The sequence below is a fragment of the Corynebacterium variabile genome (assembly GCF_006539825.1).
GTDB classification, from domain to species: Bacteria; Actinomycetota; Actinomycetes; order Mycobacteriales; family Mycobacteriaceae; genus Corynebacterium; species Corynebacterium variabile.
In genome coordinates this window covers 1-50,846 of sequence record NZ_BJNT01000002.1, presented here as the reverse complement: position 1 = coordinate 50,846, position 50,846 = coordinate 1, and the positions used below count along the sequence as shown (strand labels likewise).

The following is a 50,846-nucleotide window of genomic DNA, read 5'->3' as shown; positions in this document are numbered from 1 at the left end:
CGGCGGGGCGGGCGTCGGGTTGGTGGGTGGTGAGGATGGCGGTGGTCTGGCGGCGGAGGGTGCGGGGGCCGGGGACAGCCTGGTGGGGGCGGGTGGGGGTGAGTAGTTCGGCGATCTCGGTGTCGACGGCTTCGAGGTGGGTGATGCCGAGGGTGCGGGCGAGGTGGTCGGCGGTGCGGTAGACGTTGTCGTCGGGGTCGGGTGCGCAGGAGGTGGCGAGGGCGTACTCGTTGCGGTTGGTGCGCAGTTTCGCCTGGGCTGTGGGGTCTGGGTTGGTCACCAGTGACCAGGAGGGTGTGGGTGGAGAGGGGTTGAGTAGGTTACCGAAGAGGTCGATCACGTGTGCGGGTCGCCGGTGGACGAAGGTGTGGTGGTGCATGGTGTCTCCGGTGGTTTTTTGGCGGAGAGTGTCTGTACGCGATTGTACATACAGCACAGAAACAATGCACGTGTTCGATTACATAAGATGGCGAATCGGAGACTACCGTCCCTGAATGACGATGGTCCTGTCGTCCTGGTTGCAGCGGAACATGGGGTTTCCGGGTTCGATCCGCCCATCTTGATGTCGCTGCCGCACTGCCAGCCGTCGATGTCGAGGGAAAGGATGTTTCCGGAGTTTTCCGGGTGCTTCGGGCTGGACAGGTAGGAGCTGAAGACATCGACAGCGGTGGCGCAGTCGACGGCACCCTCGGTGACGGTCACCTCGGTGTCCTGGAGATTGGAGAACCGTCCCCGTTCTGCGTCGCCGCAGGTGTCGCCTATACCGGTCCAAGCGGTGCGCCAGGCCGACGAGGTGAAGCTGTCGGCGTCGTAGGAGAAGATGTCGTCACCTCGGGAGCAGTCCACGGCGTCGGGAGCGGTGGCCGTGCAGGTGATCCCTGCGACCTCGATCCGATGGTCGGGATGAAGGATGGTGGCGGAAGCCTCGGCGGTTTTTCTCCTCGAGTCCGCCGGCGGGGAGGAATCCCTTGTCTCCGCTCAGGTAGACGGCGGATGCGGGAGTTCCGTACTCGAGGTCCGGGACTTCGTCGTCAAGGGGGAGGACGCAGTTCACCGAGGTAGTCCTGGATTCCTCACCTGCGGTCAGGGTGCAACTGGTCCCGTCCTGTTCGAGTCGGAAGACCGCGCTGTCACCGGAAGCGAACTCGGCGGCATCCACGGTCTCCACCTCATCTGCGGAGGAGGAACCGTTGCACGAGGCGAGGGAGAAAGCGGTAAGGACAGCAGCCGAGGCGGCCACGGATAGTCTGAGATGGGGCACAGATAATCCTTGAAGTTGGAGAGCTTGAAGGTCAGGATATTCACGGTAGTGGTCGGACGGACGGCCAACACCGACGTTCGGAAAACTCGGTTACCCACGTACACTCACCAGGTCTGCTTCCGTCCGGTCCACGGCGGCGTCTTCCGCAGCAGTTCATTGACCTCGTACCGGGGGAGCTTCTCGCGGCGTGCCTCGGCCGCGTGACCCATCTCCACCAGAGCCTCGGCAGGGGAGGGGGCGAGGCAGGCCCAGGCGGTGCCGTCCCAGTGGACCATGAGGAGCAGCACCATGGCGCCGTCGACCCCGTGATGGTCGATCAACCTGGCGTCCTTCAATTCGGCGAAAGCGACGGCGCGCAACGGGCCGCGGGGACGCTCCGCCACGAACCCGTCGTCGAAACGGTGCATGATCAGCGGGCCGATCCGTAGCCTGAACAGCTCCGCGTAGGTCCGCAACCCTCCGGCAGACAGGAGATACAGTGCCGGCAGGCCGAGCAGCGGCAGGACCAGCCACCGGGGTCCCGGGACCGCGAACGCAGCGATGACCGGCACGATGCCGAGGATGAGCAGCAACGGGCCGCCGACGATGCTGCGCCAGCCATGCCGGCGGCTCACCCGGTCGGAGCGGTGCCACAGGCCGAGGACGGCGGCGTCCGCGGCATCGGTGACGCGGATCGAGGGGATTCGGTTCACCGTGCCGCCTTTCGTGCCCGGGCCCGGGGCTGCGGCGGAGTGATGGTCATGGAATGATCTTCCCACCATTGCCCGGGACTTGGCACGGCAACTGCAGTGGGACGAGTTATATAATGCCGTGAATGAGTGCCGCACCCTCCGACATCGGCTTCGGCCCCCGGTTCGTTGCGCCGGTCCTGTCGGGACCCGCACTGAATCCGGTCAACACCACGATGATCGCCGTCGCACTCGTACCGATCGCCCAGGCCACCGGGGTTTCGGCCTCTCTGGCGATATGGCTCGTCGCCGGACTCTACATCGTCAGCGCGGTCGCCCAACCTGCGATGGGACGCATCGCCGACATCTTCGGACCGAAGAAGGTCTACGTCACCGGCCTGCTGCTCGTCATGGTCGGTGGGCTGGTCCCCGCTGTCTGGGCGTTCTTCCCCGGGGCCCTTCTCTCCCGCATCATCATCGGGCTGGGTACCTCGGCCGCCTATCCGTCGGCGATGACACTCATCAGTGACCAGGCCCGACGCCTGGGGCGGCACACCCCGCGACCGCTGCTCACCGGCCTGTCGGTCTCCAGCCTCGTGACCACTGCCGTCGGGCCGGTGATCGGCGGGCTGCTCGTCCACCAGCTCGGATGGCAGTGGATCTTCATCGTCAACACCCCGGTGGCTGCGGTGATCCTGCTGTTCGTCCTGGTCTGGCTCCCTGCCGACAACACCCGGGAGAGCGCTGCCGGGGACTCGGGTCTGGACATCCCGGGCATGGCGGTCTTCACCGTCATGCTCGTCAGCGCCCTGCTGTTCTTCCTCGACCTCGATGCCGGACTGAACTGGTTGATCCCGGTCGCAGTGGTCGCACTCGGCGTCCTCGTGTGGCGGGAACTACGTGTCAATTCGCCGTTCATCGACCTGCGCATGCTGGTGGGCAACGGTGCGCTCACCCGCACCTACCTGCGGATGTTCATCACCTACACCGGCATGTACCTCATGGTCTACGGCTTCACCCAGTGGCTGCAGGACGCCGCGGGCTACTCCGCCGACCACGCCGGACTCATCCAGCTGTCCACCACGGCTTTCGCCCTGGTCTGTTCCTGGATCGTCGCCCGGAGTACGTCGGTGCGCGGGCCGCTGACCGCCGCGGCCATCGCCCTGATTCCCGGCGCACTACTCATGGCCTTCGTGGACGCCGGAAGTACGCTGATCTATCTGCTCCTGCTCGTCGGCGTCTTCGGGATAACGCAGGGCTTCGGCTCGGTGTGCAGCCAGGAGGTCGTGTACCGCAGTGCGCCGAAGGAGCAGATGGGGTCGGCGTCCGGCCTGTCCCGCACGGCGATCCAGATCGGGGCGATCGTGGCGTCCAGCATCATCGGTCCGGTGTTCGGGGAGTCCGCCACCGATGCCGGCGTGCACACGCTCGCATGGATAGTGCTGGCGCTCGGACTGGCAGGTACGCTGCTCACCGTGACGGATAAGGCGTTGAAGGCAACGGGCACTGATGATTGACATCACCCAGTTGGGTGCGCTGGTCCTGGCGTGCGTGGTCCTTATCGCCGTCCCCGGCCCTTCAGTGCTTTTCGTTGTCGGCCGGGCACTGAGCCACGGCCGCGACATCGCCATGCTCACCGCGGTCGGCAATGCCGTCGGCTGCTACTCCGCCGGCGTCCTTGTCGCGGTGGGGCTCGGGCCACTGCTGGAACGTTGGGACCTGCTGTTCCAGCTGTTCAAATGGGCCGGCGTCCTCTTCCTGATCTGGATCGGCGTCCAGGCGGTCCGTCATGCCGGACCGGTCGGGGAGGGGGTCGCCGACCGGGTCACCGGGAAGACCTCGCGGTGGAAGGCGGTGCGCGCCGGTGCGCTCGTCGGTTTCACGAACCCGAAGAATCTCATCATGTTCACCGTGGTAGTGCCGCAGTTCATCAACCAGGACGCCGGGAATCTGCCGCTGCAGATGATTCTCCTGGGGTTGGTTCCGTTGACCGTGGGCCTGATCTGCGACAGTGCCTGGGCGCTGACAGCGGCGAAGGCACGCGGGTGGATCACCGGATCGGCGAAGCGGATGACCACTGCCCAGCGGGCCGGGGGACTCTCGGTCATCGCTGTGGGGGCGTCGGTGGCGGTGACCAGTTAGTATGTAACCGACTGACGGTCTATCAGGAGGTTGAACCGTGGTGACGTTGCGTGAGGAGCATGCACAGCAGACCCGGGACGCGCTGATCGCGGCAGGGACCGAACGTTTCGCGACCGACGGATATGCATCGACCTCAGTCGCCCGCATCGTCGAGGATGCCAGGGTCTCCAAGGGGGCGTTCTACCATCACTTTCCGGACAAGAAGGCTCTGCTCAAGGCGGTCGTGTCTGCAGCGTGTGAGCGTTCGGAGGTGATGATCCGTCAGACCGTGGAGAGTGCGTCGGAATCAGGGGACCTCGTCGCATCTGCTCTGGACGCGGCGATGGAGGCGGTGCAGAACGACGAGGACTACCGGAAGCTCCGTCAGCAGGCCTCCGGAGTGCTTTCCGAGCAGGAACGCCGGGAACTCGATGACCGACACCGGCTCCCGCTGGTCTCCTCGATCCTCGGTGAACTGCGTCGTCAGGGGGAACTGCGCGCCGAGCTGGATGCGCAGGCCACGACTGCTCTGGTGGTCGCCCTGCTGGAAACCACCAAGGAGGAGGTCACGGCAAGCGACGATCCGACCGCCCGGTACGCGCAGTTCCGTCCGGTACTGCTGAGGTTCATCCGTTCGCTGGCCGAGGACTGACAGGGTCCTGAGGGCGGATCATGGTCGCGGCCGCCACCATTCCGATCACTGCGACAGCCGCTGCGACGGTGAGTGTCGTCTGCAGAGCATCGATGAACGCGGTGTCTGCGGCGACGGTCACCGGTCCACGGATCGCATCAGGGAGAGAATCAGCCAGAACAGTTCCGCCGCCGGAGGTGGCTGCATCAGCGGCGTCACTGCGGGAATTTCCGAGAGCTGCAGTGGCCTGGTCGTCGGTGAAGGCGGAACGGACCCGGTTGGCGAACAGTGCACCGAGACCAGCAATGCCTACGGCTGTGCCGACCTGTTGGAACGTCTCGTTGACACCGGAGGCGACCCCGGTACGTTCCGGAGTGGTGGTGGAGACCGACAGCTCGGCGCGCACCGGGTTGAACAGTCCCATCCCCGTGCCCATCACGATCACCGTCGGGATGGGGGCGCTCCAGTCATCCCCGGGTTCGATCAGCCGGATGAGCAGTAGACCGACGGCGACACACAGCATCGACAGTGTCAGTGTCACCCTCGGGGACGTTCGCGCGGAGATCACGGTGGCCACCGCCGCGCCGGAGAACAGTGTCAGTGTCATGGGGAGGATGCGGAGACCTGTCTCCCAGGCGCTGTAACCGAGATAGGCCTGGATGTAGGTGACGAACAGGAAAATCGCCGACAGAACAGAGACATTGATGGCCAGGGTCACGATGTTCAGGCCGTTGTAGGTCCGGTTGCGGAACAGGGCAGGATCGAACATCGCCTGGTCTCCCTTACGGAGTTGGATCGCAACGAAGGCAGCGGCGGTGACGAGACTGGCGGAGAAGAGTCCGACGATGACCGTACTGGTCCAGCCATCGGATTCGCCCCGAAGAAGGGCGAGTACGAAGAAGGTCAGGGACGCTGAGAAGGTCACGGCACCGGAGATGTCCAGTGGTGGGACGGTCTCGGAACGTGACTCGACGACGCGGAACCAGCTGATGACCAGGCAGATAACTCCGACAGGGACATTGATGAGGAAGATCCAACGCCAGTCGATACCGTCGGTCAGACCGCCGCCGAGCAAGGGGCCGAAGGCGATCGCGAGAGCACCGACACCTCCGAAGATTCCGAATGCACGGGTGCGGTCAGAGCCGGTGAAGACGTGGCCGATCAGCGCGGGACCGACGGCGAAGAGATTCGCTCCGCCCAGGCCCTGGATGAGCCGTGCCGCAATGAGAATGCCGATATTCCAGGCGATCCCGCAGAACAGGGAAGCGGCGGTGAAAATGACCAGTCCGATGAGGAAGAGCCGTCGCCGGCCGATGCGGTCCGCAAGCGAGCCGGCGGCAACAAGCACGGCGGCCAGTCCGAGGGCGTAGGCGTCCAGCACCCATTGAAGCTGGGTGAAGGTGGCGGAGAAGTCCGTGCGGATATCGGGTAACGCGACATTGACGACAGTGAGGTCGAGCATGAGCATGAACACCGCCAGGGAGGCGATTGTCAGTGTCCATGACCGTCCCGCAGAAGGGGCGGATGGTCGTACACCGTGTGACGACGCTGCGTCAGGTGCGAGAGTGTTTGTCATGGCCATACTCCAGACTGTAATTCACAAACCGACCGTCGGTATGTTAAATCACGTAGTAGCACACGCGGTCCGTAAAGTGGGATGCTCGACCCCCGAGGTGATTCCCGTGAAGTACTCACTGTCCGCCGTTCTCTTCTCCGTCGTCCTGGTCCTTTCCTCCTGTTCGGGCGGTGACGGCGGCGACACCGACACCCACACCGACGCCACAGCCACCGGCCTCGACGCGCCGTGGTCGATGGCGGTCACGGAGAACGGCACTGTGCTGGTCAGTGAACGGAACACGGAGAAGATACTGCAGGTCGACGCCGGGGAGACGACGGAGATCACCACCGTTCCGGGAGTCGATGCCAGGGGAGAGGGTGGACTGCTCGGCATCGTCGTCAACGGCGGCGACCTCTACGCCTACACCACCACCGCCACGGACAACCGCGTCCTGACGCTGTCGCTGGATGATCCCGACCAGGCGCCGGAGACGGTCATCGACGGGCTGCCCAAGGGGACCAACCACTACGGAGGACGCCTCGCATTCGGCCCGGACGGGATGCTCTACGTGACCGTCGGTGATGCCGGGAACCGGGAGGACGCGCAGGACGTGGCATCCTCCGGAGGAACGATCCTGCGGGTCACGCCTGAGGGAGAGGTGCCGGAGGACAATCCCTTCCCGGACTCGCCGGTGTACAGCTACGGGCACCGCAACGTGCAGGGGATCGGCTGGGCGGAGGACGGCACGATGTACGCCAGCGAGTTCGGGCAGGACACCTGGGACGAACTCAACATCATCACCGCCGGCGGGAACTACGGCTGGCCCGTGGTCGAGGGGCAGGCGGGACGCAGGGAGTTCATCGACCCGGTGCAGCAGTGGGCGCCGTCGGAGGCCAGTCCCAGCGGGATCGCCGTCACACAGGACGCCGTGTGGATCGCGAACCTGCGCGGGGAACGGCTCCGGGAGGTGCCGCTGTCAGATCCGTCAACGGCGACCGAGCACCACGTCGGCGAGTTCGGCAGGCTGCGGGACGTGGTGACCGGGCCGGACGGGGAACTGCTCGTGCTGACGAGCAACACCGACGGACGCGGGACCCCGGGTGCCGATGACGACCGCATCGTCGTGCACTAGAACCACCCCCGGGTGTCCGGAACCTGGGACGGCAGGCATACCGTAGGATCTCGTGATCACCGTGGCCCTCGTCCTGCTCGTCGCCGTTCTCGTCGGCGCGATCCTCCAGCGCATCACCGGGATGGGGCTCGGACTCGTCGCCGGACCGGTACTCTCCGTCGCGCTCGGACCGGCCGCCGGTGTCACGGTCGTCAACGGACTCTCGGTGGTGAATGCGGCGAACAACGCCTGGGCGGTCCGCGCCCGGACGGACTGGCACCGGTTCCGATTCCTTATCGGAGGACTGGTCGTCGGGTCGGTGCCAGCGGCGTTCGTGGTGACGGCCATCGACGGACCGTGGCTGCTCGTCACCGTCGGCCTGCTGGTCATGGCGGCGCTGGGTGTGTCGATGCTCAACACCGAGAAACTGCGGGTCAGTGAGGAATCCCGGACAGCGATGATCGTCACCGGTGTCGCCGGGGGATTCATGAGCACCCTCGTCGGTATCGCGGCCCCCGCCTTCACCATCTACGCGCGGATCACCAGGTGGGACTACCGCGACTTCGTCGCCACCCTGCACCCGGTGATCCTCGTCGCCAACCTGCTGTCCTTCGTGGTGAAGCTGATCGTCCTCACCCACATCGACACCGGTGATCTTCCGGTGTGGATCTGGGTTGTCGCACTGGTCACCATCTTCGTCGGTGCCTGGTTCGGTGACCGGCTCAATGACCGGATGTCCAGTGAGGGGATGCGGAGACTGGCCACCCTGCTGGCCTTCGCCGGGGCGGCCACCCTCCTCATCCAGGGCATAGTGCAGCTGGTCAGCTGACCGGCATTCCCGGGGACGGCAGTGCGACGGGTGCCCCGTAGGTCTCCCGGATATCCTGCGAGATCCGCATGGAGCAGAACTTCGGACCACACATCGAGCAGAAGTGCGCCGATTTCGCTGGCTCGGCGGGCAGGGTCTCGTCGTGGTACTCCTGCGCCGTGGCCGGGTCGAGACCGAGGGCGAACTGGTCGTTCCACCGGAACTCGAACCGGGCCTTCGACAGGGCGTCATCCCGGTGAGTGGCACCGGGGTGGCCTTTGGCAATATCCGCGGCGTGCGCGGCGATCTTGTAGGTGATCACCCCGGTCTTCACGTCATCCCGGTTCGGCAGGCCCAGGTGCTCCTTCGGTGTGACGTAGCAGAGCATCGCGGTGCCGTAGCGGGCGATCTCGGTCGCCCCGATCGCCGAAGTGATGTGGTCGTATCCCGGCGCGATGTCGGTGACCAGCGGGCCGAGGGTGTAGAATGGGGCGCCGTGGCACAGCTCCTGCTGGCGTTCCACGTTCTCCCGCACCTTGTGCAGCGGGACATGGCCGGGTCCCTCGACCATCACCTGGACATCGTGGGCCCAGGCCCGTTCGGTGAGTTCGGCCAGGGTGTCCAGTTCGGCGAACTGGGCGGCGTCATTGGCGTCCGCGGTAGAGCCCGGACGCAGCCCGTCGCCGAGGGAGAAGGCGACGTCGTAGGCGGCGAAGATCTCGCAGAGCTCGTCGAAGTGGGTGTAGAGGAAGTTCTCCTCGTCATGCGCCATGGACCAGCCGGCGAGGATCGACCCGCCGCGGGAGACGATGCCCGTCACCCGCTCGGCGGTGAGCGGGATGTAGCGGTGCAGGACGCCGGCGTGGACGGTCATGTAGTCCACGCCCTGCTCACACTGTTCGATGACGGTGTCCCGGTAGATCTCCCAGGTCAGGGCGTTGGCCACGCCGTTGACCTTCTCCAGTGCCTGGTAGATCGGCACGGTGCCGACCGGGATGGGGGAGTTGCGGATGATCCACTCCCGGGTGGTGTGGATGTCGTTTCCGGTGGACAGGTCCATGAGCGTGTCCGCACCCCACTTCGCGGCCCAGTCGAGCTTCGCCACTTCCTCGCTGATGGAGCTGGTCACCGCCGAGTTGCCGATGTTCGCGTTGACCTTCACCAGGAATGCCCTACCGATGATCATCGGCTCCGATTCGGGGTGGTTGATGTTGGACGGGATGATGGCGCGTCCGGCGGCGAGTTCACTGCGGACGAGTTCGACGTCGCAGTTCTCGCGCAGGGCGACGAACCGCATCTCCGGGGTGATGACGCCGCGCCGGGCGTAGTGCATCTGGGTGACCGTGCGACCGGTTGTGGCCCGCAGCGGGTCGGGGCGCCGTCCGCGCCACTGCTGTGAGGCGGCACCGCGGCGCAGAGCGGCCCGGCCGTCGTCGAGGAGCTGGTGGCCACGGTGGTTGTAGGTTTCCGTGTCATCGCGCTCGGCGATCCACTGCTCCCGCCAGGGGATGAGGCCCTCCTCGGGGACGCTGCCCGGGCCCATGGTGCGGTAGACCTGCACCGGGGCGTTGGGGGTTCCGTCGGGGGAGTCGTCGAGGTGGATCTCGGTGACGGGCACTGAGATGTCGTGGGTCGGGTCGGTGAGCCGACCGGGACGGTGGGTCGGGTGCTGCTCGCGGGACGGGTCTGGCGACAGATGTGGCATGGCTGAAGTCCTCACTTCCTCCGCCGGTGTTAACCGGATCAGGTTCAACGGTCCCGGACGGTGCATGGTCCGGTCTCAGCCCCCTCGTCGGGGCTCCCGTGTGGTCGGTTCAACAACTATCAGGGTCGAAGGCAGACGGCAATTCGACCGTCATTAGCCGGGGGAATGATACGGTCAGCGGTTGTGAAAGAAAGCTGGTCAGTCTTCGCCAGGGATGCGGGTCGTCTCCTGCGCACCCCGAAGGTGTGGGTCATCGTCATCGGTGTGCTCTTCACTCCGGCGCTGTACGCCTGGGTCAACGTCGCCGCGTTCTGGGACCCCTACGGCAACACCGGGAATATCCGGGTCGCCGTGGTCAATGAGGACAAGGGGGGTGACTCCGACCTCACCGGGGAACTTGACGTAGGTGCCAGGGTCGTCGACCAACTGAAGGAGAATGACCAGCTGGGCTGGCAGTTCATGGACGCTGACGAGGCAGACGACGCCCTCCACAAAGGGGACGTCTACGCCTCGATCACCGTGCCGGACACCTTCACCTCGGACATCCTCAGCATGTTCCAGGGCACCTACTCGGAGCCGACGCTGCTCTACCAGGTCAACGAGAAGGACAGCGCGGTCTCCCCGAAGATCACCGACCAGGGCGCGACCACACTCGACACCACCGTGAACTCGACATTCAAGGAGATGGTCGCCGACGCCGTCACCACCGAGCTCAGCTCCGCCGGCGGCGACCTGGCGGACAACCTCACCGATGCGCAGGAGGGGGCCGCCGACGCCTTCGACGAGACCGCGCAGACCATGTCCGCGGCCCGGGGCAGCCTCACCCGGATCCAGGACGGTCTCGGCGGAGCGGGGTCGACGATCGCCGCCACGCAGGAGACGCTCGGCTCGGTCGACACCGCGCTCGGGGACGCCGTGAGTGCACTCGACCAGGTGCGCGACATCATGTCCGATGTCCAGGAACAGGTGTCGACTTTCACCGGGGACGCCACCGACTCCTACCTCGGGATCAACCGGGCACTGACAGACGCCACGTCCGACGCCGATGCCGCGGTCGCCGCCGTCACCGGTGAACTCGACCGGGCCGGGGCCGCGATCGGCAACGCAGGCCGGGACGCCTCGGGCGCGCTGGCACAGAGCGATCGGGTCATCAGTCAGCTCGGGAACATGCTCGACAGTGCGGCGATCACCCCGGGTGCCGCGCAGCCGCTGCAGGACGCCCTGGACGACCTCCGGGAACGCAGCGCCGCCGACCGGGCACTGGTCGACAGGCTCACCGCACTGGGGACCGACGCGACCGACGCAGCGTCCACGGTCAGCGCCGCGGCCGACGCCTTCGGGACGGCGACCGACGACACCCGTGCCGCTGCGCGGGCACTGCAGACCTCGGTGTCGGATGCACTGCCCGGCCTGAACTCGGCGATCGACAGTGTGAACTCCACCGCCGGCCGGTTCTCCGGTGCACTGGATTCGACCCGTACCCTGCTGCAGGAGTCATCCGACCTGCTCGACGGGGTCGATGACGGACTCGACCGGGTCGACGGCCTCATCGACTCCTTCGACGGGAACCTCTCCGGGATCGAGAGCGGGCTGCGTACCGCGAAGACCGACATCCTCGCCCTGAACATCGCCTCTGACGGCAGTCTGCTGCACAGCGTCACCGACCTTGATTCGGACAGTATCGGCCGGTTCCTGTCGACCCCGGCGGAGGTGGAGAGTCACGCGGTGTACCCGGTCAGCAGCTACGGGTCCGGGATGGCGCCCCTGTTCACGAACCTGTCGCTGTGGATCGGTGCGTTCATGCTGATGATCATCTTCCGCACCGAAGTGGACCGGGCTGGCATGCGGCGGCTCACCGTCGGCCAGGCCTACTGTGGCCGTCTGATGCTTCTCGGCGCACTGTCGGTGGCGCAGTCGGTGGTCGTCACCGTCGGCGACCTGATCCTCGGGGTGCAGAACGTCAACCCGCTGGCTTTCGTCGGGACCGGCGTCCTCACCGGACTGGCGTACCTCACCATCATCTACGCCCTGGTCTCGGCACTGGGGCACATCGGACGCGGCATCGCCGTGGCGTTGGCGTTCATCCAGATCCCGGGCGCGACGGGTTTGTACCCGATCGAGATGATGCCGGACTTCTTCCAGTCGATATCGCCGTTCCTGCCGCTGACCCACGGCATCACGGCGCTCCGCGAAACCGTCGGCGGCTTCTACAGCGACCATTGGTGGCGGGCGATGGGCCTCCTTGCCCTGATGGCACTGGTCGCCTTCGTGGCCGGCATGCTGGTGCGACGCTGGCTGTCCAACGTCAACCGGCAGGTCAACGACCAGCTGGACGTGGGTGGTCTCATCATCAGCGAGAAGGTGGAGATCACCGGCAGCGGATACAGGCTCAGCGACACGGTGGGCGCGCTGCGCGACCGGGAGGGCTTCCGCGACGAGATAGACCGGAGGTGGCGTCGACTGCGGGAGAACTACGCCCTGTGGCTGGGGCTGTCGGTGATCGTCGGTGTCCTCGGTGTGGTGGTCCTCGGCGTGCTGGCCAGGATGATCCCGGACCAGAAGACGCTGTTCTTCGGTCTGCTGTGCCTGTGGTTCCTGCTCGTCATCGGCTTCATCGCCGGGCTGGACTACATCCGTCAGAGCTACCGGAGAGCGCATGACGTGTCCGAGATGTCCGAGAACGAGCTGCAGCTCGCCGTCGCCGACAAGGGGGAGCAGGCATGAGCAGAATCACCGAGATCGTCCGCGGCGACCTGAAGGCCGCGGGACGCAACGTCATGACCGGGATCGTGCTGTTCGGCCTGGTGGTCATCCCCATGCTCTTCGCTGTGTTCAATGTACTCGCGAGCTGGGATCCGTTCAGCCGGACCGATGAGCTGAAGATCGCCGTGGCCAGCGCCGACAAAGGCCACGAGAGCGATCTGGCACCGATATCACTCAACCTCGGCGACCAGGTCCTGTCGCAGCTCAGCCGCAACGACCAGATCGACTGGGTCATCACCGGCACCGATGACGCGGTAGAGGGGACGAAATCGGGTGAGTACTACGCCTCGATCGTCCTACCGGAGGACTTCAGTACCTCCCTGCTGACCTTCTACACCGCCGGGACCGAGCCGACCCAGCTCGAGCTGTACACCAACGAGAAGAAGAACGCGCTGTCCACGGTGCTCACCGAGCAGGGTGCAGAGGGTGTGATCACCCAGATCAACGACACCTTCGCCGAGATCATCGGCAGTATCGGGCTGGGTGTGGTGTCGTCCCTGGACAACTACCTCGAAGAGGATGACACCAAGGCAGCGATCGACCGGATCGAGGCACGGGTGGAGAACATCGGTGTCCAGCTGCACGCCGGGGCGCAGACCATGCGCTCCCTCACCGGCATGCTGGACTCCACCGCCCCGTTGCTCGAGGGCGCGGGGAACATCGCCCGCGCCGCCGGTGCCCAGTTCGACGACACCGGCTCCGATCTCGGCGGTGGGGCGGACGCCACGGACAGCCTGGACTCGACCCTGCGCAGTGCCGCGGCGTCGCTGGAACAGGCACTGTCCTCGACCGCCGACAGCTACAGCGCGGTCGGCGACCGACTCGACTCCCTCTTCGACAGTGCCGGGAACGCCGGAACCGGCACCGCGGCGACATTCACCGATCTCGCCGCGCGGGTCCAGCAGCAGACCGACGGCTTCCGGGCGGTCCGCGAGACTATCGACGACACCGTCGGTGCACCGCTTCCCGCGGGGGCACAGGCCGGGTACGACCGGGCTCTGGCCGGCCTCGACGCAGCGATCGACCGTAGCGACGACCTGCACGACCGGCTGACGCAGACCGCGCAGGACATCACCGACGGCACCGCCGATGCGCAGGCGTCGCGCCAGAGCGTGCAGGACGCGTTGGACCGGGCGTCGAGCGCCGTTGACAGTGCGGTGACGTCCTACCGGCAGGACCTGCAGCCGCAGATGACGCAGCTGGGTGACACCCTGGACGACCTCGGTGACAGCATCGGCACAGTCCGGGAGGACCTCGAGGGCGTCACCGCGTCCTTCGCGGATTCACCGGGTTCGCTGCAGGAGACGCTGGACCGGGCGCGGTCGGCGACGGTGTCGATCGCCGACAAACTTGAGGAGCACGCCGACCGGTTCGAGGAGATGGCGGACGCGCTGTCGACCGCCGGAGAGACCGGGGACTTCTCGAAGCTGGCCCGGGCCGCCGGTGATGATCCGCAGGCGCTGGCATCGCAGTTGGCGGCCCCGGTGGCTGTCGACCGGGAAGCGGTCTTCCCGGTGGCGAGTTTCGGCGCGGGGATGACGCCGCTCTACGTCACCCTGTCGCTGTGGGTCGGTGCGTTGCTCACCGCGGTGTTCGTGCGTCCCCGCGTGGACGGGGAGGGGGAGACATACACCCGGGCCCAGGCCTACCTCGGCAGGTTCGGCATCTTCGCGCTGACCGGCCTGGCGCAGGCCACCATGGTGGCGCTCGGCATGATCGTCTTCGTGCAGGTCGGCGCCGCGCACCCGTTCCTGTTCACACTGTGCTGCTGGGTGACGTCGCTGGTGTTCCAGCTCATCGTCTACACCCTGGTGCTGTCGCTGGGCAGCGCGGGTAAGGCGGTGGCGGTGCTGCTGCTGGTGCTGCAGGTCTCCGGCGGTGGCGGCGCCTATCCGCTGCAGCTGCTGCCCGGCTGGTTCCAGGTGCTCAGCCCGTGGCTGCCGGCCACCCACGCGATCGACGCGATGCGGGCGGCGATCGCCGGGGTGTACCGGGGTGACCTGTGGATCGAACTCGGCATCCTGCTGCTGTTCGCCGTGCCGTTCCTGGTTCTCGGCCTGTGGTTGCGCGGGCTGCTGGACGGCTACAACCGGACAACGACCGAGGCGATCGAGAAGACGAAGGTCATGGCGTGAGCCGGTTCAGAAGACCGGCCACGGCACGGCGGGCATGTCGCCGGCCGGTCCGGGGAAGACGCCGGTCTCCGACAGGTCGTCGCAGCGACGGCGCAGGGCGTGGAGTTCGGCGGGACTGAGGTGCTCGGCCAGCGCCTCGCCGAGGTCCGCCTCGAGCCCGTCCCGGACCGCGGTGACGCCGGTGAGTTCCTCCCCGGTGAGCGGCTGACCGATCCATCCCCAGAGCACAGTGCGCAGCCGCGGCTCGGTGTGGAAGGTGACTCCGTGGTCCACGCCGTAGCGGTGGCCGTCGGCCATGGGGAGGATGTGGGCACCCTTGCGGTCGGCGTTGTTGACCAGCACATCGAAGACCGCCATCCGGCGCAGTGCGGGGGAGTCCTCGTGGATGACGGAGACCGCGACGTCGTCGGCGTCGTAGCCGTCGAGGACGTGGTGGTGACCGGGCGGGATCTCGCCGGCGGGGACCAGGTCGACCGGGTCCTGGCCGGGGTCGGCGTCCTGCCAGAGCTGCAGCATGCCGGTGCCGAACCGCCCCTCACCGAGCCAGGTGGTCGGCACGATGTTCCAGCCGGTGGCCTCGGAGACGAGGTAGGCGGCGACCTCGCGGTGGGCGAGGGTGTGGTCGGGGAAGTCCCACAGGGGTTTCTCGCCGCGGACCGGCTTGTAGACCACGGCGGTGGTGTCATCCCCGGTGCCGATGTGGCCGAGGAAGGTCGCGTTGGATGCGGTGGTGATCCGGCCGGCCAGTTCCATCACTGCTGGCCGCGTCCGGCGGCGACGACGGCCCGGGTACGTTCGACGAAAGCCAGGGCGGAACCGACGGGGATGCGGACGACGAAGAGCTGCTCAGGTTCGATGTCTTCGATGGAGGTGATGTCCTCCAGCTGCTCGGGGTCGACCTCCGGGGCGGGTGCGGCCTCGATGACGACCTGGGTGGTCGTCGGATCCCAGCCGAGAGTGAGGACGCCGACGCGGAACTCTTCATCGAGGGGGAGGTCCAGCGGCTCATTGTCGACGAGCAGGGCATCGGTCTCGTCGGGGACGCTGGCCGGGTTGCCCTCGAGCTCACGCAGCTGGCCCAGCAGTTCGCCGATCCCGTCGGCGAGCGCGGCGGACTGCTGCTTCTCCAGGGCGACGCTGAAGATCCGGTCGCGGTCCTTCGCCTGCAGGTAGAACGTCCGGTCACCGGGCAGTCCCACGGTGCCGACGATGAAACGGTCGGGCCAGTCGAATCCGTGTGTGATGGTGGACATGACCCGATCCTAATGCCCTGCGCCGCCGCCCACCTGCGGGGCGTCCTGCGATGTGTCTTTCTGTGTCCCTGCCGCGAGCCAGGAGAGGTCCCCGGCGGTGGTGTTGACGCAGAGTACGTGGGGTCCGGCGGATGTGTAACTGATGACGGTGACGGACGCCGGGTCGGCGTGGACCCGCTGGAAATTGTCGAAGGGCATGCCGTAGGCGTCGGCGATGACCGCCTTGATGATGTCGCCGTGGCTGACGGCGGCCCAGACGGCGTGTTTTCCGTGTTCCTCGGTGATCTGTGCGTCGTGCTTTCTCACCGCGGCGACAGCGCGGATCTGCATGGCGGCCAGTGACTCGCCGCCGGGGAAGACCGCTGCGCTCGGCTGTCCGGTGACTGTCGTCCAGAGCGGTTCCTTGGCGAGGTCGGCGAGTTTCCCGTTCTGCCAGTCGCCGTAGTCGCACTCGGTGAGGTCGTCCTCGACGGTGAGGGTGGCGGGGGAGGTGGCGTCCTGCAGGGCGAGGAGGGCGTCCGCGGTCTGGCGGGTGCGCTCCAGCGGGCTGGAGACGACGGCGGCGAGCGGGATCGCGGCGAGGCGTTCGGCGGTGCGTCGGGCCTGCTCCAGGCCGGTGTCGTCGAGGAGGACGCCGGGGGTGCGGCCCGCGAGGACGCCGGCGGTGTTCGCGGTGCTGCGTCCGTGGCGGACGAGGATGACGGTGGCCATGGGGTCGAGGGTAGGCGGGATCAGGGCTCCATGGAGTAGCGCACGCCTCGGTTGTCGAACTGTCGCCGGGTCCCGACGGACGCTCCAATGAGGACCACAGATCCCGCCTCGCGGGCAGTGGGGAGGTCGGTGAAGGAGTCGGTGACGAACTCGGCGTGGGCGAGATCGACACCCAGCTCCCGCAGCGACTCGGCCTTGCGTTCGCCGAGCCGGTGGTCGGCGACCTGCATACCGGTCGGTGATTCGGTGAACTCCGTGGCGGAGAGCAGGTCGTAGGGGACTCCGGCCGTCTCCAGCAGTGCCGCCGCGAGGCGGCGCTCGGTCGCGGTGGCGATGACGATGGTCGCGCCCTGCTCCTTCTGCCGGCGGATCCTGTCGACGGTGCTGCTGCGGATCCAGGCGCGGCTCCCTCCGACGCGTCGGCCGTAATCGGTCACACGTCGCCCGAAGGTGCGGTCGTCGACGCCGCGCAGGGCGATCCCCGCGATGAACAGGCCCGAGGTGCGTCGGTACTCTTCGTCACGGCTGAAGAACCTGCGCACGGTGACGGGCACCGTCGGTATCAGGCGCAACGGCCGGCGGCAGAGTTGGCCGGCGGTGAAGACGGTGAAGGTGTCGCGGGTGGTGATGACACCGTCCAGGTCGTAGATGATCACAGGTGCGGGCATGATCAGCCCAGGTTAGCCTGGCGCGCACCGGAGTCACGTCAGTGAGTGCCGTCCATTCGCAGGAATCCGGTGACGAGTACCGCGGCCAGGCGGAGCAGCGCGGCGAGGCAGAGCAGGAGGGACGCGAACCCCAGGTTCAGCTGGGTGGTCAGCGGACCCAGACTGGCACCGAGGAAGAGGAAGAAACCGTTGAGGGCCATGCCGGCCCCGCGGTGGGGTGCCGAGCTCATGCCCAACAGGGTGATCATGGACGGCACCGCCAGGGCCACGCCGGTGACGAAGACCAGGCTGGCCATCGCAGTGCCGACGACAGTCGCGGACAGGGCGGCCTCCCCGACGAGGCCCACGGCAGCGAGCAGGAAACCGACGCGGGCGGTCGCGGCGACACCGATCCGGGTGGCCAGGGGACCGGCGAGCAGGGCGACGAACATTCCCGGCAGACCGACGAGACGGAACATGAGGACGGCGCCGGAGCTCAGGCCCGCGGCCTCCAGGTGGGGTCCGAGCGCGTAGTACATGGTGACGAAGGAGAGCAGCAGAGTGGTCAGCGCACCGGCAAGCAGCAGGATCCTCGGTTGGGTCAGCAGCTGGCCGAGGTTGCGGAACTGGCCTGCCAGGGTGGTCTCGCGGGTGCGTGCCGGTTCGGTGAGCAGGACGAGGACCGCCAGGCCGAAGGCGAGGAAGACGATGCCGCTGCCGGCGAAGAGCCAGCGCCAGGTGCCCTCATGGGCCAGTGCGGAGGCGGCGACCTGGCCGGTGATCCCGGCGACGAGGAAGGAGGTGGCCATGGCGCCGACGGAGGTGGCCCGGTGCTTCGGCGCGGTGGCCTCGGTGAGGTAGGCCAGGGCGATGGGGGCGTAGCTGGCGGCACCGATGCCCTGGAGGGTGCGGAAGACACCGGGGAGGATCACATTCGGAGCGAGAGCGCAGCCGACCGAGGTGACCACGAGCAGGGCCAGGCCGGTGAGGATCACGGGGCGGCGTCCGACGTGGTCAGCGACCGAGCCCCAGACGAGGAAGGCGGCGGCGTAGCTGAGGCTGAAGCAGGTGGAGAGGACCAGGGTGGCGGTGCCCGAGGAGGTTTCCAGGTCGGCGACGACCGGGTCGACCAGCGGGATCGTGGCGTAGAGCTGCATGAGGACGCAGAGTCCGGTGGCGACGAGTAGCGCGATGATGCCCGGGGTGGCCGGGAACTGCGTCTTCTGGGGCATGCGTTCTCATTTCCAACGTAACGGTTGGAGTTGAACGTAGTAGGGTTGCCGGTGAGAGTCCAACGGATCAGTTGGGGATGGGAGAAGCGATGGCGTGGGACACTGAGGCGACGAAGGCGAAGATCCTGGACGCCGCAGTCACGGAGTTCGCTGCACACGGACCCGACGGGACCACCGTCGACCGGATCTCGCGACGTGCCGGCGTGAACAAGGAGCGGATCTACAACTACTACGGCGGCAAGCAGAAGCTCTTCGCCCGTGTGCTGTGGGTCGAGCTGGAGCGTGTCGCCGCGGACCTTCCCGTCGACGTCGATGACCTGGGGGAGTTCGCCGGACGCACCTACGACTACCACCGGAACCATCCGCAGTTGAGCCGGCTGCTGCGGTGGGAGGGGCTGGCTGTGGACACGCTCTTCGCTGACGGCGTCCCCGACGAGGAAGGACGCACCGCCCACTACCGGGCGAAGGTGGAAGCCCTCGCCGCCGGTCAGCGCGCCGGGAAGGTCACCGACGACATGGACGCCGACCACCTCATGTTCCTGGTGCTGTCCCTGGCAGGCTGGTGGGCGACGGTGCCGCAGGTGGCGCGGATGATGACCGGTGCGGATGAGAGTGACGCCGACGAGGATGCCCGGCGGCGGACGTCCGTGGTTGAGGCGGTGCGGCGTATGGTGCTGCCGACGGGAAGGAACTGAGCTGAGTTACGCGGAGATCGCCTTCGACGGGTTCGTCAAGGCCAGGCAGGAGGCCCGGGGTGTCGGCAACCGGGTGGACACCTCCGGGGCGTCCGGCAGTGAGCTCGACCCGAGGGACACGAAGCTGATCCGTCAGGCGCGGATGTTCATGATGTCCACCGTCACCGGCACCGGCTGGCCGTACGTGCAGCACAAGGGTGGCCCGGCGGGGTTCGTGAAGGTGCGGACGGTCGGTGGGCGGTCGCAGCTGATGTTCCCGGACTTCGCGGGCAACCGGCAGTTCGTCACCGCCGGGAACCTCGACCGGGACGACCGGGTGTGCCTGTTCTTCGTGGACTTCACGACGCGGTCCCGGGTGAAGGTCTTCGGGCATGCGCACACCACCGAGGATCCGGAGATCATCGAGCAGCTCCGGGATCTTAAGGACGCGCGGATCACCTCGGTGATCGAGCGTGCGGTGGTGGTCGACGTCGTGGCGTCCGACGCGAACTGCTCGAAACAGATCACCCCACGGTGGACGCGGGAGGAGGTCGAGGAGCGCATCGACCTGTACCGGAAGGACATCGCCGAGCGGGACGCCCGGATCGCGGAGCTGGAGGCGCAGCTGGCGGAGGCTGGGCGTGGCTGAAAGGACTTTTCCGCGGAAGTGAGGAAACCATCCACGGGGCGTCCTCGGTCGGCATACCATTATCTCTGTGCTGAAACCATCCCCCCGCCAGCTGAAGTTCGTCCTCAACTTCTTCCCGCCCTACGTCGGCTCCGGCATCCGCATGAAGTACATCGCGACGGACGGTTCGCGGGTCGTCACCACCCACCGGCCGCGCCGGGTCAACGCGAACCTCGTCGGCTCCGCCTTCGGTGGCACGATCCAGACCATGACCGACGGGTTCTACCTGTTCATGGGGCTAACGCGTCTCGGCGGGGACTACAACGTGTGGGACGCGGAGTCCCACGTCACCTACCTCAAGCCCGGCCGCGGGAAGATCACCGCGGACATGCGCACCGATGACGCCACCTTCGACCTCATCCGTCAGAAGACCGCGGACGGGGAGAAGCACCTGCACTGGTTCACCACGGACATCACCGACGGGGCGGGCGATGTGGTGGCCACCGTGCGCAGTCGAGTGTACTTCCGGCTCAAGGAGCGGGCGCGTCCGCAGCTGGTGTGAGTGGCTTGGAGCTGTCGCCCAGCTCCCACTGTCCTTCAGTAAGTAACTCCCCAGGTCGGTCGAACCAACCTGGGGAGTTGCCTACTGAAGGGAAGTGACGGGGCTACCGCACCTCGTACTGGCGGGCCTGGTCGGTCACGCCGGCGAAGCGGAACGGACCGGCGGTGACCTTCGGGGTGACCTGGTCGTCACTGGTGCCGTGCGGGGCGGTGTGCAGGGCGCGGTACTCGGCGATGCTCACCGGCACACGCTGGTCCAGCAGCTTCTCCGCCCGGGCCGGGTTGCGGCGGGCGAGGTAGCCCGGCTGCACCACACCGGTGAAGAACTCGGACACACAGCCGGAACCGTAGCTGAACAGTCCGATGCGGCGTCCTTCGAGGGAATCGTCGTGGTCGAGCAGCGAGGTCAGACCCGAGTAGATCGAGGCGGTGTAGCTGTTGCCGAGGCGACGGTTGTAGATGGAGCCGGTGGTCAGGCCGGTGTCGCGGCCGTCGGGCTCGTCACCCGGGTTCAGCGCCGTGCTGATCTCCTCCCCGGTGACCTCGCGCAGCCGCTGCTGCGCCTTCTTCGCCATCTTCGTGTACGGCTGGTGGTACAGGATCCGGTCGATGTCGGCGATGGCGGGACCGCCGTTGGCCTCCAGGTCCTTCCACGCACCGGTGAGGGCGTCGAGGTAGGCGCCGACCGAGAGGTGGCCGTCGACCACGGCGGTGGTCGAGTCGTTCGGACGCCAGAAGTCGTCGACATCGATGGTGGAGATACCGTTGGCCTGCTCGATCTCGAGTACATCCGGATCGGCGGAGATCAGCATGGCGACCGCGCCGGCACCCTGCGTCGGCTCACCGGGGGAGTCCAGCTCGTAGCGGGCGTTGTCGCTGGTGATGACGAGGACGCGCTCCTCGGGGCTGCGGGCGACGATGCCCACGGCGGCCTGCAGCGCGGCGGTTCCGCCGTAGCAGGCCTGCTTCATCTCGACGACGCGGACGTTGCTCGGCAGGCCCAGCAGGCGCAGCGCGGCGACGCCGGCGGCCTTCGACTGGTCCACACCGCTCTCGGTGGCGAACAGCAGGGTGCGGATGCCCTCGGTACCGTTGCGCTCCAGCAGGGGGAGGGCGGCGGCCGCACCCATGGTGACGATGTCCTCGTCCTCGGAGAGGACGCTCATCTGGGACTGGCCGAGGCCCAGAATGTACTTGCCGGGGGCGACGCCGGAGAATTCGGCGAGGTCAGCGAGTTCGACGACATGATGGCCCGTGGCCATCTCCAGGTCGTGGATACCGATTGAGGTCATGGTTCTCGCCTTTCTAACGTTCCATGGAGAGGTGGGTGGACATCAGTTCGCCGGGGTTGGTCTGTGCGGCGAGCAGGGACAGTTCACCGCAGAGTACGGCAGCGGCGATGAGGGACGCCAGACGTCGTGAATTGGCCCCGATCTCGCGGTCCTCGCGGCAGCCGACGCGCTCAAGAGCGGCGGTGACATCGGGCAGATGCTTACCGCTGCCGACGGTACCGACGATGATGTTGGGGAGGGTACAGGAGAAGTAGAGTCCGTCCTCGCGTGCCTCGGCGTAGGTGATGCCCTGGGAACCTTCGACGATGTTCGCGGCGTCCTGCCCGGTCGCCAGGAAGAAGCCCAGCAGCATATTCGCGTAGTGGGCGTTGGAGGAGCGCAGCGCGCCGGCGATGGTGGACCCGACGAGGTTCTTGCGGACGACCAGGTCCTCCAGTGCGGACGCCGTGGTGCGCAGGCGGCGCTCGACGACCTCGTGGGGGAGGAAGATCTCGGCGATGACGTTCTTGCCGCGACCGAGGATGCCGTTGACGGCGGTGGCCTTCTTGTCGCTGCAGAAGTTGCCGGAGACCGAGCCGTAGTCGAGGCCGAGGTTCCAGGACAGGATGCGCTCCATCAGGGCATCCGCGGCCTTGGTGACCATGTTGTGGCCTGAGGCGTCGCCCGGGTTGAGCTCGAAACGTACGTAGAGCAGGTTGCCGACGATCTCGGTGTGCAGGTCCACCAGACGGCCGTGGCTGGTGGTGGATGCGACGGCGTCCCGCAGATCGTCGATGCGGTCGACGATGACACGCGACGCGGCGAAGGCGACGGCACCGTTGTCGGCGACGAAGAGGACCGAGCGGGTCATGCATTCGCTCACGACGGTGGTCGTGATCCCCGTGGAAATTTCCCGGGAGATGCTCGCGCCCCGGCCGACCGAGGGCCACAACGGGGTCTCGAAGGTCGCCAGCGGGACCTCGACCTCCTCGTAGGCGTCCCCGCTGGTGAAAGCGTTTCCACTGATACGCAGCGGCCCCACCCACTGGGTGGGGATGGCGGTCGTCGTCGGCTCTGGTCGGTTCAAGTCAGGTCTTTCTTGCGCAGTCGGGCGGTCGGGATCTACTTCACAGTAGGTTACCTGTCGCCGCTGACCCCGTTGCAGGATCCCCTTTCAGAGTGGTCGTTCCAGCGCTAGCAGCAGCTTCTTGGCGTCGGAACCTCCGAGGTAACCGCCGATGCCGCCGTCGGAGCGCAGCACGCGGTGGCACGGGATGACCAGCGGGAGAGGATTGGTCGCACACGCCGTACCGACCGCACGGACGGCGTTCGGGTTGCCGACGGACTCAGCGACTTCCTTGTAGGTACGGGTCTCGCCGTAGGGGATGTCGCGCAGGGCGCTCTGGACGGTCCGGTGGAATGTCTGTCCCGGCAGGGACAGGGGCAGGTCGAAGTCGCGCCGGGTACCGGCGAAGTACTCGGCGAGCTGGGTGGCGGCGTCCTCGAGGACCGAGGAGGTTCCCTCGGTGACACCCTCCCCGGTCAGGGAGTCCAGGACATCCTCGAAACCCTCGCAGGCGAAGGCGATGCGTACCAGGCCGTCCGGGGAGGACGCCAGGAGCAGCGGGCCGATGGGGGAGTCGACCGTGCGGTAGGTGACTGCAGACATGACTCCACGCTAGTCGGTGGGGAACACATCGACTACCGGTGGTTGTCCGGGCCGGTGACCACCTAGAATCCGGTGGCATGGACTCCGCGCCCACCGTCACCCAGATCCGCGACCGGCTCGGCTTCCCCGCCGACCTGGGGTGCGGGTTCCTCGAATCCGGCCAGACCGGGTCGCGCACCGGGGAGGCGCTGAGGGTGGACGCCGGTGCCCCCGGACTCGACGGCTTCAGTTTCACCACTGTCGGACGCGTCGTCATTGTCGAGGCGCACCTGCCCGACGGTGGCAACATCTCCGTCGCCACCAGCGCGGACGCACTCGACAGCATCGACTGCACCCGGTCCTGGCGACTGCACCGTCTGGCCGAATCGGTGGCGGAGGACGGGGCGTCCGCCGTCTCCGACCTCGACAATCTGCGGGAGAGCGTCCGGCAGTTCCGGGCCTACGCCACCCCGTGGTGGGCGGTGACCGTCGGTACGACGATGCTCGCCTTCGTCGTCGCCATGCAGGTCGGTGTGGCCTGGCAGGCGTGGGTGACCGCCAGCGTGGTCCAGGTGGTCACCGCGATCGCCGGCCAGCTGTTCGGCCGCTTCAACATGCCGCAGGTCTTCACGGTCGCTCTCCAGGCCACCCTCGCCGGTGCCGTGGCGACGGCGCTGGTGGAGGCAGGGATCGTCGATCCGGTGGGAGCGGCTGCGGCCATCGCGGTGAACTGGCTGCTGCTCATCCCGTTGCCGCAGATCATCGGCGCGATGAACGACATCATCGAGGCCGACTACCTGTCGGCGGTGACCCGGTCCGGCAGCGTGGCGGTCACCGGTCTGGGCATCACCGTCGGTGGTGCGGTGACCTTCACACTCGGTGAGATCCTGCACATGGAGCACCCGCTGCTCGAGGACCTGCCCGGCCTGCCGTGGTATTTCGCCCTGGTGTTCTCGGCCCTGGGTGCGGTCGGAAACGCCTTCGCCAACGGTGGCTGGCTCAAGCTCGTGGGACCTGCGGCACTCATCGGACTCATCACGGGTGGGGTGAACCAGGCGATGACGACCGGGTTCGGGCTGGACACCCTGTGGGGGAACTCCGTGGCAGCGATCGTGCTCGGTGCGGTGAACGTGGTGATGGCGTCCCGCACCGGGTTCCCGCAGCACGTCTTCGCACTGCTGGGGATCACCGGTGCACTGCTGCCCGGTATCGCGGTGGTCTCCGGAATCCTGCTGCAGATGGGTGGCGCGTCCGGTACCGACCAGTTCCTCACCGCGGCGACGATCTCCGTGGCACTGGGTACAGGGTCGGCGTTCGGGGCGTTCGTGGCTGAACGCATCGGGGCGGCGTGGCAGCGTCGGCAATGACCATGGACATGGATCGTCACGCGGACGCGGAGTCGAGAGTGACACTTTCTGACGTGGTGGACTCGGTGGGCTCGTCGTCAGGCTCGTCCTCCGGTTTCTCGACCGGGACCGGTTCGAGGATCTTCCGGCGGATCGGGTGACCCGAGCTTCCACCGACGACGACCCAGCGTTCGCGCATGGCGGGTGCGGGCTCCTCGGCAGGTTCCTCGGTCGGTTCCTCGTCCGGACCCTCAGCAGGATCGTCCACGGTCGCTCCCTCCGGTGCCGGTGCACCGGCCGGAGTGACATCTCCGGTCCAGGCGTCCTTCACGATGGTGCGCGGGTCGTACTGCCGGACCTGCCGGTTCCACTCGGCGGTGTTGATCGATATCCCGAGCTCGGACTCCGCCTTCGCCTTCGACGCGGCGGTGAAGTCCCGGAAGCTCCGGATGAGTTCACCGAGTTTCGCGGCGTAGCGGGGCAGTCGTTCCGGGCCGATGACCACGGCGGCGATGATGCCGATGAGGATCAGTTTCTCGAGACTGAGACCGAGCATCTCAGATCACTCCTTTCAGTTCGGCGGCGAGCCGCCGGTCCTTCCTGCGGTCGTGGATCCAGGCGATACCCAGCGCCATGAGATACAGCAGGACCATGGGGACAACCAGCAGGAACATGGACATCAGGTCCGCCGCCGGGGTGACCAGTGCGCTGAAGATCACGATGCCGATCACCGCGACCCGCCAGCTGTGGGCGATGGTCCGTGCCGGAAGGATGCCCATGATGTTGAGCACCACGAGGAACACCGGGAGGGTGAACGCGACACCGGAGGCGAGGACCAGCTTGAGTACGAAGTCGAAGTAGGAGGACGCCTGCAGCAGGGTGCTGTCCTCGCTCGAGGCGAAACCGGTGAGCAGTTCCACCATTCGCGGGAAGATCAGGACGCCGACCGCGGCACCGGCGGCGAACAGGGGGAGGACGCCGGCGAGGAAGCCGAAGGTGTACTTCTTCTCCCTGCCGGTCAGCCCCGGGGCGACGTAGGCCAGCAGCTGGTGGAGCCAGACCGGACTCGACAGGGCGATACCGCCGTACAGGGCGATCTTGAGTTTCAGGTCGAAGGCGCCCGTGATGCTGTCGTAGTTGATCGACGCATTCCGGGTCTCGGCGATCTCGGTCACCGGGGCCCGGAGGATGTCCAGGACCGAGTCGGACAGGAGATAGGCGACGACCGCCGCGACCAGGAAGGCGAGGGCTGCACGGGACAGCCGCTTCTTCGCCTCCCGCAGGTGCCCGGACAGGGGCATTGCGGCAGTCCGCCCTGTGGCGCGCCGGGTGGTGCGTCCGGTGGTGGTCGTGGCGGTCGTGGTGGTCATGAGATCCGCTGCTCCTGTGTGTCGGTGGCGGTCGGCACGGCGGTGACGGTGGTCGCGGCCGGGGTGGTGACCGGGACGGCGACCGGCTCAACGGTGGTCACCACAGCGGTATCGGTGGTAACGGCGGCCTCGGCGGCTGCAGTGTTCTCGTCCTCGTTGACCTCCTTCTTGAGGATGCGGACGGACTGGCCGACACTCTTGGCCAGGCCGGGCAGCTTGGCTGCACCGAAGAGGAGGAAGACGATGGCGAGGATGACGACGGCGTGCATGCCGGTGAGATTGGCGAACATGATGGGCTCCTAAAGCTCAGTGGGTGGAAGGTGTCTCAGGCGTCTCTGGCGGCAGGACAACCTGGATATGTCGGTCAGTTGGTGGCGCCGGGGGACCCGGCCGGGGGCTCGCCGCCGGGGGCGCCCATGCCGCCCTCGCCGCCGGGGCCACCACCCATCGGGGCGTTGCCACCGGTGGGTTCGGTCGTGGTGTCGACACGGGCGGTGAGCGAGGCGATGTAGCCGGAGTCGACGTCACCGCTCATGGTGGCGAGCTGGGAAGCACCGGCGTCGTCGCCGAAGACGTTGTCCGATTCGAGAGTGACCTGCGACAGGTTCTCACTGGATCCCTCGTAGGCGTCAAGGGCGAACACGGCGTTGCACACGTCCTCCGGGATCGCGATCTGTGAGGTGGCGATCGCATTCTCCGAGTCGGTGATGTCCTCGACCGAGGGGTAGACCTCGAAGTGGATGTGCGGCCAGCGGCCGGTGTAGCAGGCAGGGACGATCGACGTGAAGGACACGGTGCCGTCGGCGTCGGCGACCTGCACACCACGCAGCCAGGTCTCGTCCTCGACTCCCTCGGAGTACATGGAGTAGAGGCCTTCGGCGTTGCAGTGCCAGGCGTAGACGGCGACGTTCTCGAAGGGGGCGTCGTCGTTGGCCATGTCGGTGACGGTGATGGAGAACTCCAGCGGCACACCGTCGACCGGGGCGTCCGCACCGATGGAGGAGCGGATGTCGGACCGCACGATGCCGGACTCCTCCAGCACGTCGGGGCCGTTGGACCCGTCGGCGGGATAGGGGCCGGCGGTCTCGTCGGGGATCTCGGCGTCCGGCAGGTCGGTGACGGCCGCAGTGGAGGACGCCGAGGAGGACGCCGGGGTCGTGGCGACCGAGGACGAGGATCCGTCGGAGCAGGCTGCCAGGGCGACGGCTCCGACTCCGGCCGCGCCGACGCCGAGGAGGGTGCGGCGGGTCATCAGGGTGCGAATGTCGAAGGCGGGACCCTGGTCGACGACGTCCTCGTCGGGACGGTCGAGGAGGCGTCCTTCGAAGGCGGGGCCTTCGGGGGTCTGGATGGGCTCGGGGCTGTTGGACGTGCTCATGGAAGTCACTCCTTGGGGTCGGTGGATCGGATGACACTCAGTCTTGTCGGCACGCAACCCCGGCACATCGCCCATCCGCAGACACCCCGTACCGCAGGCAGGGTATTCGTCACGTACCGCGTCCGGGGTACGTCCGCCCGGGTGCTAGCCTCAGACGACGATGACGAACCCACGTGCCGAGGCCGCCTACCGCCATGCCTCGGCGGCCTTCCGCAACCCCACCCTCGATCTGCTGCACGGTCGTTACGCGCCCTTCGTGATCGCGGCATTGTCCCTGGTCTTCACCGCGGAACGTCCCACCGTCACCGTGGCGGACGCCCATGTCGAGGTCGGCGACATCGCCGAGGCCCTGCGGGCGTCCGGTGAGGAGAATCTCCCGGTCGGCACCGGCCGTGAGATCTGCCGGTACTGGGTGCGTGTCGGCTGGCTCGTCCCGCACATCGACGACAGTTCCGGCACCGGCACCGAGGTCTACAGGCTCTCCGCCCAGGCGGTCAGCGCCCTGGAGATCGCCGGCCGTGCCGGTGGTCGGGTGAGGGTGTCGCGGTCCCGAATGCGGACGCTCCTCGACTCGATCGACCAGCTCGTTTCCGACTCCGAGACCGACCCTGAGACCCGCCGGGTCACCCTCCTTGCGGAGCGGGACGCCTTGGACGCGCAGCTCTCCCGGCTGGAGGCCGGTGAGGTCGAGCCGGTGGATGACGACCAGCTGCTGGAGGAAGCGGAGAACGTCCTCCACCTCTCCCGGGAACTGCCCGCCGACTTCGTGAGGGTGGCGGAGTCCATCAACGAGATGCAGCGCGATGTGGTCGCCGACCTGCGTCGGGACGTGCGTCCGGCCGGCGAGGTGCTGCGCGAGTACCTCCACCGCGGTCAGCACGTCATGGACGCCACCCCGGAGGGACGAGCCTTCGCCGGCGCCCTGGAGCTCATCGGCGAACCCGAGCACATCGACCGGCTCACCGACCAGCTGCAGAACCTGCTCGCCCAGCCGTTCGCCCGGCATCTGCCGGTGACGCAGCAGCACGACCTCGCCGCCGTCGCACACCGTGTCGAGCAGGGGGTGACTGAGGTACTCACCGCCCAACGACGGGCGTCCCACGTCATCACCGCCCAGGTCAGGACGCACGATCCGGTGCGAGACCGGGAGGTCGACGACCTGCTGCGCACGGTGATGTCCGGGCTGCAGTCCTGGATGCCGCAGTCCAGTAGGGGCGACCGGGTCGATCCGCTGCGCAGTTTCCCGGCGGCGAAGGTCGGCGCGCTGCGTCGCAACCTCAATGACCTGCAGCCCGAGTCCGCACCCGAGCCGCTGCACGCTTCCGAGGAGGCCCCGGAGTTCGAGGGCACCGAGGGTCGCGAGTGGGGCGGGCCGCGCTACGAGGACCTGGAGAACTACATCGGGTCGAGAGCGGACGCCGATTTCGATCTCGCGGAGGCCTTCGCACATCTCGCGGCGCCCGCCAGAAGGCCCGTCGACCTGCTCGGGCTGCTGGAGATCGCCCACCGCAACGGCATGGTCGAGACCGGGGACATCGCCACCGTCGAGGCGCGGCGTCCTGACGGGACCGTCAGGCGCTTCGCCTTCGGCGACGTGACAGCAGGAACCACCGGCACCACCACAGGACAGGAGAACACCGATGACTGACCCCTTCGTCACCCCGGTCGCCATGGAGGAGGACCTCGACGGGTGCTTCGCCGGCGACCGCGGCGTCCTCGATCCTGCGGTGCGACGGGTGCTGGTGCGCCTGCTGCAGCGGCGGTTCCTCAGTGCGGAGAAACACCCCGCGGACTGGACGGTGCTGCTGGACAACCAGCAGGTCATCGAGTCGCGGCTGCACGACCTCTTCGTCCGCCTCGTGGTGGACGCCGACCGTGGCCTGGCCTACAAGCAGCAGGTCCGTGCCGACGAGGCAGACGAGACCGCGGTCTCCGACATTCCGGTGCTGTTGCGCGACGAGGCCTACACCCGCGCCGAGACGCTGGTGCTGGTGTGTCTGCGCAGCGTGTGGCAGCGCGAGTCGACTGCCGGGGAACCGTCCGCCCGCGTCGATGTGGAGGAGGTCGAGCAGACCGTGCTGACCTACTTCACCGAGTCCGACGGTGACCTCGCCCGCCGGCAGAAAGCGGTGCGCCGCGCCCTGGAACGGTTGCGGCACGAGGGCATCGTCGAGGAGGAGACCGAGGGACGCTACCTCATCAGTCCGCTCATCGAGATCGTGCTCAGCGCGCAGAAGCTGCGGGAGCTCGCCGACTGGCTCAGCGCACAGACGGCACAGGCAGGAGAACTTCAGTGACCATGCTCGACACCCTCTTCGGTCTCATCCCTTCGGGGTCCCGCGGGCAGCAGTGGCTCGCCGGTGACCTGCAGCTGGTGAACTGGGGCGGCTATGACGGCGCGCACCGCGTCCGCTTCTCGCCCTCGGCGACACTGCTGTGCGGTGGGTCCGGTTCCGGCAAGTCCACGCTGATGGACGCCTACATCGCCCTGATGATGCCGCACACCACGCCGTTCAACGGGGCGTCCAACGGTGCGGTGTCCGGCCGTGCCCGGGGCGAGGACCAGCGCAACATCCTGTCCTACGGTCGCGGCAAAATCGACGAGACCCGTACCGAGCACGGCACGAGGGTGCGTGTGCTGCGCGGCGACGGGACAGACACCTGGACCGCCGTCGCCATGACCTGGGTCGACGCCAGTGGACCGATGGAGAAGCGGTTCACCGCGGTGCGTGCCTGGTATATCCCGGCCACCGCCCGCGTCCTCGATGACGCGGTGAAGGTCCGCGGCGTCATCGAGGGCGACTTCGACCTCACCGACCTGGAGGACGCCGCGTCCCGCCGTCTGTCGGACGCCGCCGTGCGCGCGACCGGGCTGGAGACGATGGCCACGGACCGCGAGTTCCTCGCAAGGATCCACGCGGTGCTCGGCATCGGTGCCGCCGGTGCGGGTACCAAGGCGATGAACCTGCTCGCCCGTATCCAGGCCGGCCAGCAGATCACCACCGTCGACGAACTGTACAAGCGCATGGTGCTCGAGGAGCCGGACACCTTCGCCACCGCGGACGCCGTGGTCGAGCACTTCGACGAGCTGGAGGGCACCCGGCTCCGGATGGTGACCGCCCAGCGGCAGGTCCGCGCACTGACCCCGCTGCGCGAGGCGCGGACCCGGATCGGGGACGCAGCCGAACGGCTCCGGCTGATCAAGGAGATCGGCCAGTTCCGGGACGACTCCTCGCCGGCCGCGATGTGGCGGACCTCCCGGCGGCTCGACCTGCTGCGCGCCGCTGAGGAGGAGCTGCGAAGCCAGGCGGTGGACGCCGAGTCCCTGGTCGCCACCCACACCGCCGCCGCCGAGGCCGCCGAGGCCGAGCGCGACAGCCTGATCCAGGTGCTGCGCAACTCCGGCGGTGACCGGCTGGAGACCGCCGAGCGGGAACTCGGGGCGGCGCGTCGGCGCTGCGAGCAGATCACCCGTACCCGCGAGAAGGTCGAGGAGGACCTGGTACCTCTGGGTGCTGTCGTGACCGACGAAGAGGCGTTCACCGCGCTGGTCGCGCAGGGGAAGTCCGCGTTGGCGGATCCCGAGGTCAAGGCGGGTGTCCGTGAGAACTACGCGGAGGCCCGGACCGCGGCGTCCGTCGCCCGTGCCCGGTGGAATGAGCTGGAGTCGGAGAAGAAAGCGACGGCTGAGCGTACCGACAACATCCCCGGGGAGCTGCACGCCGCGCGTGCCGCCCTGGCGGAGGCCGCTGGTCTGTCGGTCGATGAGCTGCCGTTCGTCGGTGAGCTTGTCGAGGTGCGCACCGAGTTCGAGCCCTGGCGGGAGGCCTTCAACCTGGCCCTCGGCGGGTTCGCGACGACGCTGCTCATCGACGAGACCGCTCTGCCGCAGTTCCGGGCGGCGATCAACCAGGTGCGGACCCGCATCCGCGTCCCCTTCGAGGGTGTGCAGACCAGGCAGGCCCGGATCACCTGTGACCCCCGGCAGCTGCCCGGCCGGCTCGACTACCGCGACACCCCCTTCACCGGGTGGCTGCAGGACCGCCTGGACCAGCGGTTCGGCTTCGTGTGCGTGGATTCCGCCGAGGAGCTCCGCGCCCACCGGTCGGCGCTGACGGTGTCCGGGCAGATGTCCCAGGGTGCCCGTGGTGCCCACGGCGGGCACGGCCGACGCAATGTGCTGGGCTTCTCCAGTCACCGGCGCGTCGATGAACTCGCCGGGGAGATCGCGGCGGCGAAGGCCGAGGTGGAGGCTGCGTCCTCCGAGGTCGCCGCTGCTGAGGCCGAGCTGGACGCGGTGGACGTGCGTCTGGCCGCCTACCGCCGGATCGTGGACCTGACCTGGGAGGAGATCGACGTCGCCACGGTCACCGACGAGGTCACCCGCTGGGAGGAGGCCGTCGAAGGTATCTCCGAGGGCAGCCCCGAGATCGCGGCGATGCAGAACCAGATCGCCGGACTGAAGGTGAAGATCCAGGGCCTGCAGGAGAAGACCGGCCGCGCCAAGGGTGAGCACCAGCACCTCATGGAGCGGTGGGACGCCGTCGCCGAGGAGATCGATGAGGCGGAGGTCGCACTGGATGAGGCGGCCGAGGCCGGGCGCGAACTCACCGGGGAACAGGACGCCTGGCTGCGCTCCCGGTTCACCGTCACCGACGGTGAGACCGGTGATCCGGCGGCGCGGCTGGCCCGTCTGGATGCGTCACTGGAGTCGGCGTCCCGCGTCCTCGAGGAGGACCGTGCCTCGGCGCAGACGACGCTGGCCGACCAGCGCGCGGCGGTGCGTCGGACGATGGAGTCCTTCCTGGACGCCTGGCCGAACCCGAACCTGCGGGCCGATCCCGATGCGTCGCTGAAGGACTTCGAGCGGATCCTCGACGACCTCGAGACCAGCGGGCTGCACCGGCTGGAAGGGGAGTGGAAGGAGAGCCTGCTGCGGCTGTCCGGCAACGACCTGACGAACCTGGACTCGACGCTGGGCCGGGCACTGCGCGAGATCCGTGAGCGGATCGAGCCGGTGAACCGGATCATGGCTGACCTGCCGTTCTACGACGACGACCACCGGCTGCAGATCACGCTGCGGGAGAACCAGTCCGAGGTGCGGCGCCGGTTCCGCAAGGAGCTGCGCGAGGTGCGTGCGCTCATCGGCGACGCCTCGACCGACGAGGAGCGTGCCGAGGTGTACCCGCGGATGGCGCGGCTCATCGACCGGATCCGCCGGGGCGCGCCGGACTACGCCTCGCTGGTGGACGTGCGTAACCATGTCCGCGTCAGTGCGGAGAAGATCACGGCTGTGTCCGGTGAGCATGTGGCGCTCTACGACCACATCGGTGAGAAGTCCGGTGGTGAGTCGCAGGAGCTCATCGCCTTCATCGTCGGCGCCGCGCTGCGCTACCAGCTGGGTGACGCCGATGCGGAGCGTCCCCGCTATGCGCCGGTGTTCCTCGATGAGGCGCTGATCAAGGCGGACGCGCACTTCACGGCCCGGGCGATCGGTGCGTGGCGTGGGCTCGGGTTCCAGCTTGTCATCGGTGCGCCGATCGACAAGTACAGTGCCATCGAGCCGCACATCGACGTGGAGTACGACATCCTCAAGGACACCTCCGGTCGCTCCTGGGCCAAGCCGAAGGTCGGCGTAGCGTAGCCGGGGCAGCTGGCGGATGTGGGGACCTGTTGTCCCTCGCCAGGTCGGGTGCGCTCCGTCGGTCTTGAACCGGCCCCCTGAAGTTGGAGTGCCTGACCCAGGTCTTTCTCCGGACATTGAGTTGTGGCGATGGCCCCCGGGAACGACTCGACCGGGTGGTCTGGTCCCAACAGACCACCCCCTCGGGTTGTATTCCGGCGCGGCTTCAGGGGCTTCACATCTGCGTCAGGCACGGATCGGGCGCATCGTGGCACAGTGCGGCCGATCCGTGCCTGACGCAGACCTGCTGCACGAGTGGTCAGTGTGGCGTACGGATCACCCCGTGGGGCCGCCACCTGACAGCATTCCTGACCTGTAGAAGCATGGGGATGAAACGCTCTCCGATGCGCCGGTGGGCCTGCGCGCCGGGGTGGAGCGGGGTGGAGATTGTCAGCGTAGGGGAATTGCCCGACATCCGCTGGTCCGAACAGGTCCAGTCCGTTGACGTAGGACAAATGGGGATCGTCGACCGAGCGCTGCTCGACCACCGCCGCGAGTTCCTCCCGCACCACCTCCAGAGTGAGCTTTCCGGCGTCGACCTCCGCCGGGTCCCCGGTGGCGACGAATTTCATCGTCCCGTCACTGAAATCCGGGGCCAACGGGCCGGGGGTCGATTCCTGGATCGGACAGTACACCGGGGACATCACGATCAGGGGAGTGTCCGGGTGCGCGTCCCGGATCGTGTCCAGGAACCCGTGGACCGCCGGGCCGGGCGCACGGCGGCGCATCAGGTCCGCGTTGACCAGGTTGATGCCGAGCTTCACGCTGATGATGTCGGCCTCCAGGCCCCGCTATCGTGCGGGCGACGAACGGGTCCAGCAGCGCACTGCCGCCCAGACCGAGGTTGTGGAGGTCGACGTCCGCAGCGTGTGCGGCGATGACCGGCCAGGTGCCGGTCGGGTGGGGCGCGTTCGACCCGTGGCTGACGGAACTGCTGCGGATCACCGGGTTGGACGCCGGCCGCGCGGCGGAGCTCGGACATGAGGCCCTGGCACGATCCGCCGTGGTAAAGCTGGGGGAGACGGATTGCGGTCGCGTTGCGGTGCTGCCACTGTCTCAGGTGGTGACGGTCGACAACCGTCCGTGGTTCTCAGACGTGCACCCCTCGGTGGATGTCGCTGCCCTGGCGGAGGACATCCGGACCGGCCACCGGCTGTCGATCACCTACCGACGCAGTGGTGAGGATGCTGCGGAGGAGCGACTGGTCGACCCGTACGGGCTGCGCGGCCGGGGTGGACGCTGGTATCTGGTTGCGGACCGGGACGGCACGCCCCGCCAGTACGCGGTCGAGAGGCTCGCGGCATGGACGGTTGTGGACGCACCGCGGAGACTTCGGTCAGGAGTGACGCTGGACTCGGTGGTGGAGCAGCTGGCCCGGAATCTGGAGCGGCCGCAGGAGACAGTCGTCGTCACCGCTGAACTGCACCGGGGACGGCTGGACATTGCACGGCGCATTCTCGGGTCGCGGATCATCGTGGTGGAGGGTGGTGCGGACCCGGACACCGTGAAGATCAGTGTGGAGTACACGGAGATCGGTGGAGTACGGCAACTGCTGCAGTTCGGGAACAGCATCGAGGTGACTGCACCGGAGGAGGCGCGGCGACTCGTGGTCGAGCTCGCCACGTCACTTCTCAGGCGTCAGGCGACCGGCGAACCAGCGTGAAACGCTTGGTCAGTGCCTCCGGGACAGAGTCTCAGTACCTGTGCAACAGGCTGTTGCACAGGCGCTCAGTCCATCAGCTCCCCCAGCTGACGGCCCACCTCGTCCGCCCACTTCGACGGGTGGAACTCGTACACGGTGTGGGTCGCCAGGCCGCTGCCGGCGAACGGGTCGCCGGCGATCGGAGCGTCCTGACGCGATGAAGATCCCGGCGGCGTACTGAGCGTCGAGCCAGATGACGTGGTCGGCGAGGGCGGTGTCGATCTCGTCGAGGGGCGGATGTAGTCGAGAATCACTGCGTACACCGGGACGAGGCTACGCCGTGAACTCTGAGATGCAGCAGGTGTACCGGAGGATCGGGTGGGAACTCGGGGGTCTCGACGGCTGAGGACGACCGGATCACCCCTGCCGCTCAGCGAAGGTCCGTCGGTAGCCGGTGGGCGTGGTCCCCACGTGCCGGTGAAATGCAGCCGGAGCTTCGACGCCGTCCCGAGCCCGGAGCGCTCCGCCACCCGGGCACGCAGCAGTCACTGCACCGGTGGCAGGCCGGTGTCCTCGGTGAACCGCCGGGTGAAGGTCGGTAGGAGGTGTGGGGGGTGCTCCGCCATGTCCCGGACCGTGAGCGGGTTATCGAGTTGATCCAATACCCATGCACGGATCCGGGCGAAGACGGTCCTGCTGTCCTCCGGCAGGGTGCGGGGTACGAACTGTGCCTGCCCGCCGTCCCGGTACGGTGCGGCGACCACGTGGCGGGCGACCTCCGCCACCAGCCGGACACCGTGGTCCCGACGGATGATGTGCAGGGACGGGTCGATCCCCGCGGCGACCCCGGCGGAGGTGACGATCTGACCCTCGTCGACGAACAGGACGTTCCGGTCGACCCGGACGCCCGGGTATCGATCAGTCAGCTGATCGGTCATCGACCAGTGCGTGGTCGCCCGGCGTCCGTCGAGCAGGCCCACGGCCGCCACGGCGAACGCCCCGGTACAGGCCGAGGCGATCCGCATACCTCGTGCCGCGGCGTCCTGCAGGGCGGTGACCACTGCTGGGGAGGGGCGCCGTGAGGTGCCCGCGTACCCGGGGACGATGACCGTGCCGGCGTTCTTGAACGCCTCGAGACCGTGCTCCACCAGGTAGTGGAAGTCGCCGTCGCCGGCGGAGACCGGCACTCGGTCGGGCGGACGGAGGACGGGTCGGCCGTCGCCACCGGAAACAACCGCCGCGCGCAGTGTGCTGTCGGGCACTGGACCGGCTTCGTCGAGTTCTCTGCCGGTTGCCTCCACACGGTCGGCCTTCACGATGACGGACGGGTCTCCACCGCCGGAAGTCCGGCCGCTTCCGCCGGAGTCGACCGGTGGTGGGGTTACGCTGCCTCGAACACTCCGCAGGCCTGGCGCCCGCCGGCGTCGCCGGTCTTCAGCGAATCCTCGTCCGGCCCGTCCGGGGCGTAGCGCTCCGGGATATTGCCGTAGTTGTCCGGCGACTCGTGGATGATGAGGGCGGAACCGTCGTCATCGAGGAGGTTCTCCTTGGTCACCCGGTCGGTCGAGACGGTGAGCGAGGCGGTGCCGTCCTCCTTGACCAGCAGAGCCGGGAGGTCACCACCGTGGGACGGGTGGTCGTGGTCGTCGCCGTCCATGTGGCCGCCGGAGGACAGGTAGTCACCGGTGTCCGACCCGTCGGGGGATTCGCTGTCGGTCTCGCACTGGCCGACCGTATGGATGTGCATGCCGTACATACCGGGTTCGAGTCCGGTGAAGGAGACGGTCAGCTCGGTGGCGTCGTCGGAGAAGCTGTCCTTGCCCACGCTGGCGGTGCCGATGTCGTCGCCGTCAGCGTTGGTGACGTCCGCGGTGGCGTAGGCGGTGGTGCTGGCGTCGTCGGTGGTGTTGTCGTTGTCATCGTCGTCGCTGCTGCAGGCCCCGAGGACGAGGACTGTCGCCACGGCGGCCGCGGTGGCGGATGACCTGATCGGGAGTCGCACTGGTCTCACCTTCCTGAGTTCGAGAACGAAACTCTGTGCTCCACGGTACGGCTCACACCACCATGACGCACGTCACCTCTTCTGCAGCTGCTTGAATCCCAGCCAGCCGACCAGGATGATCAGCAGGATCGGCAGCAGCTTGAAGACCACGGCGACGGCCCCGGCGAACGCAGTGGAGATCGCGACGATGGCGAAGATCAGCGTGAGCGCGCCGAGGACGAATGACCAGCCCCACCGATTCTGGTCGGCCGCCCACCAGGCGCCGACGCCGGAGATCGCGCCGAGGATGAGGGTGGTGAGAGCAGTTCCGAACATGATGTGTCCTTTCAGTGGGGACGACCGGTGATTAGGCTCGTGGCCATGACTGACACCCACGATACCGGCTCTGCCGACCTTCCCGTCGCCCTCGTCACCGGTGGTTCCCGCGGCATCGGCGCCGCCGTGGTCGCCGACCTCTCCCGCACCCACCGCGTCATCGCCTGGTCCAGTGGGGACGCCGACCTCGCCGACCCGGCGTCCATTGCCGGGGCAGTGGCTGACCTGGGGCTTGAACGGCTCGATGTCCTCGTTCACTCCGCGGGCCTGGCCTGGGACACCCCGGTCCAGAGCACGAACTGGGAGGGCTGGGAGCGGATGTTCCGGGTCAACGTTTTCGGTGTCGCCGAGTTGACCCGCCTGCTGCTGCCGGCCCTGCGCGCCGCCCACGGCACTCTCGTGACGATCAACTCGGGCTCCGGACACCGCTCCGCACCGACCATGTCGCAGTACTGCGGGACGAAGTTCGCGCTGCGGGCCTTCACCGACGCTCTGCGTGAGGAGGAGCGTGGCCGGGTCCGTGTCAGTTCGGTCCACCCCGGCCGGGTCGACACGGAGATGCAGGTCGCGCTGCAGGAGGGGCGGGGCAACACCGACTACGACGGCTCGCTCTACGTCCGCCCGGAATCCGTCGCCGCCGCTGTGAGGTTCGCGGTCGACACGACCGAGGAGTCCATTATCGAGGAGATCACCGTGCGCCCGGTGCGGGGCTAGTTCTCCAGCATGAAGATGGCGGTACCGGGGAAGACCTCGCCGCGGGTGGCCGACCACTGACCCCAGGTCGGCGTCCCCTCCCGCCACTCCGGCTCGACCAGGTCCACCAGCCGCAGCCCGGCATGCGCGAAGGCGCGCACCCAGTCGCCCATGGTGTGGTGGAACTCGGCGTAGCGCAGTGCACCGGGGTCTGTCGGGTCGTCACGCTCCCACTCCAGGTAGGCGTCCTGGAAGTAGGGGATGGCCGCGGTGAGTTCTTCCGGGTCATCGGGGAAGATCCACGCCGTCGGATGGTTCACCGCGATGACGCTACTCCCACCGGGACGCAGCACCCGGGCGACCTCCGCCATCGCGGAACCCAGGTCGGAAAGGAAGGGATAGCCGCCGAAAGATGAAAAGACCACGTCGGCGGCGTCCTCGGGGAAGGGGAGGGACGCCGCGTCCGCCTGCAGAAGGTGCAGTCCGTCGACCTGCGGGGCGCGGCGGAGCATATGCATGGAGATGTCGAAACCCACCACGCGCGCCGAGGAATGGCGCGCGAGCCAGGCCGCGCACGGGGCGGAACCGCAGCCGACCTCGACGACGGTGCGTCCCGCCAGTTCCGTCGGATCCCCCAGCAACCGGGCCTCAGCCTCGGCGAGCCGTTCCGGACACCAGAAGAAGGTGTCCAGGTAGTCGGCGTGGCCCTCGTGGTAGCGCGCGGCGTCGGCATCCCAGTGCCGACGCTGCACGGCCCCCAGCTCCCTGTCCATGACTCAGGAGCCTACCTGCCGGACGTGAAGAACCTAGCGCAGGATCTTCGTCTTCTTGCCCAGCAGCAGAAGCGCGGACATCACGGCCGCGTAGGGCTTGGCCGTGAGGAACTTCGGGCCGCGGATCGGGATGAGCCGCTGCTCGGTGATGTTCTGGGACTCGGTGTACTTCAGCATGCCGTAGTGGCCCTGGCGGCGGCCCTGGCCGGACTCCTGTGTGCCACCCATCTCGTTGTCGACGGAGGCGAAGGCGGCGGCGTAGCCGTCGTTGACACCGACTGTGCCGGAGAAGATCTGCGAGGCGACCTCATTGGCCTCCTTCGACGGACCCCAGACCGAGGAATTCAGGCCGTAGGCGGTGTCATTGGCCTTCTCGACGGCCTCCGCGTGGGAGGCGACCTTCTCGACGTAGACGACGGGTCCGAAGACCTCTTCGCGCTTGAGCAGGACCTCGTCGGAGACATCGGTGAACACGGTCGGCTCGTAGAAGTACGGACCCAGGTCCGGGCGTGCCCTGCCGCCGGCGACGACCTTCGCGCCCTTGTCCTTCGCGTCGTCGACGTACTTCTCGACGGTCGCGACCTGGGAGGCGCCGGCGAGGGAACCCATCCCATTGCTCCAGTCGAAGCCCGCGCCGAGCTTCAGGTCGGAGGTGGCCTTCCCGAATTTCTCGACGAACTCGTCGTAGACGTCGGCGTGGGCGTAGATCCGCTCGATGGAGACGCAGAGCTGGCCGGAGTTCGCGAAGCAACCGGTGACGACCCCGTCGACGATCTTGTCCACGTCGGCGTTCTCGGTGACGATCAGCGGGTTCTTGCCGCCGAGCTCCGCAGAGTAGCCGATGAGACGGCGACCGGCGATCTCACCGAGGGTCTTGCCGGTGGCGGTGGAGCCGGTGAACATGAGGTAGTCGCAGGTCTCGGCGATGGCGTTGCCGACCACGCGGCCCGGGCCTGTGACGAGCTGGACGACGTTGCGCGGCATGCCGGCCTCGAAGAGCAGCTTGAAGGCGAGCAGGGAGGTGAAGGGGGTGGAGGAGTCCGGCTTCGCGACCAGGGCGTTACCGGCGGCGATGCCGGGCAGGGAATCGGAGATTCCCAGGGTCAGCGGGTAGTTCCACGGGGCGATCTGGCCGATGACGCCCTTCGGGAGGTGGTGCTCGGTGGACTTGGTGAGCACCGGGATGACGCCGGTGTGGTGCTTCGGCTTGAGGATCGCACCGACATGGTTGCCGTAGTAGCGGGCGGTGATGGCGGTGTGGAGGACCTCCTCGTACGCCGAGTCGCGGCTCTTGCCGGTCTCCAGCTGCACGATGTCCATGATGAGCTCGCGGTGCTTGACCACCAGGTCGTGGAAGCGGAGCAGGATCTTCCCCCGCTCCTTGTAGGAGGTCTTCGCCCAGATCTTCTGGGCCGCGCGCGCACGGGTGAAGGCCTCGGTGACCTCGTCCTCGGTGCCTCGGCCGACCCAGCCGATGGTCTCTCCGGTGAACGGGCCCTCGATCTCGATCCGGTCACCGGAATCAAGATTTCCGGTGACGGCATTGACGGTGAGTCCGCGCAGTTCCGTGGCGAAGTCGTCAGGGAGTGCGCCGTAGGGAAGCCGCTTGATAGTCATGTTTGCAAACACTATCCGACGAACCGGCGACGCGTGCGGCGAATCGGAATCCGGACTACAGAAACCTCCCCGGGAACACAGCGGGCGGGTCGTCCGTTGTTAGTATGAAAACCAAGAGATAACCGCGTTCACCTTGCGTCCCCCGGGGTCACACACCCGCGAGACGCCCACGGCGTCCCAGAAAGGTCCCAGACAGTGAAAAGCTCGAACCCGTACATGAGTTCGCTGACCAAGGCGACGGCCGAGTCCCAGCGGGCCCAGGCCATGGCTCACCAGGGTGGATACTCCCAGCCGGGGTACGCCCAGAACCCCTACGCCACCCAGGCGCAGCCCGGGTACCAGCAGTCCCCGAACTACGGCGTCCCGACGAAGGACGCCGACCGGCCGATGACCGTCGATGACGTCGTCACCAAGACCGGCATCACCCTGGCGGTCATCGTCGTCTTCGCGGCGATCACCATGGTCATCGGCCAGAGCAACGCGTCCCTGGCCATGGGGATGACCTTCGTCGGTGCCATCGGCGGCTTCATCGCAGTCCTGGTCTCCTCCTTCGGCAAGAAGTACGGCTCCCCGGTCGTCACCCTGGTCTACGCCGTCTTCGAGGGACTGTTCGTCGGTGGCTTCAGCTGGCTGCTCTCCGGCATGGCCGTCGGTGACTCCGACGCCGGCGCCATGATCTTCCAGGCGATCCTCGGCACGGTCGGCGTCTTCGTCGGCATGCTGGTCGTCTACAAGACCGGCGCGATCCGCGTCACCCCGAAGTTCACCAAGATCATGATCAGCGCCCTCATCGGCGTCTGCGTCCTGGCCCTGGGTAACCTCGTCTTCTCCCTGTTCAGCGACGGTGCCGGCCCGCTGCGCGACGGCGGCCCGATCGCCATCATCTTCTCCCTGGTCTGCATCGGTCTAGCCGCCATGAGCTTCCTGGTGGACTTCGATCAGGCAGACCAGCTGATCCGCGCCGGTGCACCGTCCAAGATGGCCTGGGGCGTCGCCCTCGGCCTGGCGGTCACCCTGGTCTGGCTGTACACCGAGATCCTCCGCCTGCTGTCGTACCTCAACAACGACTGACAGTTGTAGCAGCATACAGAGCCCCGTCCGGAACCTGGTTCCGGACGGGGCACTGTCGTGTGTGGCGACTGTACCGCCTGGCTGCCTACTGCTCGGCGCGCGGGATGTCGCGGTTCGGGTCGTAGGGTTCCGCGGTCACGAGGGTGACGGAGATCTTGCTGCCGTTGGGGGCGGCGTACTCGCGGGTCTCGCCCTCCTTGGCGCCGACGAGGGCGGCGCCCAGCGGGGCGTCGGTGGAGTAGGTCTCCAGATCGGGGTTGGAGGATTCGAGACCACGGGTTCCGATGAGGAAGGTCTCCTTGTCGTCCTCGTCGCCGTCGTAGTAGACGTGGACCACGGAGCCGACGAGCGCGACGCCGGACTCCGCCGGGGCCTCACCGATGGTGGCGTTGTCGAGGAGTTCCTCAAGGTAGACGATGCGGGCCTCCTCCTGGCCCTGCTGCTCGCGGGCGGCGTGGTAGCCACCGTTCTCCTTCAGGTCGCCCTCTTCACGACGCTCGTTGATCTCGGCGGCGAGCGCGGGACGGTTGCCCTTGAGGGCGGCCAGCTCGTCGTTGAGCCGGTCGTAGGATTCCTGGGTCAGCCAGGTCGTCTGATTGTCGGCCATGTCCGGTCGAGTCCTCCTGCGGGTAGACCTTTGACGTGGCAGGGAACTGCCACGTCTTGTTCGCCGCACAGTCTAGCACCGGGCCGGCCCCCACCCCGGTCTGGCCTGCGTCAGCGCTGCGTCAGTGCTGCGTCAGTGCCAGGTCAGTCCTCGGTGGTGGTGCTGTCGTCGAGGTAGGAGGGGAACACCGAAGAGCAGCCGTAAAGGTCGGTGGCGACGGCCTGCTCGCGGGTCGGGACCTTGATCTGCAGCCGGGTGTTCTCGTTGCCGCCCGCGGCGACGACGGCCTCACGGCGTCCCACCTCTGCCTTGTCGAAGTTCATCGCGGTGACGATGCAGTAGGCGGGCTTGGAGGTGTCGTCCCGGGTGACGTCGAGGTTCATCATGATCGAGTCATCTTCGTTGTCCGAGAATCCGGCGACGGAGGCGGTGACGTCGGCGTCGGAACTGTTGCGCCACTGGGACCAGATGAAGACGCCGGCGACGATCAGGACGCCGACGATGCCGATGACAAGGAACTTTCCGCTGACTCCGCGGGTGTTCTGGTCACTGGCGCCGTAGGACGCCTTGTTCTGGGGACTCATGGCGTCCATCCTAGGTGCCGCTGTCCGGGGAGCGGGAATCCCCGGTAGTTGGACGCCGTGGGCGAGGCGTTGTTGAATGGCTGTTATGTCATCCAACGTCTCCGCGGCGGGCCGTGCGGGTCTCCGCCTGCTCGCCATACATGCGCACCCCGACGACGAATCGAGTAAGGGTGCGGCGACGATGGCCCGGTACGCCGACGAAGGCGTGACGGTGAAAGTGCTGACCTGCACCGGCGGAGAACGTGGCAGCATCCTCAACCCGGCCATGGACCGGCCGGGGGTGGTCGAGCGCATGCACGAGATCCGTATCGAGGAGATGGCGCATGCCGCCGAGATCCTCGGTGTCGAGCAGGAGTGGCTCGGCTACATCGACTCCGGACTGCCGGAAGGCGACCCGCTGCCTCCGTTGCCCGAGGGCTGCTTCGCTCTCGCGGACACCGAGGAGGCCACCGCGAAGATGGTGAAGGTCTTCCGTGAATTCCGGCCGCACGTGATCATCACCTACGACGAGAACGGCGGCTACCCCCATCCGGACCACATCAAGACCCATGCGGTGAGTGTCCGGGCCTGGGAGCGTTCCGGTGACCCAGACTACCGCCCGGACCTCGGGGAACCGTGGACCGTGCAGAAGATGTACTACACCCACGGGTTCATCCGGCGTCGTTTCGAACTGCTCGCCCAGGCTGAGGAGGAGGCCGGTCATCTCACCGCGGCCAGTGCCCTGGAACGCTGGAACGATGTCCCCGACATCATGCCGCGGGTGACCACCCAGATCGCCTGTGCACCTTGGTTCGTCCGTCGGGACGAGGCCCTGCGCGCCCACGCCACCCAGATCGACCCGGAAGGGCCGTTCTTCGCGGTGCCGACGGAGCTCCAGGAGCAGGTCTGGCCGACCGAGGAGTTCGAGCTCGCCGCGTCCCGCGTCCCCGCTCCTGTTCCCGAGGACGACCTCTTCACGGGAGTTGTGCCCGACTAGGGCAGACCCCGTTCCCTCCGATACTGTGGAGCACATGTTGCAGGATCTTCACCCCGTCACCGCCCAGGCCGAGTCCCTCGGCTACACCGTCCTCGCCCAGGCGGAGAAGTCCGGCCCCGAGGGACCCGACTTCGGCAAGGCGTCCCCGGTCGGTCTGCTGGTGATCGTGGCACTGCTGGCGGCGATCCTCACCATCGGCGTGCTGTTCAACCGTCGGATGAAGGCCATGACCCGGCGCCGCGAGTACGCCGAGAAGCACGACATGGATCCCTTCGACATCGAGGCTGTCGACGCCGCCATGGCCGCCGACCAGGGTCTCAACGACGACGAGGTCGATGCCCAGGCCTGGCCGCTGGAGGAGCCCGAGGAACTTGCCGCCCGGTACGGTGACGGCGACAACGCGGACTCCGACGGCAGCTCCAGGGGTGGCCGTCCTTGATCCTCCACCGGCTCTACGAGCAGCGGCTGATCCGCTTCATGAAGGGTCGTCCGCGGCCGTCCCATGTGGCCATCATGTGTGACGGTAACCGCCGTTGGGCCCGGGAGAACGGCTTCACCGACGTCACCCACGGCCACCGTGTCGGGGCGAAGAAGATCGTCGAGGTCGTCGGCTGGTGCGAGGAGCAGGGGATCGACACGGTCACCGTGTACCTGCTGAGTACCGAGAACCTCGGCCGTGGTGCCGATGAGCTGGAACTGCTCATGGAGATCATCGGGGACGTCTCCGACGAGATCGCCTCAGCGAAGGGCGACTTCCGGCTCCGGGTGATCGGACGTGCGGAACTGCTGCCGCAGGAACTCTGCGACCGGCTCTCCGAGGCCGAGGAGCGGACCCGCGACAACAAGGGCGTGCGCGTGAACATCGCCGTCGGATACGGCGGACGCCAGGAGGTGGTGGACGCCGTGCGCGAGCTCATCGGGAACCTGGCAGGGGAGGGCGTCTCCGCGGCGGAGATCCCGGACCGGATCACCGTGGACTCGCTGACCGAGCATCTCTACACCTCGGGTCAGCCCGACCCTGACCTGGTGATCCGGACGTCGGGGGAGCAGCGGCTCTCGGGCTTCCTGCTGTGGCAGTCCGCGTACTCGGAGATCTGGTTCACCGAGACCTACTGGCCGGCGTTCCGGCGTATGGACTTCCTCCGCGCGCTGCGTGACTTCTCCACGCGGCAGCGACGCTTCGGAAAGTAGTGTCTAGATCTTCCGCATCCGGACCGTCTCCACGAGATGGTCCGGCCCCTTCCGCATGACCAGGGACGCCCGGATCCGGGTCGGCAGGATGTTCTCCACCAGGTTGGGCAGGTTGGTGGTCTGCCAGATCTCACGGGCGACGGTACGGGCGTCGTCATCGGACAGGCCTGCGTAGTAGTGGAAGTGGGCACCGGGGTTCCGGAACGCCGAGTTCTTCAGCTTGAGGAAGCGGTCGATGTACCAGCGCTCGATGTCGGCGCGGTCGGCGTCCACGTAGACCGAGAAGTCGAAGAGGTCGGAGACCATGAGCGACGGACCGGTCTGCAGGACGTTGAGTCCCTCGATGATGAGGATGTCCGGTCGGTCGACGACATGGACCTCGTCCAGTCGATCATAGGTCTCGTGGGAGTACATCGGGGCGGGGACCTCGGCCGCCCCGGACTTCACCGCCGTGACGAACTGCATCAGTGCGCGCTGGTCGTAGCTCTCCGGGTAACCCTTCCTGCCCATCATGTGGCGTCGGTTGAGCTCGGCGGCGGGGTAGAGGAAGCCGTCGGTGGTGACCAGGTCCACCCGCGGGGCGGACTCCCAGCGCTGCAGCAGCACCTGGAGCAGGCGGGCGGTGGTGGACTTGCCGACCGCCACCGACCCGGAGACGCCGATGATGAACGGGACGTGGGGCATGCCCTCGCCGAGGAAGGTGCCGGTTGTCTCATTGAGCTTGCGGATCGCCTGGAACCGGAGGTCGATCAGCCGGGACAGCGGCAGGTAGATCTCGCTGACCTCCTCGAGGTCGATGTCTTCGCCGATACCGCGGAGTTCCTCGAGTTCCTCCTCACTGAGCACCTGCGGCATGGAACGCCGCAGCGTCTGCCACTGTGAGCGGTCGAGGGAAATGAAGGGGTTCACATCGGTAAAGGTCTCGGACACGTGCCGTATTCTCCCCTCACACAGGGGTGAGGACCAAACCAGGGATGCAGTGGGCCCGCAGCAGACCTGGGGAGGATAGGATGTGCGGTGATCCGTAGTTGCAGACCTGTGAGAGGTACTCCACCGATGACCGACACCACCCAGCACAACCTCCCCCTCGGGGAACTTGATCCGGAGGTGGCCTCCGCCATCGCCGGTGAGCTTTCCCGTCAGCGGGACACCCTCGAGATGATCGCGAGTGAGAACTTCGTCCCGCGTGCCGTTCTCCAGGCCCAGGGCTCCGTCCTCACCAACAAGTACGCCGAGGGCTACCCGGGTCGCCGCTACTACGGCGGTTGCGAGAACGTCGACATCATCGAGGACCTCGCCCGCGACCGCGCGAAGGCTGTCTTCGGTGCCGAGTTCGCCAACGTCCAGCCGCACTCCGGTGCGCAGGCGAACGCCGCCGTGCTGATGTCCCTGGCCAACCCGGGCGACAAGATCATGGGTCTGTCCCTGGCACACGGTGGTCACCTCACCCACGGCATGAAGCTGAACTTCTCGGGCAAGCTCTACGAGGTCGCCGCCTACGAGGTCGATCCGGAGACCATGCGTCTGGACATGGACAAGGTCCGTGAGCAGGCCATCGCCGAGAAGCCGCAGGTCATCATCGGTGGGTGGTCCGCCTACCCGCGTCACCAGGATTTCGAGGCCTTCCGCTCCATCGCCGACGAGGTCGACGCGAAGCTGTGGGTCGACATGGCACACTTCGCCGGCCTGGTCGCCGCCGGTCTGCACCCGTCGCCGGTGCCGCACGCCGATGTCGTCTCCACCACGGTCCACAAGACCCTCGGTGGCCCGCGCTCCGGCATGATCCTGGCGAAGCAGGAGTACGCCAAGAAGATCAACTCCTCCGTCTTCCCCGGTCAGCAGGGTGGCCCGCTGATGCACGCCGTCGCCGCCAAGGCCGTCTCCATGAAGATCGCCCAGACCGACGACTTCCGTGACCGTCAGGCCCGCACCCTCGAGGGCGCGAAGATCCTCGCCGAGCGGCTCACCGGCCAGGACACCGTGGATGCCGGCGTGCAGGTGCTCACCGGCGGCACCGATGTGCACCTGGTGCTCGTCGACCTGCGTAACTCCGAGCTCAACGGCCAGGAGGCCGAGGACCTGCTTCACGAGGTCGGCATCACCGTCAACCGCAACGCCGTGCCCTTCGACCCGCGTCCGCCGATGGTCACCTCGGGTCTGCGCATCGGTACCCCGGCCCTCGCCTCCCGTGGCCTGGACGCCGCCGCCTTCACCGAGGTCGCGGACATCATCGGTACCGCCCTGGCCCAGGGGAAGAACGCAGACACCGCCGCACTGCGCGCCCGGGTCGACAAGGTTGCCGCGGACTTCCCGCTGTACCCGGGTCTCGAGGACTGGAAGCTGGTCTAGGGAGACAGAATGCGCGCACTGATCGTCGTCGACATCCAGAACGATTTCTGCCCCGGGGGAGCCCTGGGGACTGCCCGAGGGGCGGAGGTGGCGGCGGCGGTCTCCGCGTATCTGCGGTCGGTGCCCGCCGGAACCTACACGGCCGTGGTCGGGACGAGGGACCACCACATCGATCCCGAAGGGCACTTCGCCCCTGCCGGTACCGAGCCGGACTTCGAGGAGACCTGGCCGGTGCACTGCGTGGTCGGGACCCACGGGGCGGAGGCTCACCCGGACCTGGACACCTCGCTCATCGACGCCTGGTTCCTCAAGGGTGAGTACACCGCCGCCTACTCCGGTTTCGAGGGGCATCTGGAGGGCAGCGAGGAGACGCTCGCCGGTTGGCTGCGGGCCTGTGGCGTCACCGACGTGGACGTCTGCGGCATCGCCACGGACTTCTGCGTCCGCGCCACGGCGCTGGACGCTGTCGCCGAGGAGTTCGGGGTCCGTGCCCTGACCGATCTCTGTGCCGAAGTGACGCCGGGGCCGGGCGCGGTCGCCTTCAACCAGATGGCCTATGTCGGGGTGGAGCTGGCTGAATCGAAGGACGTCCTCGCCCCGAACGCATGATCGGATCCGGCCACGGTCGCCGGTCCCGGGCGGTAATCTGACGGGCATGAGCCTTGTCGAGATCTCGGACGCCGACGGCGTCCGCACCATCACCGTCAACCGTCCGGACGCCTACAACTCGCTGAACCGCGGTCTGCGGCTCGCGCTGATCGACGCCTTCACCACCGCCGGCGAGGACGCCGCCACCGGTGGCCCGGTGCGAACGGTCGTGCTGCAGGCGGAGGGGAAGGCCTTCTGCTCCGGCCAGGACCTCAAGGAGCAGCTGGCGGACGCCCGTGAGGGCACCGGGTCGAACAAGGTCGTCGAGGAGTACAACCCCATGATGGCGGCTCTGCTGTCCATCCCGGTGCCGGTCATCGCCGCGGTGCAGGGGCCGGCGGCGGGTGCGGGCTGGGGCATCGCCATGGCCTGTGACTTCCGCGTCATGTCCTCGGCCGCAAGCTTCAAGGGGGCGTTCTCCGGAGTGGGCCTGGCCTCGGACTGCGGACTGTCCCGGTCGCTCACAGACACGGTCGGGCAGACCCGGGCACTGGAACTGCTGCTCTTCGACGAGAAGATCCCCGCTGAGAAGGCCGCGGCGCTGGGCATCGTGACCACGGTGGTTGAGCCCGGGCAGCTGGCGGAGTCGGTGGCAGCTCTCGCACAGCGCTTCGCTGCCGGCCCGACGGCGTCCTACCGGGAGATCAAGGCGCTGGTGAAGGACGCGGCCGCGGTCAACGCCCGCGCCGACGAGGAGGGGGACGCCCAGTTACGGCTGTTCACCACCGCCGACCACGTCGAGGCCCTGTCGGCGTTCCTGGAGAAGCGGCCCCCGCACTTCATCGGCGAGTAGGACCTGTTCGATCCGTCTGTTCGAGAACAGCACGGGCCTGTCGTGGACCGGCACTAGGGTGCAGCCCATGACCCTGCCGATCAGCCCCGCTGTCCTCGCCTCCCGTCCGCGCACCTCCGCCGGTGGTGGGACGCTCATCTGCGTCACCGAACCCCGTCCGGTCTTCTCGCCGGGGCACGAGCGCCGGGTGGTACAGATTGTCGTGGCCGGTGCCATGGGGAGGATGCACCGCGAGCACAGCGTGCTGCTTCCTCCTCCGCGGTGTACCGCTGCCAGGCGTGCTGCATTGGCAGACTTCACCGCGGCGATCAGCGCGACGGTGGCGGCGGTACTGGCCGTCGACCCGGGGGCCCGCGTGCTGCCGTCAGCCGGTCAGTCGGAGAGGTCAGGGTGGCGGCGGACAAGGGGACAGGTTCTTCCGGCACGAGGTGTCGCTGAGCTCCGTGCCCTCGGTCAGGCACTGGAGGAATCAGTGACGCTCACCGGGGATGAGCGACTGTGCCGGGATATCGCCGAGTTCCCCTGGGCAGTGGTGTCCGGCATCGGCCCGGCCCCTGTCACGGTCTGCTCCGATGCCTCGTGGTCGACCTCGCGCAGTGCGTCCCGCGTGGGGGAGAAGTGCTTCGGTTGGGTCACCGATACCGGGGACGCCGGCAGCGGACGTCTACCGCACTGCCCGTCATCGCGGGCCGAGTACCAGGGGATCGTGAAGGCTCTGACAGCGGTGGTGCGCAGGCACCCGGGACGCCCTGTTGTGCTGCTGTGTGATTCACGACCTGCGCTGGCCCTGCTGCGGAGGCAGGGAACCGGCCGGGAGGACCTGGACCGACGCCTGATCGACGGCAGTATCCGCACCCGGTGGGTCAAGGGGCACTCAGGTGTGGCGCTCAATGATGCGGCGGACCGGTTGTGCCTGGGGACTCGTCGGATTCTCGAGTGGTCGGACGGGGCTGATCCGGAGTCCCGTCTGGCGGAGCTGCGTGCCACCGTCACCGGGGAGCTGGCCGCGCGCCTGCTGGCCGGTGACGATGCCGCAGGTGTGACGCTGACGCCGGGTACCGACGCGGAACAGGCCCTGGCCGGATAGTCTCCGGTCAGGGCCTGAGGGGTGCCGAGGGGCTTACTTGATGCCCTTGGCGAGGCGGCGGGAGATGATCTCCAGCATGATCTCGTTCGGGCCGCCGTAGATCGGCTGGACGCGGGAATCGAGGTAGTGGGTGGCGATGGGGTATTCCATCATGAAGCCGTAGCCACCGTGCAGCTGCAGGGCGGTGTTGACGACCTTGATCTGCAGCTCGGTGGTGAGGTACTTCGCCATGGACGCGGTGACCTCGTCGAGCTCGCCCTTGACCTTGGCCTCGACAGCGGCGTCGACGAAGGACTGGGCGGACTGGATCTCGGTGGCCATCTTGGCCAGCTCCCAGCGATAGGCCTGGTGGTCGACGAGACGGTTGCCGAAGGTCTTGCGGTCCTGCGAGTGCTGGTAGACCAGATCGAAGGCGCGGCGGGAGGTGGCGATCGAGCCGACGGCGATGGAGACGCGCTCCTGAGCCAGGTTGGTGCGCAGGTAACCGAAGCCGGCACCCTCCTCGCCGAGGACGTTCTCGGCGGGGACGACGGCGTTCTCGAAGTTGAGCTCGGCGGTGTCCTGGGCCTTGAGACCGACCTTCTTCAGCGGACCGGTCTTTGTGAAACCCTCGGTCTCGGCGTCCACGATGAGGATGGAGACGCCGGCGCGGCCCTGGGACGGGTCGGTGATGGCGACGACGAGGGTGAAGTCGGCCTGGACGCCGTTGGAGATGAAGGTCTTGGAACCGTTGAGGACGAAGTTGCCCTCGTCGTTCTTCAGCGCGGTGGTGCGGATGCCGGCAAGGTCGGCGCCGGCGCCCGGCTCGGTCATGGCGATGGCGCCGATCTTCTCACCGGAGCACAGCGGAGCGAGGTACTTCTTCTTCTGCTCGTCGGTGGCGAAGCGCTCGAGGTAGGGGATCACCAGGTCGTTGATGACCTGGATGGAGACGATGACGGAACCGCAGTCGGCCTCGGCGAGCTCCTCGGAGAGAATCGCGTTGAAGCGGTAGTCGGGCATTCCGCCGCCACCGAACTCCTCGGGGGAGGTGATGCCGAACAGGCCGAGCTCACCGGCGGCCTGGTACATGGAGCGGTCGCAGAAGCCCTGCTCGTGCCACTTGTCCACGTTCGGACGGATCTCGGTCTCGACGAAGCTGCGGCAGGTTTCGCGGAACATGTCGTGTTCTTCGTTGAAGATGGTGCGGGGCAGGAAGTTCTTCATGTCGACCTTTCCTCGGGGAGGGTGCAGGGATGAGGACGTCAGCCGGTGTCAGCCGGTGTCAGCCGGTGTCAGCCGGTGTCAGCCGGTGTCAGCCGGTGTCAGCCGGTGTCAGCCGGTGTCAGCCGGTGT

At 67.4% G+C, this 50,846-nt stretch carries 50 protein-coding genes, 1 pseudogene and 1 riboswitch; of the genes and pseudogenes, 25 read left to right on the top strand and 26 right to left on the bottom strand.

Translation table 11 applies throughout. The features are described 5' to 3' along the window. Both CVA01_RS00970 and CVA01_RS00965 read right to left on the bottom strand, forming a co-directional pair. Positions 1-280: pseudogene (locus tag CVA01_RS00970) on the bottom strand (hypothetical protein); the annotation flags it as partial. 1,085 nt (positions 281-1,365) lie between these two features. Next, a complete protein-coding gene (locus CVA01_RS00965) occupies positions 1,366-1,953 on the bottom strand; it encodes a hypothetical protein (RefSeq protein WP_141327920.1) in 588 nt (195 codons plus the stop codon). Between the two features lie 122 nt (positions 1,954-2,075). Between CVA01_RS00965 and CVA01_RS00960 the strand changes: the two genes are divergently transcribed. Genes CVA01_RS00960 through CVA01_RS00950 form a run of 3 tightly spaced genes read left to right on the top strand, consistent with a single transcriptional unit; the run spans position 2,076 to position 4,702 of the window. Further along, the gene (locus CVA01_RS00960; RefSeq protein ID WP_141327918.1) at positions 2,076-3,446 is read left to right on the top strand and encodes an MFS transporter; all 1,371 of its coding nucleotides are present in this window, start codon (positions 2,076-2,078) and stop codon (positions 3,444-3,446) included. Beyond that, complete coding sequence (locus CVA01_RS00955; protein ID WP_141327916.1) at positions 3,439-4,071, top strand: LysE family translocator; 633 nt, start codon at positions 3,439-3,441, stop codon at positions 4,069-4,071. The genes CVA01_RS00960 and CVA01_RS00955 overlap by 8 nt, the downstream gene beginning before the upstream one ends. Positions 4,072-4,111: 40 nt before the next feature. Beyond that, positions 4,112-4,702 (top strand): TetR family transcriptional regulator, encoded by a 591-nt coding sequence (locus tag CVA01_RS00950; RefSeq protein ID WP_170209647.1) that lies wholly within the window; start codon positions 4,112-4,114, stop codon positions 4,700-4,702. Here CVA01_RS00950 and CVA01_RS00945 read toward each other — a convergent pair. Next, a complete protein-coding gene (locus CVA01_RS00945; protein WP_244938074.1) occupies positions 4,677-6,143 on the bottom strand; it encodes an MFS transporter in 1,467 nt (488 codons plus the stop codon). The genes CVA01_RS00950 and CVA01_RS00945 overlap by 26 nt on opposite strands. Between CVA01_RS00945 and CVA01_RS00940 the strand changes: the two genes are divergently transcribed. Both CVA01_RS00940 and CVA01_RS00935 read left to right on the top strand, forming a co-directional pair. Continuing rightward, positions 6,142-7,371, top strand: coding sequence for a PQQ-dependent sugar dehydrogenase (locus tag CVA01_RS00940; protein WP_141327910.1), 1,230 nt, complete (start codon positions 6,142-6,144; stop codon positions 7,369-7,371). The two genes, CVA01_RS00945 and CVA01_RS00940, sit on opposite strands and share 2 nt — an antisense overlap. Before the next feature lie 52 nt (positions 7,372-7,423). After that, complete coding sequence (locus CVA01_RS00935) at positions 7,424-8,179, top strand: sulfite exporter TauE/SafE family protein (RefSeq protein ID WP_073883934.1); 756 nt, start codon at positions 7,424-7,426, stop codon at positions 8,177-8,179. On the opposite strand, the gene thiC is transcribed toward CVA01_RS00935, so the two are convergent. Then, complete coding sequence (thiC, locus tag CVA01_RS00930; RefSeq protein ID WP_014010502.1) at positions 8,172-9,863, bottom strand: phosphomethylpyrimidine synthase ThiC; 1,692 nt, start codon at positions 9,861-9,863, stop codon at positions 8,172-8,174. The genes CVA01_RS00935 and thiC overlap by 8 nt on opposite strands. Next, positions 9,862-9,973: riboswitch (TPP riboswitch) on the bottom strand. It overlaps the preceding gene by 2 nt. 73 nt (positions 9,974-10,046) lie before the next feature. On the opposite strand from thiC, the gene CVA01_RS00925 reads away from it, so the two are divergent. Both CVA01_RS00925 and CVA01_RS00920 read left to right on the top strand, forming a co-directional pair. Beyond that, positions 10,047-12,587, top strand: coding sequence for a YhgE/Pip domain-containing protein (locus CVA01_RS00925; RefSeq protein ID WP_244938072.1), 2,541 nt, complete (start codon positions 10,047-10,049; stop codon positions 12,585-12,587). Beyond that, the gene (locus tag CVA01_RS00920) at positions 12,584-14,761 is read left to right on the top strand and encodes a YhgE/Pip domain-containing protein (protein ID WP_141327905.1); all 2,178 of its coding nucleotides are present in this window, start codon (positions 12,584-12,586) and stop codon (positions 14,759-14,761) included. Before CVA01_RS00925 ends, CVA01_RS00920 begins: the two co-directional genes overlap by 4 nt. Before the next feature lie 6 nt (positions 14,762-14,767). Here the strand turns inward: CVA01_RS00920 and CVA01_RS00915 are convergent, their stop codons facing one another. The 5 genes from CVA01_RS00915 to CVA01_RS00895 are packed head-to-tail and all read right to left on the bottom strand — an operon-like array spanning position 14,768 to position 18,604. Further along, entirely contained in the window at positions 14,768-15,514 is a 747-nt protein-coding gene (locus CVA01_RS00915; protein WP_141327903.1) for an SCO1664 family protein, read from the bottom strand. Beyond that, positions 15,514-16,014, bottom strand: coding sequence for a DUF3090 family protein (locus CVA01_RS00910; RefSeq protein WP_014010498.1), 501 nt, complete (start codon positions 16,012-16,014; stop codon positions 15,514-15,516). Before CVA01_RS00910 ends, CVA01_RS00915 begins: the two co-directional genes overlap by 1 nt. 9 nt (positions 16,015-16,023) lie before the next feature. Further along, a complete protein-coding gene (locus CVA01_RS00905; protein WP_141327901.1) occupies positions 16,024-16,725 on the bottom strand; it encodes an MSMEG_4193 family putative phosphomutase in 702 nt (233 codons plus the stop codon). A 20-nt stretch (positions 16,726-16,745) separates the two neighbouring features. Next, entirely contained in the window at positions 16,746-17,393 is a 648-nt protein-coding gene (locus CVA01_RS00900) for a haloacid dehalogenase-like hydrolase (RefSeq protein ID WP_141327899.1), read from the bottom strand. A gap of 38 nt (positions 17,394-17,431) precedes the next feature. Continuing rightward, positions 17,432-18,604, bottom strand: coding sequence for an MFS transporter (locus tag CVA01_RS00895; RefSeq protein WP_218024546.1), 1,173 nt, complete (start codon positions 18,602-18,604; stop codon positions 17,432-17,434). Between the two features lie 89 nt (positions 18,605-18,693). Between CVA01_RS00895 and CVA01_RS00890 the strand changes: the two genes are divergently transcribed. The 3 genes from CVA01_RS00890 to CVA01_RS00880 all read left to right on the top strand — a co-directional run bounded on the left by CVA01_RS00890 (position 18,694) and on the right by CVA01_RS00880 (position 20,468). Next, a complete protein-coding gene (locus CVA01_RS00890) occupies positions 18,694-19,299 on the top strand; it encodes a TetR/AcrR family transcriptional regulator (protein WP_141327897.1) in 606 nt (201 codons plus the stop codon). Continuing rightward, positions 19,217-19,927, top strand: a complete 711-nt coding sequence (locus tag CVA01_RS00885) for a pyridoxamine 5'-phosphate oxidase family protein (RefSeq protein ID WP_244938071.1) — start codon at positions 19,217-19,219, stop codon at positions 19,925-19,927. Before CVA01_RS00890 ends, CVA01_RS00885 begins: the two co-directional genes overlap by 83 nt. A 67-nt stretch (positions 19,928-19,994) precedes the next feature. After that, entirely contained in the window at positions 19,995-20,468 is a 474-nt protein-coding gene (locus CVA01_RS00880) for a PaaI family thioesterase (RefSeq protein WP_141327895.1), read from the top strand. 103 nt (positions 20,469-20,571) lie between these two features. Here the strand turns inward: CVA01_RS00880 and CVA01_RS00875 are convergent, their stop codons facing one another. The 3 genes from CVA01_RS00875 to CVA01_RS00865 all read right to left on the bottom strand — a co-directional run bounded on the left by CVA01_RS00875 (position 20,572) and on the right by CVA01_RS00865 (position 23,407). Beyond that, positions 20,572-21,759: a hydroxymethylglutaryl-CoA synthase gene (locus tag CVA01_RS00875; RefSeq protein WP_141327893.1), complete on the bottom strand. Its 1,188-nt coding sequence runs from the start codon at positions 21,757-21,759 to the stop codon at positions 20,572-20,574. 13 nt (positions 21,760-21,772) lie between these two features. Next, positions 21,773-22,825, bottom strand: coding sequence for a hydroxymethylglutaryl-coenzyme A reductase family protein (locus CVA01_RS00870; RefSeq protein ID WP_141327891.1), 1,053 nt, complete (start codon positions 22,823-22,825; stop codon positions 21,773-21,775). A gap of 87 nt (positions 22,826-22,912) precedes the next feature. Further along, complete coding sequence (locus CVA01_RS00865) at positions 22,913-23,407, bottom strand: methylated-DNA--[protein]-cysteine S-methyltransferase (protein WP_141327889.1); 495 nt, start codon at positions 23,405-23,407, stop codon at positions 22,913-22,915. 77 nt (positions 23,408-23,484) lie between these two features. Here CVA01_RS00865 and CVA01_RS00860 point away from each other — a divergent pair, with 77 nt between their 5' ends. Further along, the gene (locus CVA01_RS00860; RefSeq protein WP_141327887.1) at positions 23,485-24,753 is read left to right on the top strand and encodes a threonine/serine exporter family protein; all 1,269 of its coding nucleotides are present in this window, start codon (positions 23,485-23,487) and stop codon (positions 24,751-24,753) included. A gap of 16 nt (positions 24,754-24,769) precedes the next feature. Here the strand turns inward: CVA01_RS00860 and CVA01_RS00855 are convergent, their stop codons facing one another. From CVA01_RS00855 to CVA01_RS00840, 4 genes are all read right to left on the bottom strand, one after another. Beyond that, positions 24,770-25,288: a Sec-independent protein translocase subunit TatA/TatB gene (locus CVA01_RS00855; protein ID WP_141327885.1), complete on the bottom strand. Its 519-nt coding sequence runs from the start codon at positions 25,286-25,288 to the stop codon at positions 24,770-24,772. Position 25,289: 1 nt separating this feature from the next. Further along, entirely contained in the window at positions 25,290-26,102 is an 813-nt protein-coding gene (gene tatC, locus CVA01_RS00850) for a twin-arginine translocase subunit TatC (protein ID WP_218024545.1), read from the bottom strand. Further along, entirely contained in the window at positions 26,099-26,392 is a 294-nt protein-coding gene (gene tatA / locus CVA01_RS00845) for a twin-arginine translocase TatA/TatE family subunit (protein WP_141327883.1), read from the bottom strand. The genes tatC and tatA overlap by 4 nt, the downstream gene beginning before the upstream one ends. Before the next feature lie 74 nt (positions 26,393-26,466). Then, the gene (locus CVA01_RS00840) at positions 26,467-27,480 is read right to left on the bottom strand and encodes an intradiol ring-cleavage dioxygenase (RefSeq protein WP_141327881.1); all 1,014 of its coding nucleotides are present in this window, start codon (positions 27,478-27,480) and stop codon (positions 26,467-26,469) included. 160 nt (positions 27,481-27,640) lie between these two features. On the opposite strand from CVA01_RS00840, the gene CVA01_RS00835 reads away from it, so the two are divergent. From CVA01_RS00835 to CVA01_RS00815, 4 genes are all read left to right on the top strand, one after another. Next, positions 27,641-29,128: a DUF3375 domain-containing protein gene (locus CVA01_RS00835; protein ID WP_141327879.1), complete on the top strand. Its 1,488-nt coding sequence runs from the start codon at positions 27,641-27,643 to the stop codon at positions 29,126-29,128. Continuing rightward, positions 29,121-29,777 carry a DUF4194 domain-containing protein gene (locus CVA01_RS00830; RefSeq protein ID WP_073883945.1) on the top strand — a complete coding sequence of 219 codons (657 nt, stop codon included), beginning with the start codon at positions 29,121-29,123 and terminating at the stop codon, positions 29,775-29,777. The genes CVA01_RS00835 and CVA01_RS00830 overlap by 8 nt, the downstream gene beginning before the upstream one ends. A gap of 2 nt (positions 29,778-29,779) precedes the next feature. Next, positions 29,780-33,124 carry an ATP-binding protein gene (locus tag CVA01_RS00825; protein WP_244938070.1) on the top strand — a complete coding sequence of 1,115 codons (3,345 nt, stop codon included), beginning with the start codon at positions 29,780-29,782 and terminating at the stop codon, positions 33,122-33,124. Positions 33,125-34,040: 916 nt separating this feature from the next. Then, the gene (locus tag CVA01_RS00815) at positions 34,041-34,826 is read left to right on the top strand and encodes a helix-turn-helix transcriptional regulator (protein ID WP_141327875.1); all 786 of its coding nucleotides are present in this window, start codon (positions 34,041-34,043) and stop codon (positions 34,824-34,826) included. 65 nt (positions 34,827-34,891) lie between these two features. Here CVA01_RS00815 and CVA01_RS00810 read toward each other — a convergent pair whose 3' ends face one another. Both CVA01_RS00810 and CVA01_RS00805 read right to left on the bottom strand, forming a co-directional pair. Next, positions 34,892-35,128 (bottom strand): hypothetical protein, encoded by a 237-nt coding sequence (locus tag CVA01_RS00810; RefSeq protein WP_218024544.1) that lies wholly within the window; start codon positions 35,126-35,128, stop codon positions 34,892-34,894. Positions 35,129-35,350: 222 nt separating this feature from the next. Continuing rightward, complete coding sequence (locus CVA01_RS00805) at positions 35,351-36,067, bottom strand: DJ-1/PfpI family protein (protein WP_141327873.1); 717 nt, start codon at positions 36,065-36,067, stop codon at positions 35,351-35,353. On the opposite strand from CVA01_RS00805, the gene CVA01_RS15550 reads away from it, so the two are divergent. Continuing rightward, on the top strand, positions 35,960-36,274 hold the full coding sequence (locus CVA01_RS15550) for an RCC1 domain-containing protein (protein ID WP_218024542.1): 315 nt from the start codon (positions 35,960-35,962) through the stop codon (positions 36,272-36,274). The genes CVA01_RS00805 and CVA01_RS15550 overlap by 108 nt on opposite strands. Here the strand turns inward: CVA01_RS15550 and CVA01_RS00795 are convergent. Then, entirely contained in the window at positions 36,187-36,807 is a 621-nt protein-coding gene (locus tag CVA01_RS00795; RefSeq protein WP_073883948.1) for a superoxide dismutase family protein, read from the bottom strand. The two genes, CVA01_RS15550 and CVA01_RS00795, sit on opposite strands and share 88 nt — an antisense overlap. A 72-nt stretch (positions 36,808-36,879) precedes the next feature. Then, a complete protein-coding gene (locus CVA01_RS00790) occupies positions 36,880-37,122 on the bottom strand; it encodes a hypothetical protein (protein WP_073883949.1) in 243 nt (80 codons plus the stop codon). Positions 37,123-37,167: 45 nt separating this feature from the next. Here CVA01_RS00790 and CVA01_RS00785 point away from each other — a divergent pair, with 45 nt between their 5' ends. Next, entirely contained in the window at positions 37,168-37,836 is a 669-nt protein-coding gene (locus CVA01_RS00785) for an SDR family oxidoreductase (protein ID WP_141327869.1), read from the top strand. Here the strand turns inward: CVA01_RS00785 and CVA01_RS00780 are convergent. Continuing rightward, positions 37,833-38,588 (bottom strand): class I SAM-dependent methyltransferase, encoded by a 756-nt coding sequence (locus CVA01_RS00780; protein WP_141327867.1) that lies wholly within the window; start codon positions 38,586-38,588, stop codon positions 37,833-37,835. The two genes, CVA01_RS00785 and CVA01_RS00780, sit on opposite strands and share 4 nt — an antisense overlap. A gap of 33 nt (positions 38,589-38,621) precedes the next feature. After that, the gene (locus CVA01_RS00775; RefSeq protein WP_014010454.1) at positions 38,622-40,205 is read right to left on the bottom strand and encodes a succinic semialdehyde dehydrogenase; all 1,584 of its coding nucleotides are present in this window, start codon (positions 40,203-40,205) and stop codon (positions 38,622-38,624) included. Positions 40,206-40,400: 195 nt separating this feature from the next. Here CVA01_RS00775 and CVA01_RS00770 point away from each other — a divergent pair, with 195 nt between their 5' ends. Further along, on the top strand, positions 40,401-41,276 hold the full coding sequence (locus tag CVA01_RS00770) for a Bax inhibitor-1/YccA family protein (protein ID WP_014010453.1): 876 nt from the start codon (positions 40,401-40,403) through the stop codon (positions 41,274-41,276). A gap of 85 nt (positions 41,277-41,361) precedes the next feature. On the opposite strand, the gene greA is transcribed toward CVA01_RS00770, so the two are convergent. Continuing rightward, on the bottom strand, positions 41,362-41,883 hold the full coding sequence (greA, locus tag CVA01_RS00765) for a transcription elongation factor GreA (RefSeq protein WP_014010452.1): 522 nt from the start codon (positions 41,881-41,883) through the stop codon (positions 41,362-41,364). Between the two features lie 143 nt (positions 41,884-42,026). After that, a complete protein-coding gene (locus CVA01_RS00760) occupies positions 42,027-42,467 on the bottom strand; it encodes a DUF4307 domain-containing protein (RefSeq protein ID WP_052302605.1) in 441 nt (146 codons plus the stop codon). An 85-nt stretch (positions 42,468-42,552) separates the two neighbouring features. Here CVA01_RS00760 and mca point away from each other — a divergent pair, with 85 nt between their 5' ends. The 3 genes from mca to CVA01_RS00745 are packed head-to-tail and all read left to right on the top strand — an operon-like array spanning position 42,553 to position 44,634. Beyond that, entirely contained in the window at positions 42,553-43,443 is an 891-nt protein-coding gene (gene mca, locus CVA01_RS00755; protein ID WP_041630094.1) for a mycothiol conjugate amidase Mca, read from the top strand. 34 nt (positions 43,444-43,477) lie between these two features. After that, complete coding sequence (locus CVA01_RS00750; protein ID WP_141327863.1) at positions 43,478-43,882, top strand: hypothetical protein; 405 nt, start codon at positions 43,478-43,480, stop codon at positions 43,880-43,882. After that, on the top strand, positions 43,879-44,634 hold the full coding sequence (locus CVA01_RS00745; protein WP_041630093.1) for an isoprenyl transferase: 756 nt from the start codon (positions 43,879-43,881) through the stop codon (positions 44,632-44,634). Before CVA01_RS00750 ends, CVA01_RS00745 begins: the two co-directional genes overlap by 4 nt. A 3-nt stretch (positions 44,635-44,637) precedes the next feature. On the opposite strand, the gene coaA is transcribed toward CVA01_RS00745, so the two are convergent. Beyond that, entirely contained in the window at positions 44,638-45,564 is a 927-nt protein-coding gene (gene coaA, locus CVA01_RS00740; protein WP_014010447.1) for a type I pantothenate kinase, read from the bottom strand. A 126-nt stretch (positions 45,565-45,690) separates the two neighbouring features. Between coaA and glyA the strand changes: the two genes are divergently transcribed. From glyA to CVA01_RS00720, 4 genes are all read left to right on the top strand, one after another. Next, positions 45,691-46,983: a serine hydroxymethyltransferase gene (gene glyA, locus CVA01_RS00735; protein ID WP_014010446.1), complete on the top strand. Its 1,293-nt coding sequence runs from the start codon at positions 45,691-45,693 to the stop codon at positions 46,981-46,983. 9 nt (positions 46,984-46,992) lie between these two features. Beyond that, positions 46,993-47,592 carry an isochorismatase family protein gene (locus CVA01_RS00730; protein ID WP_014010445.1) on the top strand — a complete coding sequence of 200 codons (600 nt, stop codon included), beginning with the start codon at positions 46,993-46,995 and terminating at the stop codon, positions 47,590-47,592. A 46-nt stretch (positions 47,593-47,638) separates the two neighbouring features. Then, positions 47,639-48,424, top strand: a complete 786-nt coding sequence (locus CVA01_RS00725) for an enoyl-CoA hydratase/isomerase family protein (RefSeq protein WP_014010444.1) — start codon at positions 47,639-47,641, stop codon at positions 48,422-48,424. Between the two features lie 67 nt (positions 48,425-48,491). After that, positions 48,492-49,511 carry a ribonuclease H family protein gene (locus CVA01_RS00720; protein ID WP_141327861.1) on the top strand — a complete coding sequence of 340 codons (1,020 nt, stop codon included), beginning with the start codon at positions 48,492-48,494 and terminating at the stop codon, positions 49,509-49,511. 33 nt (positions 49,512-49,544) lie between these two features. On the opposite strand, the gene CVA01_RS00715 is transcribed toward CVA01_RS00720, so the two are convergent. Next, positions 49,545-50,717, bottom strand: a complete 1,173-nt coding sequence (locus CVA01_RS00715) for an acyl-CoA dehydrogenase family protein (RefSeq protein WP_014010442.1) — start codon at positions 50,715-50,717, stop codon at positions 49,545-49,547. Between the last annotated feature and the right edge of the window lie 129 nt (positions 50,718-50,846).

Excerpts from the sequence above, each read along its gene's own strand:
- CVA01_RS00960 (WP_141327918.1), top strand. The coding sequence starts at position 2,076 with ATGAGTGCCGCACCCTCCGACATCGGCTTCGGCCCCCGGTTCGTTGCG.
- CVA01_RS00955 (WP_141327916.1), top strand. The coding sequence starts at position 3,439 with ATGATTGACATCACCCAGTTGGGTGCGCTGGTCCTGGCGTGCGTGGTC.
- CVA01_RS00940 (WP_141327910.1), top strand. The coding sequence starts at position 6,142 with ATGAGCATGAACACCGCCAGGGAGGCGATTGTCAGTGTCCATGACCGT.
- CVA01_RS00945 (WP_244938074.1), bottom strand. The coding sequence starts at position 6,143 with ATGCTCGACCTCACTGTCGTCAATGTCGCGTTACCCGATATCCGCACG.
- thiC (WP_014010502.1), bottom strand. The coding sequence starts at position 9,863 with ATGCCACATCTGTCGCCAGACCCGTCCCGCGAGCAGCACCCGACCCAC.
- CVA01_RS00920 (WP_141327905.1), top strand. The coding sequence starts at position 12,584 with ATGAGCAGAATCACCGAGATCGTCCGCGGCGACCTGAAGGCCGCGGGA.
- CVA01_RS00915 (WP_141327903.1), bottom strand. The coding sequence starts at position 15,514 with ATGGAACTGGCCGGCCGGATCACCACCGCATCCAACGCGACCTTCCTC.
- CVA01_RS00910 (WP_014010498.1), bottom strand. The coding sequence starts at position 16,014 with ATGTCCACCATCACACACGGATTCGACTGGCCCGACCGTTTCATCGTC.
- CVA01_RS00905 (WP_141327901.1), bottom strand. The coding sequence starts at position 16,725 with ATGGCCACCGTCATCCTCGTCCGCCACGGACGCAGCACCGCGAACACC.
- CVA01_RS00900 (WP_141327899.1), bottom strand. The coding sequence starts at position 17,393 with ATGCCCGCACCTGTGATCATCTACGACCTGGACGGTGTCATCACCACC.
- CVA01_RS00895 (WP_218024546.1), bottom strand. The coding sequence starts at position 18,604 with ATGCCCCAGAAGACGCAGTTCCCGGCCACCCCGGGCATCATCGCGCTA.
- CVA01_RS00890 (WP_141327897.1), top strand. The coding sequence starts at position 18,694 with ATGGCGTGGGACACTGAGGCGACGAAGGCGAAGATCCTGGACGCCGCA.
- CVA01_RS00875 (WP_141327893.1), bottom strand. The coding sequence starts at position 21,759 with ATGACCTCAATCGGTATCCACGACCTGGAGATGGCCACGGGCCATCAT.
- CVA01_RS00865 (WP_141327889.1), bottom strand. The coding sequence starts at position 23,407 with ATGTCTGCAGTCACCTACCGCACGGTCGACTCCCCCATCGGCCCGCTG.
- CVA01_RS00860 (WP_141327887.1), top strand. The coding sequence starts at position 23,485 with ATGGACTCCGCGCCCACCGTCACCCAGATCCGCGACCGGCTCGGCTTC.
- CVA01_RS00855 (WP_141327885.1), bottom strand. The coding sequence starts at position 25,288 with ATGCTCGGTCTCAGTCTCGAGAAACTGATCCTCATCGGCATCATCGCC.
- tatC (WP_218024545.1), bottom strand. The coding sequence starts at position 26,102 with ATGACCACCACGACCGCCACGACCACCACCGGACGCACCACCCGGCGC.
- tatA (WP_141327883.1), bottom strand. The coding sequence starts at position 26,392 with ATGTTCGCCAATCTCACCGGCATGCACGCCGTCGTCATCCTCGCCATC.
- CVA01_RS00840 (WP_141327881.1), bottom strand. The coding sequence starts at position 27,480 with ATGAGCACGTCCAACAGCCCCGAGCCCATCCAGACCCCCGAAGGCCCC.
- CVA01_RS00835 (WP_141327879.1), top strand. The coding sequence starts at position 27,641 with ATGACGAACCCACGTGCCGAGGCCGCCTACCGCCATGCCTCGGCGGCC.
- CVA01_RS00830 (WP_073883945.1), top strand. The coding sequence starts at position 29,121 with ATGACTGACCCCTTCGTCACCCCGGTCGCCATGGAGGAGGACCTCGAC.
- CVA01_RS00825 (WP_244938070.1), top strand. The coding sequence starts at position 29,780 with ATGCTCGACACCCTCTTCGGTCTCATCCCTTCGGGGTCCCGCGGGCAG.
- CVA01_RS00815 (WP_141327875.1), top strand. The coding sequence starts at position 34,041 with ATGACCGGCCAGGTGCCGGTCGGGTGGGGCGCGTTCGACCCGTGGCTG.
- CVA01_RS00790 (WP_073883949.1), bottom strand. The coding sequence starts at position 37,122 with ATGTTCGGAACTGCTCTCACCACCCTCATCCTCGGCGCGATCTCCGGC.
- CVA01_RS00785 (WP_141327869.1), top strand. The coding sequence starts at position 37,168 with ATGACTGACACCCACGATACCGGCTCTGCCGACCTTCCCGTCGCCCTC.
- CVA01_RS00780 (WP_141327867.1), bottom strand. The coding sequence starts at position 38,588 with ATGGACAGGGAGCTGGGGGCCGTGCAGCGTCGGCACTGGGATGCCGAC.
- CVA01_RS00775 (WP_014010454.1), bottom strand. The coding sequence starts at position 40,205 with ATGACTATCAAGCGGCTTCCCTACGGCGCACTCCCTGACGACTTCGCC.
- greA (WP_014010452.1), bottom strand. The coding sequence starts at position 41,883 with ATGGCCGACAATCAGACGACCTGGCTGACCCAGGAATCCTACGACCGG.
- CVA01_RS00760 (WP_052302605.1), bottom strand. The coding sequence starts at position 42,467 with ATGAGTCCCCAGAACAAGGCGTCCTACGGCGCCAGTGACCAGAACACC.
- mca (WP_041630094.1), top strand. The coding sequence starts at position 42,553 with ATGTCATCCAACGTCTCCGCGGCGGGCCGTGCGGGTCTCCGCCTGCTC.
- CVA01_RS00750 (WP_141327863.1), top strand. The coding sequence starts at position 43,478 with ATGTTGCAGGATCTTCACCCCGTCACCGCCCAGGCCGAGTCCCTCGGC.
- glyA (WP_014010446.1), top strand. The coding sequence starts at position 45,691 with ATGACCGACACCACCCAGCACAACCTCCCCCTCGGGGAACTTGATCCG.
- CVA01_RS00730 (WP_014010445.1), top strand. The coding sequence starts at position 46,993 with ATGCGCGCACTGATCGTCGTCGACATCCAGAACGATTTCTGCCCCGGG.
- CVA01_RS00725 (WP_014010444.1), top strand. The coding sequence starts at position 47,639 with ATGAGCCTTGTCGAGATCTCGGACGCCGACGGCGTCCGCACCATCACC.
- CVA01_RS00720 (WP_141327861.1), top strand. The coding sequence starts at position 48,492 with ATGACCCTGCCGATCAGCCCCGCTGTCCTCGCCTCCCGTCCGCGCACC.
- CVA01_RS00715 (WP_014010442.1), bottom strand. The coding sequence starts at position 50,717 with ATGAAGAACTTCCTGCCCCGCACCATCTTCAACGAAGAACACGACATG.